Raw genomic sequence first — 45,769 nt, forward strand, 5'->3', positions numbered from 1 at the left:
AGAGGGGGGCACTCGGCGGGGACGGACTCGGACGCATTCCGAATTCCACAAGGTGGCCTTGCTAGGGTTGCTCCTTGTGGAATTCGGCGTGCTTGGTCCCATTGCCGCGTGGTCCGAGGGACGACCCCTTCCGGTCGGTGGACCACGCCAGCGGTGTGTTCTGGGCGCTCTCTTGGTGTACGCCGGTCGAGAGGTCACCTTCGACCAGCTGATCCACTTCCTGTGGAGCGACGACCCCCCGCGCACGGCGCGCTCGGTCATCCAGGTCCAGGTCTCCCACCTGCGCCGGGCGTTCCCGGGAATCATCAGCACCACCTCCGGCGGGTACCTGGCCGACGTCGACCCCGGCCGCGTCGACCTGCACCGGTTCCGGGGTCTGCGCGACGGAGCCGACCCCGCCGATCCGGAGACCGCCCTCGCGCGGCTCTCCGAGGCGCTGGAGTGCTGGCGCGGAGTCCCGTTCTCCGGGGTCGGGTCCGAACACCTCTACTACTCGCTGGTGTCCCCGCTCCTGGAGGAGCGCTGGGCCGCCGTGGCCGACTGGGCCTCCTACGGGCTCTCGCTGGGGCGCGCGAACGAGGTGGTCTCCTACCTCACGCCGATCATCCGGCAGGAGCCGCTCCGGGAACGGTTGCACCACCACTTCATCACCGCCCTCTGGCACACCGGCGAACGGGCGGCGGCGCTCTCCGCCTACGAGGAGATCCGCTCCCGCCTGGCGGACGAACTGGGCGTCGACCCCGACCCCGACCTCATCGCGCTGCACACCCAGATACTGCGGGCGGACACCTCCGAGCAGACCCCGGCCAAGGGGCTGGCCTCGCCCTTCCCCGTGGTGAAGGACCACTTCGTCGTCCGGAACGACCTCCCTCGGGACATCCCGGACTTCGCCGGGCGGCGGGAGACCCTGGAGCACCTGATCGGTGTGGGGACGTCCAAGGACGATCGGGCCCGGGTCTGCGTGATCTCGGGCAGCGGCGGTTCCGGGAAGACCACGCTCGCCGTGCGGGCCGGGCACGAACTGGTGCACCACTTCCCCGACGGGCAGCTGTTCATCGACCTGTACGGGTACACGGCCGAGAAGAAGCCCCTGGACGAGGGGGCGGCACTGGGCGCCCTCCTGCGCGCGGTCGGCGTGCCCTTCGAGGAACTGCCCGACTCGGTGGACGAACGCTCCGCGCTCTGGCGGGCGACCCTCCGGGGCAGGCGCCTGCTCGTGGTCCTGGACAACGCGGTCAGCTACGCGCAGGTCAACCCGATCCTGCCCTCCGCCGAGGGCACGCTCACCCTGATCACCACCAGGAACGACCTGGCCGGGCTCAGCGGTACCGACTACGTCTCCCTCAGCATGCTGGGGGAGGAGTCGGCCCTGGAACTCCTCGGCAAGGTCCTGGGGGAGGACCGGGTCGTCCGGGAACGGGACCAGGCCCTGAGGGTGGTGCGGATCTGCGGCGGGCTCCCCCTGGCACTGCGGGTGGTCGCCGGACGCATGCTCAGCAGACCGAAGTGGACCTTCGGCCACGTCGAGCGCCGGTTGAGCGAGCAGAGCCGCCGCTTCCGCGAGCTCCAGATGGACGGGCAGAACGTCGAGGCGGCGATCGACCTCTCCTACCAGAGCCTCAACGGCGAACAGCGGCGCGCCTTCCTCCTGCTCGGGGTGCTGGTCGGCACCACCGTGGACCTCCACGGCGCGGCGGCGCTGCTGGACATGGACCCCATGGACGCGGACGACCTCCTCCAGGGGCTCGTGGGCGTCTGCCTGCTGGAGGAGCCGGACGGCGACGTGTACCGCCTGCACGACCTCATCGGTGACTTCTCGCGCTACCGGGGTTCGTCCGACCTGGAGCCGACGGAGGCCGAGGAGGCCCGGGGGCGGCTGGCCCGGCAGTACATGCACGTCTCCCAGCGCGCGGCGGACCTGTTGGGCCCGCGCGCGCACGGCGGCTCGGACGAGGCGGGGGGCTCGCGGTACCGGGCCGAACTCCTCGACCGGGCCGAGGCGGAGGCCTGGTTCGACCGTCACCAGGACAACGTCGCCGACGTCATCGACTTCTACAGCGATGGGGAGAGTGTCGATGAGGCGTGGCGGATGGCCGACGCGGTGTGGAGGTTCTACGCGCAGCGCGGCAAGATGGGTCTCCTGCTCACCTCGCAGGAGAAGGCCCTGCGCGCCAGCGAGCGGCGCGGCAGCCAACGGGGCCGCGCGGTCACCCTCATCGGGATGGGGATCGCGCACTGCCTCTCCGGACGGTTCGACACCTCGCTCTCCTACCTCCAGGAGGCCCTCGTTCTCCTGGAGGAACTGGGCGACGAACGCGGCATCATCCGTGCCCTGGCCAACCTCAGCATGGTCCACGAGCGCACGGGACGGTTCCGGGAGTGCTCCGAGTGCGTCGAGAGGGTCATCTCCTACGCGGTGTCCCAGGGGGACAAGCAGCTCGAGGTGATGCAGCGGGCCAACCTGGCGGTGCTGTACATGAACCTGGGTCGGTACCAGGAGGCACTGGCCCTCAGCGAGGGGGTCCTGGCCCTGGGCGCGGACGAGAGCCTGGACAGCAGCCGGACCCAGGCGGCGCTCATCGCCGGTGAGGCCCGGACGGCCCTCGGGGACCTGGAGGGCGCCTACGAGGCCCTGCGGATCGCCGTCGCGCTGTCCAAGGACAAGAGCACGAAGGAGATGTACGCCCACAACTCCCTGGGCGTCGCCTACAGGGCGGGCGGGAGGTTCGACGAGGCGGTCACAGAACACCGGACGGCCTTGGAACTGGCGGACCGGAACGGCAACCGCAGCGCGGACGCGGAGGTCCTGACAGACCTGGGGGCGACCTACTCCGCCGCCGGTCGGCACGCGGAGGCCGCGCGGACCCTCGAGAAGGCACTGGCCATGGCGCACGAGCGGGGCGAGCGGTACGTCGCGGCCAGGGCCTCGCTGGCGCTCGGGGGGCTGCCCGCACCGGTGGTGGACGCCGAGCGCGCTCGGGGCCTGCTCACCGACGCCCTCCGGACCTTCGAGGAACTGGGCCTGCCCGACGCCGACCGGGCCCGGGAAGCACTCAAGGACCTCTGAACTCCCCGGCGGTCACCCCTCAGCGATTCGAGGATCTCGACGCCTTCGACGGCTTCCAGCCGCCGTTCTTCCGCATCGACCTCAGGTACAGCGCGGAGGGCAGTCTCCGGACACCCTTCGGAAGACGCGGGTACACCGTCCGGGTCACGCGCATCAGGCGGTCGAAGCGGCGCTGACGCGCCTCCGACCAGGGGATTCCGTACTGCCTCCGCAGCTCCGGGCCCAACAGGCCACCGCTCAGGAACCGTTGCGTGAGGGTCAGCGGCCACAGCAGCCGGTTGTCCGGACGGAACAGTGACTGGGACAGGCCGACGGCATGCGGGCCGACTTCCAGACGGGCACAGGCGTGTTCCCAGTAGTCTGAGAACTCCTCGGTGCTTTGGGGCCACCGCTCCCGGGGTAGGCCGAGGGCAGTGGCGTACACCGAGGTCTCACGAAGGAACTCGGCTCGTTCCTCCTCGGTCAGGTCGGCCACGGTCAGTTCGTACAGACGCACCGCGCTGTGGTACAGCGTCGCGCCGACCCACAGCAGCAGCTCGGGGTCGAGGGCGTCGTAGCCCGGACCCCGGACCCTGCGGTGCATGGCGCGCACGATGGCCTGTACGCGTTCGCTCTCCTCCGGGGTGCCCAGGGCGGTTCCGTAGACGTAGTACATCGTGCCGCGCAGCCGGTCGAGGGGGCGTGCGGCGAACTCGCTGTGCTCGGCGACCCCCCGGGCGACGCTCGGGTGGGCGATCTGGAGCAGGATCGCGTAGCCGGCCCCGGCCAGGATGCTGGCCTCGGTGTTGAGCCGCCGGAGAACCGGCGGGGCGTGGGATAGGTCCATGTCTGGATCGTAGGGCAGCGCCCAGCTTCGTCGCAGGTGACGCGCCCACCCTGGTTTATGGGGCTTCCTCCGCGTTCGTCTGGCGCGGCTCCCCGCCCGGTCTCCGGTCCTTCGGAGACACGTGCGGCACCTGTTCCGAGCCCGGTCCGACCACGGCTCGGGCCACGTTCCGAACCAACCCGACGCGCTCCAGGGCGTCGGTGCTGTCGACGAACTGGTCGACGGCTCCCACCAGTGGCCGGGCCGCGAGGTCGGGGTCCTCGACCCTCGCGAGCAGGGCCCTGGAGTAGCGCGCGGCGTCCAGAACCAGGTACGGGCGCGTGTGGAAGCGGCGGGGCTCGGGGGACAGCTCCTCCGCCAACCCGGTCCGGTTCTGCCAGGCCGCGACCAGTCGGTAGGCCTGGGCCAGGGCGTGCTGCGGGTCGGGCACGGCGAGCGCCCGGCGCAGTACCGGTCCCACCTCGGCCGCCTCGGGGAGCAGGGAGAAGGCCGACCCCAACCACTTGGAGTAGGGCGGGTAGCGGCGGGCCAACAGCAGGCACAGCCGCATGAGGTCGCGGACCAGGCGCGCGGCGACCACCCGTGCGCCGAGTTCGTCACCGGCCTCCACACAGCGTCCGACGAACGGTTCCTCCTGGGCGACCCGCTGCCATTGGCAGGCCAGCACGTGGCGCCAGACGTCGGCCGGATACCAGCGCAGGGAACGGCGCGCGGCGGTGAGCTCCCCGACGCCGTCGTGGAACACGGCGCCGCCGACCGCCCCGGCCAGGCGTTGGGTGGGCGTCGCGAGCCAGTCGGTGGTGGTCACCCCGGTGTTCGGGTCGAACCCGAGCCACTCGGTGAACCAGGCGCCCGGTTCGACCACGTCCACCAGGTGCCGCCCGCCGGGGCCGTCGGCGAGCCGGTGGACTCCGGGGTCGCCGGGCGCCGACTCGTACCGTGTGGGCCAGCCGCGCACCCTCCGGGGCAGCCCCTTCTCCAAGAGCGCCCGGACGCGTGCGTTGTCGCCCGGGAGGAAGAGCTGGAAGCGCGGTCCCCAGTCGTGGTCGGTGGAGCGGGCGGTGTCCAGCCCCAGTACCTCGGATCCCGCTCCCACACGGGCCGCCGCATGGGGGATCCCGTCCAGGAGGGGGCGGACCCCCTCCTCGTACAGGGCACGCGACAGCTCCAGCCCGGGCAGGAAGTCCGGGGCTGCCGGGTCCGCCCACCGCGTGGGAGACGCCCCGCGTTCCACGAGGGGTAGTGGGGGTTCCTGGGGGTCGCGGGAGTCCTGGGTTTTCCGAGGTGGGTCTGGTGGACGTGCCTGATGGGACATCCGTGATCACTCCGTCCTGGTGGCCGTGCGGGGGCGCCCCCTGCCCCTTGACGCGCGGTCGCCTCGACGCTGAGGGGCCTCCGCCTCGGGTCCGTTCTGTCACCCGTCACGAGCTCTGTCCACGGCTTTTCCGACGGCCATCCCCCCGTGTTCACACGGAGGAGGGGAAGGTGATTGTCACCTTTTGGTGAGGTCTGGTGGAACGTCGGCGGGGTCGACCTCTTGGTCCACTCCCGGAACGGCAGACCGGTTCCGGCAACCGATCGGCATCGGTCCTGTTCGGGGTGCCCGCCCCGCCGCCCGCCCACCAGTACCAGTGCCCGAGGAACCGGCACTGGGCCGTTCCACTGGTACGGGTGTCACTCCACACCCATGGGTAACAGGGATCTTGACGGGGGGTGACAAGCTCTTTACCGTCCTCGGTACTGGGTGGACGGAGGTTCCCGAAACCCACGGGAACTCCCGGGCGACCCCTGCCCGGGCTCGCGGAAATAACCGGCCGTGAGCGCGTTCCACCCGCCCTGGTCCGGAGACGGTCCGGGTCACCCCGCTACGGCCCCCCAGGGTCGTGACCCAGAAGAAGGGCTCCCTCATGAGTATCAGCACCAAGCTCCGCTCGACCGCGGCCGTCGGCGCCGCCACCGCGCTCGCCTTCACGTTGATGCCCGCGGGCACCGCCAGCGCCCACGGCTACATCAACAACCCGCCCAGCCGCCAGGCCCAGTGCGCCGCCGGGACGGTCTCCTGCGGACCGATCCAGTACGAGCCGCAGAGCGTCGAGGGCCCCAAGGGCCTGATGAGCTGTTCCGGAGGCAACGCCGCCTTCTCCGAGCTGGACGACGACAACTACGGCTGGGACGTCACCCCGGTCGGCAACTCCGTCACCTTCGACTGGACGATCACCGCCCGGCACTCGACCAGCACGTGGGAATACTTCATCGACGGTCAGCAGATTGAGAGCATCGACGACGGTGGCGCCCAGCCGCCGGCGAACTTCTCCCACACCGTCGACCTCTCCGGCTACAGCGGTGAGCAGACGGTGCTGGCCCGCTGGAACGTGGCCGACACCCCGATGGCCTTCTACGTCTGCGTCGACCTCAACGTCGGCGCCGCGTAGACACCCGGAGGCTCCCCCCTCCGTACGCCGTGACGCCCCACCCCCCGGGCGTCAGGGCCCACGCCCCGGACCGGCCCAGCGCCGGCCCGGGGCGTCCGCGTTCACGGGACCGGGTTCCGGTTGGCCGGAGGTGGCCGTTTTCCCCCCGGACGGTGCTCGTGCCCGGATTCGTCGGGGTGGCCATGGGAACATGCGACGGGTCAGGACACACGTACTCGTGGATGGACCCTCGCATGGGACACCCCCTCCAGCCGACCCCACCAGGCCACTCCGGCCACCAGGGGCAGCCCCCGTTCGGCCACCAGGGCCCACCGGGTCAGCCGCCGCTCCAGCCGCCCTACCCCCACCCGCCCGGTCACCCCGGGGCGCCTGGACCGAACCCGCCCCCGCCCGGCGGCCCGCCCGGACCTCCCGTCCAGCCCGGCTCCCAGGGCGTTCCTGACCAGCCCCCGGCGCCCCGGCGCCGACCCCGGACCGCGCTCACGGTGACACTCACCGCCGCCGTCACCCTGGCGGTCGCCGGTTCCCTCACCTGGGTGGTCTCCTCCGCCACCGCCTCCTCCGCACGGATCAGCCCCGCGAGCGGCCTGCCGACCGACGACCCCTGCGCGGTCCTGAGTGACCGAACCCTCGCGTCGATGAACGCTGAGGCCAGATACGGGGGAGCCAGTAGCTACTCCAGCGGCTGCGACTGGAGCGTCACGCTGTTGGGAGAGGAGAGCATCTCCCTCTACTTCCGTCGTGCCGTGCCGTTCTCCGGGGCGGACGCGGCCCTGCTCCAAGAACATGACACGCAGGGGGAGGAGCTGCCCACTGATGCCCAGGAGCTCTACGAGGCGACCGTCGAAGCGGCCTCCGAGCGCCCGCGGAGCGAGGCCGCGCAGTCGCGGGACCGACCGCTGAGGTTCGGTGACGAGAGCACGTTGGTCCTCGCCGACTTCCCCACCGGTTCCGGCGACCCCCACGAGCAGGTGGTGACGCTGGTCGTCCGGGAGGGACGCCTCGTCAGCGAGGTCACCCTCAACCTGGGCTCCACCATCGACGACATCGATCTGAACGAGGCCGAGGAGCTTCTCGCCGACGTCGCGGCCGACGTCTTCGGCTGATCCCTTCCCCCAGAGGCGCTCGGGCGTCGCACACCAACAGGAGGTCCGCCGTGTACAACGGCCCCCCACAGCAGTTCCCCCCACAGCACGGCGGGCCCGGAACCCCCGGCCAGGCCCCCCGAGCGCAGGAACCCGGAGGGCCACCCCCCGGCACGCGCCCCCCGGCTTCGGGACCAGTCCCGGGACGGCGAGGCACCGGGCGCGTCATCGCGATCACCGCGGCGGTGACACTCGCGGTCTACGGCCTGGTCGTCGGAGGCGTGTGGGCGGTGACGTCCTCGTCGGGCTCCCACCACGCGGGTCCTTCGCTCGAGGGTCTGGACCTGGACCCGTGCGCGGCGCCCGGCAGCTCGGACCTGCGTTCTCTCAACGCCGTCCTGGCCTCCGCCTCGTACTCCGAGGCGGGCACGGCGTGTTGGTGGGTCACGGAGTTCGCGAACGGGTCCCCGGGGTCGCTCCGGGTCACCTACAGCGTCCCCGCGAACGAGGAGGGCGAGAGGACCCACGACGCGTCCGACACCGCCAGCCGATTCGCGGAGGAGCGGGGCAAGCTGATCGACGGCACGGACGGCCCCCGGGGCATCGAGATCCTGGAAGGGCGTGACCTCGACCTGGGAGACGAGTCCTTCGTCTCCCACTACCTCGCGGGAACTGACGGGCAGGGCAGCAACGCGACGGTGCTCGTCCGGAAGGCGGAGTACCTGGTCGAGATCAGGGTCCTGGAGACCGGGGAGGACAGGAGCGGCCGGGTCGACTTCACCGTCGGCGAGGAGGTGATCATCTCGATCGCCGAACGCGCCCTGAGCCGCCTGGGGTGACCCTGGCACGCGGCGGCCGTCTACCGTGCCGCCACCGTCGTCACCGGACGCACGCGCTGCCCCGTCCCCGCCCGGATCTCCGGACGGCGGTCGACGCAGCGCGTGCGGTCCTCGAACGCCTTCCCCAGACGCAGCAGATCCGCGTCCCGGTAGTGGTCCACGGAGAGCTGGAAGCCCACGGGCAGCCCCGAGCCGGTGAATCCGGCCGGGAGTGCCAGGACGGGGAGCCCCGTCGCGGAGAGCGCGCAGGCCGAGCGCATCCAGTCCAGGTAGCCCGTGCTCTCGACGCCGTCGACCGCCGCCGGGTAGCGCAGCCGGGCGTCGAAGGGCAGCACCTGCGCGGCGGGGCTGACCAGGAGGTCGTAACGCGCATGGAAGGCGCGGAGCGCGGCGGCCAGGCGGGTCCGCGCGCCGGTCGCGGCGACGATCTCCCGGGCGCTCAGCGCCCACCCGGCCTCCACGTTCCCGACCACCTCGGGTTTGACCAGGTCCCGGTGTTCGCGCACCAGTGATCCCAGCGCGGCGGCGAAGTCGAGGGCGCGGGTGGTCCGGAACACCTCCTCCGCGTCGGTGAGGTCCGGGGCCGCCTCCTCCACGATCGCCCCGGCCTCCTCGAAGACACGCATGCGCCCCTCCAGGACCGCCAGCACCTCCGGCTCCACGGGGAGGCCGAGCCCGAGGTCCGGGCTCCAGGCCACCCGAACCCCGCGCAGGTCACCGAGGAGCGGGCCGGTGAAGTCGGACCCGGTGACCGGTGCCGGGGGCCGCACCCTCGGTGAGGGCCCGGCGACGGCGAACATGAACAGGGCGACGTCGGAGACCTCGCGGGCCATCGGTCCGGTACGGGTCAGCCACGCCCAGTCGTCGCCCGGCGGCGGCGTGGGGATCACCCCGTGGGACGGCCGGAACCCCACCACGCCGCAGAACGACGCCGGGATGCGCAGCGATCCGCCCATGTCCGACCCCTCGCCCAGCGGCTGGATCCCGCTGGCGACCGCCGCCGCCAGGCCGCCGGACGAGCCGCCAGCGCTCAGCCGGGGCGCGTACGGGTTGGTGGTGGTGCCGAAGACGTCGTTGAAGGTGTGCGACCCGGCGCCGAACTCCGGGACGTTGCTCTTCCCCGTGGAGACCACCCCCGCGCGCCGCAGCCGGGCGATGATCGCGTCGTCCTGGACGGGCACGTGGTCAGCGAAGATCCGGGAGCCGCTGGTGGAGCGCGTCCCGGCCACCGCGTGGGTGTCCTTGTGGGTCATGGGCAGCCCGTGCAGCGGCGGCAGGGCGGCCCCGGACACGGTGCGCCGGTCGGCGGCCTCGGCGTCGGCCAGCGCCCGCTCCGGGTCGAGGGTGACCACGGCGTTGATCTCCGGGTTCACCTGCTCGATCCGTTCCAGGTGCGCGTCCAGGGCCTCTCGCGCGGAGACCTCACGGCGTCGGATCGCCGCCACCAGGGCGGTCGCGGACATCTGCTGGATCTCGTTCATGGTGGCCCCAGTCTCCGCCGGGACCGCGCGTTCCGGAACCTCCCCTCGGTGGGTTCGCCCCGGTTTTTCGGGAAACGACCCACAGGGGTCCCTCCCGCCCCCGACCGCGAAGGAAGGCCGTATGACCAGCCCGACCGACACCGTCCTGTCCGACCTCGACACCGACCGCGCGCACCGGATCTACCGGCACCTGCACGCGCACCCCGAGCTCTCCATGCAGGAGCACGCCACCGCCGACCTCGTCGCGGCCGAGCTGGAGGAGCTGGGCATCGGACACTTCCGCTGCGGCGGCACCGGTGTGGTCGGCGTGATCCGCAACGGGGACGGGCCGGTGGTCGCCTTCCGGGCCGACACGGACGGGCTGCCCATCGCGGAGGACACCGGCCTGGAGTACGCGAGCACGGCCACCGGGACGCTGGAGGACGGCACCGTGGTCCCGGTCATGCACGGCTGCGGACACGACACCCACGTCACGTCCCTGCTCAGCGCGGCCCGCGCGCTCACGTCCCACCCCGACACCTGGTCCGGGACCCTGGTGCTGGTCTTCCAACCCGGTGAGGAGGTCGCGGCCGGTGCGCGGGCGATGGTCGACGACGGCCTGTGGGAACGCGCCCCGCTCCCCGAGGTCGTCCTGGGCCAACACGTGATGCCGCTCCGGTCCGGGACGGTCGACATCTCCCACGGCGTCGCGATGGCCATGGCCGACGCGCTGCGGGTGACGGTGTACGGGAAGCAGTCCCACGGTTCGCGACCGCAGTCCTCGATCGACCCGATCGTGCTCGGGGCGCACGTGATCGCCCGGTTGCAGACGATCGTCTCCCGCGAACTCGACCCGCGCACCCCCGCCGTGGTCACCTCCGGCACCTTCCACGCGGGCCTGAAGGAGAACATCATCCCGGACCGCGCGGAGTTCACCCTGAACATCCGCACGTTCGAGCCCGAGGTCCGCGAGCGGGTCCTCGCCGCCGTCCGCCGGATCGTCTCCGGTGAGGCGGCCGTCTCCGGAGCCCCGGAACCGCTGGTGGAGGAGATCTACTCGTTCCCGCGCTGCCACAACGACCCCGTCCAGGCGGCGCGCGTGGAGTCGGCGCTCAGGGACGGCCTGGGGGAGGGGAACGTCTCCGTGGCCGAGCCGGTGATGGGCAGCGAGGACTTCGGCCTCCTGGGCGAGGCCGTCGGAGTCCCCTCGGTCTTCTGGATGTTCGGGGGGTTCGACCTCGCACCGGGCGAGGAGGCCCCGGTCAACCACTCCCCGGACTTCGCGCCCGCCATGGGACCGGCGCTGGCGACCGGCACGCGCGCCGCCGTCGCCGCGATCCTGGCCTACCTCGGCACCGACCCACGGGGCTGACCGACCGGCACCGACCCCGGACACGACGAAGGCCGGTCCCGTGGGACCGGCCTTCGTGCTCTGTCGGGGTGGCGGGATTTGAACCCACGACCTCTTCGTCCCGAACGAAGCGCGCTGCCAAGCTGCGCTACACCCCGAAGCAACGTCCCCAAGTCTAGCGGACTCGGGGAGTGCTTGTGCACCTCGATTCCGTACGGATCGAACCCGCCGGTCAGGGACGGGCGACCAGGTCCAGGAGCGAGGCCTCCGGGCGGCAGCAGAACCGCACCGGGGCGTACGGGGACGTGCCCAGACCACCGGAGACGTGCAGCCAGGCGTCGCCCCACTCGTTGAGCCCCCAGGCGCGGCGGCGGTCGATCCCGCAGTTGGTGACCAGCGTCCCGTAGTAGGGCAGGCACAGCTGGCCGCCGTGCGTGTGACCGGCGAGCAGCAGCTGGTACCCGTCGGCCTCGAACCGGTCCAGGTTGGCGGGCTCCGGCGAGTGCAGCACACCCAGCCTGACGTCGGCCAGGGGGTCGGCGGGACCGGCGACGTCGTCGTAGCGGTCCAGCTTGATGTGCGAGTCGTGCACACCGGCCAGGGCGACGTCGAGGCCGTTGGCCTTGAGGGAGCCCTTGTGGTTGTTCAGGTCCAACCAGCCCGACGCCGACATCGACGCGCCCAGCTCCCGCCAGGGCAGGTCCGGCACCCGGCGCTTGCGGTAGTCCGTCTTGCTGGTCCGCCACAGGTAGCGCGCCGGATTCTTCAGCTGGGGCGAGAACAGGTCGTTGGATCCGTACACGAACGCGCCCGGCCGGTCCAGGAGCGGTCCCAGGGCGCCGATGAACGGCTCCACCGCGTCGGGGTGGGCCAGCGAGTCCCCGGTGTTGATCACCAGGTCCGGCTCGTAGGCCTCCAGCCCCCGGATCCAGTCGATGAGCATCCTCCGCCCGGGCGTCAGGTGCGCGTCGGACAGGTGCAGCACCCGCAGGCGGGGGCTGCCGGGGGGCAGCAGCGGCAGCTCGTACCGGCGGAGCCGGAACCAGTTGCGTTCGATGACCGAGGCGTACCCCAGCCCGGCCACACCGACCGCCCCGGTGATCGCGGCCGCGCGCCCGATCCGGCGCAGCAGTGGTCTGTTCTCGGCGCCCATCCGGCCCTCCTTCGTCGGGTACCGATCGTCTCAGATTCGGGGTGCCCCGCGCGCAAACCGTTGGTGGGCCCCGCCGGGGCGGCCATAGGATCGGGCCATGTCCGAACTCAAAGCCCGCCTCAAGTCCGACCTGACCACCGCCATGAAGGCGAAGGACAAGGTCCGCACCGCGACCCTGCGCATGGTGCTCACCACCATCGCCACCGAGGAGTCCGCGGGCTCCTCGCAGCGGGCGCTCAACGACGACGAGGTCACCAAGCTCCTCATCCGCGAGGCCAAGAAGCGTCGTGAGGCCGCCGAGGCCTTCGACAAGGGCGACCGCCCGGAGGCCGCCGCCAACGAGCGGGCCGAGAGCGAGGTCCTGTCGGACTACCTGCCCAAGCCCCTCACCGACGACGAGCTCTCCCAGCTGGTGACGGCCGCGGTCACCGAGACCGGCGCCTCCGGGATGAAGGAGATGGGCAAGGTCATGAAGATCGTCAACGCCCAGATCGCCGGGCGCGCCGACGGCGCCCGCGTGGCCGCCGAGGTCAAGCGCCAGCTGGCCTAGCGCAACGACGAGGGGGCGGTGGTGACCAGGTCACCACCGCCCCCTCGCGGGTGTCACGGGATCAGTCGCCCCGGCCGGGCTGGGTCGCCGGCGTCACCGGGAACCAGCCGTTGCGGCCCCGGTCGTCGTCCGCGTTGGCCCGGCCGCCGCCGCTGCTCAGGAACACGTTGACCGTCGCGCCCTCGGGGAGACGGGTGCCCGGGTTCGGGTTGACCGCGGCCACCGCACCCTCGCTCTCGGCGGAGCGGACCGTCGTGCCGGACACGTTCGCCGTGTAACCGGCGGACTCCAGGGCGGCCACCGCGTCCGACTCGCTCAGCCCGACGACGTTCGGGACGCCGCCGTCGTCGCTGGCCGGACTGGCCTCCTCGTCCCCGTCGTCGTCATCCCGTGGAGCGCGCGGCTCCGAGGTGGAGCCGAACTTGCCGGGCGCGGACGCCAGCCGCTCGGAGTCCAGGCCCTCGTGAGCGCCGCGCATGGTCTCCTGCCAGATCGGGCCCGGGATGGTCGCCCCGTACACGGTGCCGAAGTACCGGTCACCGATCCGCACGTTGCGCAGCGGGTACTGCTGGGGACCGCGCGGGTCACCGACGAACACGCTGCTGGCCATCTGCGGGGTGAACCCGGCGAACCAGGCCGCGGCGGAACCGTCGGTGGTTCCCGTCTTGCCCGCCGCCGGACGGCCGATGCCCAGGCTGGCGGCGGTGCCGCCGTTGAAGGTCTGCGACAGCAGGTAGCTGGTGCCGTCCGCGACCTCCTCGTCCATCACGCGCTCGCACTCGGGCTCGATGTCGATCGTGGTGCCCGCCTGGCGGTCCTCGATCTTCGTGATGGCCTGCGGCTCGCAGTACATGCCACCGGAGGCGAAGGTCGCGTAGGCGTTCGACACCCGCAGCGGGGAGACCTCCTCGCTGCCCAGCGTGAAGCTGCTGTTGGCGAGCGAGTTGTCGTTCTCCGTGAACAGGGTGCCGTCGGCGCGCTTCAGCCCGATCTTCTCGGCCATCTTCATCGTGTTGCACAGGCCCGCGCGGGCCTGGAGCTGCGCGAAGTAGGTGTTGGACGAGGCCTTCGTGCCGGAGATCATGTTGTGGTTGCCCGCGTTGCTGTCACCGGCGTTGCTCAGCGACCACGACTCCAGCCTCCCCCCGTTGCAGGAGGTCTGGCCGCTCACCGTGGTGGAGCTCGGTGAGTTGAAGGAGGTGCCGAAGGGCAGCCCCTGTTCCAGCGCGGCGGCCAGGGTGATCGCCTTGAACGTCGACCCGGCCTGGAAGCCGCTGCTGCCGCCCCGGTCCGAGTCGGTGGTGAAGTTGATGGAGGTCTCGCCGAGCTTGCTCTCGTCGGGACCGTAGTTGCGGCTCTGCATCATGCCGAGGATGTGGCCGGTGCCCGGCTCCACGATCGCCTGCGCGGCGACCTTGCGGGAGTCGTTCTCGCGCGGCACCCACTTGTCCACGGCCTTCTGCCCCGACTCCTGGGCCTGCGGGTCCAGGGTCGTGTGGATCTCCAGGCCGGCGGTGCGCAGCCAGCGCGCGCGCTCGGTCTCGTTGGGGCCGAACCGCTCGTCCTGCTCGATCTCCTGCACGACGTAGTCGCAGAAGAAGGGCTGGTCGCTGGGGACGCACCCGTTGGGCGGGGTGTCCAGATCCAGGTCCATGTCCTCGGCCTTGGCCTCCTCGGCCTCCTCCTCGGTGATGGACCCGGTGGCGACCATGCGGTCCAGGACGACGTTGCGCCGGTCGGTGGTCTGCTCGGGGAAGAAGCGCGGGTTGTACAGGTACGGGTAGCGGACGAGACCGGCGATGGTCGCCGCCTGGTGCAGCTCCAGCTCGCTCGCGGGCACCTGGAAGAAGTGCTGCGCGGCGGACTCGACGCCGTAGGCGCCGTCGCTGAAGTAGGCGATGTTGAGGTAGCCCTCAAGGATCTCGTCCTTGGACATCCGCTGTTCCAGGGCGACGGCGTAGCGCAGCTCCCGGATCTTGCGGGCGATGGTCTCCTCGCGGGCCTCCTCCAGTTCCTCCTGGGAGGTGGCGGCCTCGATCTGCACGTTCTTCACGTACTGCTGGGTGATGGAGGAGGCACCCTCGGTGTTGCCTCCCACGGTCCGGAGCGCGGCACGCAGGGTGCCGGAGACGTCCAGACCGCCGTGGTCGTAGAAGCGGGAGTCCTCCATGGCCAGGATCGCGTCGATCATGACCGGGGAGACGTCGTCGATGTCGACGAGCTCACGGTTCTGGTCGAAGATCTCGGCGATCACGCCGCCCTCGCGGTCGTAGATGGTCGATCGCTGAGGAGGCGGAGGTGTCTCGAGTTGGCTGGGCATGTCCAGGAAGCCGCTGGCGATGTTGCGGGCGGTGATCCCCATGCCGCCGACCGCCGGAAGGGCGAGTGCGGCGACGAGGAGGCCGGCGATCACACCGACGACGACCAGTTGGCTGATTCTTTGAAGCAATGTCCCCTGACCCACCCCATCAGACTAAGTGACCACGAACGCTCAGAAGCGGTGCGATCGGTAACGGACGGTGCGTTCTCACGCCGAATCGCCCCATGACTACGCACGAGCCGTACCCCGGACCATCCTTCCACGATTAACGCGGGGAGCCCCGGGAGCGGTTCGGCCGACACGCGCCCCTGCCCCGGTCGGGGAGGGTGGTCGGCCGGTCGCGCAATGGCCCGCTCGGGCCATATCCGTGAGACGGAAAGTGGGTCGAGTGGGTTCTGTTGGCGCGGCGATCCGAACCGTACTTTCGAGATACGGGGCGCCGTGACGGTACGTGCACGTCGCGCCCCACGCGGTAGCGGGAGGCCACCGTGTTCACCTCCACTCAACCAGAGCACACCAACCACCTTTGACCACGAGCGCTAGCACACGTCTGGGAAGTGGGCCACATGTGGACCAATCAGTGGACGACCGAGGCCCTGTGCCGTCAGATCGACCCCGATGCCCTGTTCGTCCAGGGCGCCGCGCAGAACCGTGCGAAGCTCTTCTGTCACGGCTGTCCCGTGCGGGTCGAGTGCCTCGCCGACGCCCTGGACCACCGGGTGGAGTTCGGCGTGTGGGGCGGAATGACCGAGCGCGAACGCCGCTCCCTGCTGCGCAAACACCCCGACATCACCGACTGGGCGCCCCTGCTGGAGGAGGCGCGCCGCGAGGGTGAGGACGATCTCTCCCGCATCGCGCGCACCCTGCGGGACACGCCCGCCTGACGCGTCGGCCCGGTGCGGCGCGGCCTCAGGCCTCCGGTGCCGTCTCCCCGGACTCCGTGGACCCTCTGGGCTCCGTGGTCCCTTCGGTGTCCGCCGATCCCCGCACGCCCCCGGCGAGCGCGACGCCGATCTCCCGCAGCCCCGCGAGGTCGTGCACGTCCTCGGGCCGCGCCGGTACCTCGACCACCCGCGCGCCCCGGTGCGCCGCCAGCATCCGGGAGCGCAGCCGCTCCTCGCGTTCGTGCGTCCGGACCCGTTCCGCGTGCAGGCGCAGCGCCGCCGCCGCGATCGGGTGGGTCCCGGCCTCCGTCAGTGAGGCGGCGGCCGCCAGCGCCTCGTCGGCGCCCAGACGGGAGCCGGGGCCGGGCGGCAGCGGGTGCGTCCGGTTGACCACCAGCCCCGCGAGCGGCATGGACTCCGTCGCCAGACGGTCCATGAAGTAGGAGGCCTCGCGCAGGGCGTCCGTGTCCGGGACCGCCACCACGACGAACGCCGTCCCCGGTGTCCGGAGCAGCCGGTACGTGCGTTCGGCGCGTTTCTGGAACCCGCCGAACACGGTGTCGAAGGCCGAGACGAACGAGCGCAGGTCGGCCAGGAACTGGGCGCCGACGATCTTTCCCACCACCGACCCCACCACGTTGACCCCGGCGCCCAGCAGCCGGAACGCTCCGTTGGCCGGGGGGCTGAGGAAGCGGATGAGCCTGCCGTCCAGGAACCGGCCGAGCCGCTTGGGGGCGTCCAGGAAGTCCAGCGCGGACCGGCTGGGCGGGGTGTCCACCACGATCAGGTCCCACTCACCGGACTGGCGCAGCTGTCCCAGCTTCTCCATCGCCATGTACTCCTGCGTGCCGGAGAAGCTCGTGGAGAGGGTCTGGTAGAAGGGGTTGGCCAGGATCTGGCGGGCCCGTTCGGGGTCGGCGTGCTCCCTGACGACCTCGTCGAAGGTCCGCTTCATGTCGAGCATCATGGCGTGCAGGCTGCCCCGGGCCGTCTCGGGGAGCGGCACCGGGCGCGGGGTGTTGTCCAGCTCGACCAGACCCATCGACTGCGCCAGGCGCCGGGCCGGGTCCACGGTGATCACCACGGTGCGCCGCCCCCGTTCGGCGGCCCGCAGCGCCAGCGCGGCGGCGGTGGTGGTCTTGCCGACCCCGCCCGAACCGCAGCACACGACGATCCTCCGGTGGGGGTCGTCCAGCAGGGCGTCCACGTCCAGCGGCGCGCCCTCGCGCGCGCCCCGCGCTCCCGGACCTCTCGCTCCCGGACTTCCCGTTCTCGGTCCTCCCGCTCCCGGTCCTCCCGCTCCCGGTCCTCCTGTTCTCGGGCCCTCGGTCACCGTCCCACCCCCTGATCGGTCAGGCACCGGGCCAGGTCGCCCAGCGCGGCGCGGTCCACCCCGCCCTCCACCCGGGGCAGCTCCACCAGCGGCGGGCCCAGATCCTCCAGCTCGCCGCGGACCCGTTCCTCCAGTAGGCGGCGCAGCGCGTGCGCGCGCACCTCGCCCGCGAGGTCGGCGGCCAGCTCCCCGTGCGCCCCCAGAAGGGCCGGGTCCAGGCCGGCGGCGCCGAGCCCCGACGCGATCGCGGCGGTGTCCGTCTCGCCCGCGACGGCGGCGGCGAGGTCGGTCGCCTCCAGCAGCGGCGGGGCGACCATGTTCACGATGACGGCCCCCGGGCGCAGCCCCAGGTCACGGAGTTCCGCGATCCCGTCCCGGGTCTCCTGCGCGGGCATCTCCTCCAGGAGGGTCACGACGTGCACGCGGGTGCGGTCGGAGCGGATCACCTCCATGACCCGGTCGGCGTGGTTGCGGACCGGTCCCACCCGGGCCAGCCCCGCCACCTCGGAGTTGACGTTCAGGAACCGCCCGATCCTCCCGGTGGGCGGCGCGTCCATGACCACGGCCTCGTAGTGGAAGGGGGCTCCGGCGGGGGCGTCGGAGGACCGGCCCCGGGCGCCCGCGCGCCGCCGGACCGCCTCGGTGGCCTTGCCGGTGAGCAGGACGTCGCGGAGTCCGGGCGCGATGGTGGTGGCGAAGTCGACGGCGCCCATCCGGGTGAGGGCCTGCCCGGCCCGGCGCATGCCGTAGAACAGCTCCAGGTACTCGAGCAGCGCGGCCTCGGCGTCCGCCGCCAGCACGTGGACGGAACCGCCGCCCGGCGCGGAGATCATCTCGCGCTCCTCGTAGGGCAGGGCGGGGCTCCCGAGCAGGGAGGCCACGCCCTGGCGGCCCTCCACCTCGACCAGGAGCACGCGCCCGCCCCGGGACGCCAGGGAGAGCGCCAGGGCGGTGGCGGCCGTCGTCTTCCCCGTGCCGCCCTTGCCGGTCACGATGTGCAGTCGGGCACCGGCGAACGCCGCTCCCCGGTCGTCTCCGCGCGGTCCCTGTTCACGATCGCTCACCCGACGGAGTCTATGTGCGCGCCCCGTCGGGAGGCGGACGCGGGTGCGCCCGGGTCCGCCTGACCTCCCGGGTGGGCGCGGGTGAGTAAGGTGAGCGGCGTTGAGGGGCGGTCCCAGGGGCCGCCGGTGACCGAGAGGGGTATGGACGATGACCAAGTGGGAGTACCAGAGCGTGGCTCTGCTGTCGCACGCCACCAAGCAGATCCTGGACAACTGGGGCGAGGACGGCTGGGAGCTGGTCTCCGTCGTGCCCGCGCCGCTGCCCGAGGGCACCGACCCGCGCAACCAGCAGTACGTCGCCTACATGAAGCGGGCCAAGTAGATGGCGACCCCCGAGGAGCGCATCGCGGAGCTGGGGCTCACCCTGCCCGAGGTGGTCCCCCCGGTCGCGGCCTACCAGCCGACCGTCCGCAGCGGTGCCCACGTCTACGTCTCCGGCCAGCTGCCGTTCGTGGACGGCGCCCTTCCGGCGACCGGGAAGGTCGGTGCCGGGGTCAGCCCCGAGACCGCCAAGGAACTGGCCGCCGTGTGCGCGCTGAACGCCATCGCGGCGGTGCGGGCCGAGGTCGGAGACCTGTCGGACGTGGTGCGGATCGTGAAGGTGGGCGGCTTCGTGGCCAGCGCGCCCGAGTTCACCGGGCACCCCGGTGTGATCAACGGGGCCAGCGAGCTGCTGGGCGAGGTCTTCGGCCCGGCCGGGGTGCACGCCCGGGCCGCCGTCGGTGTGGCCTCCCTGCCGCTGGACTCGCCGGTCGAGGTTGACATGATCGTCGAGGTCCGCTGACCGGACCCGGGGACGACCGGGCCACGGCGCGGGCCCTCGTGAACGACGGGAGTGTGTCGATGACCGAGGACGACGGTGTGGCCCGACCCCGCCCCGCCGCCACCGTGATGCTGCTGCGTCCGGCGGCGGGCTCCGACGCCGCGCGGGCCGAACGCCCCATGGAGGTCCTGCTCATGCGCAGGGTGCCCTCCATGGGGTTCGCCCCGGGCGCCTACGTCTTCCCGGGCGGCCGCGTGGACGAGCGGGACTCCGACGGCGACCTGCCCTGGACCGGTCCCTCCCCGGAGGAGTGGGCCGGGATCCTGGGAACGGACGTGCCCCGGGCCCGGGCCCTGGTGTGCGCGGCCGTACGGGAGACCTTCGAGGAGACCGGTGTGCTGCTCGCCAGCGAACCGGAGCGGGCCGACCAGGAGGCGATCACCCTTGACACCGCGACCGACGACTGGGAGCGGGACCGGCTCGGCCTGATCGACCGCACCCACTCCTTCACGGAGGTGCTGCGGCGGCGCGGTCTGGTGCTGCGCTCGGAGTGGCTGCGCGCGTGGGCGAGGTGGATCACCCCCAGGAGCCAGCCGCGCCGGTTCGACACCTGGTTCTTCACCGCCGAACTCCCTCCGGGGCAGGAGTCGCGCGACGTCGGCGGGGAGGCGGACCTCACGCGGTGGACCGACCCGGCCGTGGTCGCGGACGAGTGGAGCGCCGGGCGGATGCCCATGCTGCCGCCGACCGTGATCGCCTGTGCCGAGCTGGCCGACCGGCGGACCCTCCAGGGGGTGCGGGAGGCCCGACGGGATATCGTTCCCATCGAACCGGACGTTCGGGAGATAGACGGTCAGATCCGTGTCGTGGCGCCGGACGGCGGCGACTTCCCCCTTCCGGGGCCCGGCGCGGCACAGTGAGCGTCCGCCCCCGGCGGTGCGCGGCTCCCCGTCGCCGAGCGGCCCCCAGCGGGTCCCGCCGGACGGGTCCGGGTCGCCCGATCGAAGCGAGGTGCGATGAGGATCGACGGTTCCGGGACACTGCGCGCCGCCTGCGTGCTCTGCCCCAACCCAGGCCCGATGACGTTGGAGGGGACCAACACCTGGATCCTGCGTGAGCCGGGTGCCCGAGGGGTGCTGGTCGTCGATCCCGGCCCGCACGACGAACGGCACCTGGAGCGGGTGGCGCGGATCGTGCAGGAACAGGGCGCCCAGGTCCAGATGGCCGTGGTGACGCACCGGCACTTCGACCACGCCGAGGGCTCCCGGTACCTCTCCGAGCTGACGGGGGCCCCGGTGCACGCGGTGGACCCGGAGGTACGGGTGGGCGGCGCGGGGCTGGAGGACGGTCAGCTGTTGGACGTGGACGGCCTGGAGGTCCGGGTCATCGCCACGCCGGGGCACACCGACGACTCGATCAGCCTGCTGGTGGAGGCCGACGGCGCCATCCTGACCGGGGACACGATCCTCGGCCACGGCACCACGGTGATCGACGGGGACGACGGACTGGCCCCCTACCTGGACTCGCTGTACCGGCTCCGGGACCTGGTGGAGGAGTACCAGGTGCGGACGCTCCTCCCCGGGCACGGACCAGTTCTGACATCGCCGTCGGCGGCGCTGACCTCCTACATCGACCACCGCGAGGCGCGTCTGGCGCAGGTCCGCGACGCCGTGGCTGCCGGGGCGGAGGGGGTCGGGGCGATCATCGACCGCGTCTACCCGGACGTGGTCGAGAGCATCCGTCCGGCCGCGGCCTCCTCGGTCCGGGCGCAGCTGCGCTACCTCGCGACCAGGGGCGAGCTCCCCGAGGGCTTCGTGGAATAGGGCCGTCGCCACGGCCCCACACGGCCCGGAGAGCGCCTGAGAGGCCCCTGACAGCGCTGCGGCCGCCACCCCGGAGGGTGACGGCCGCACAGCGTCTGTGGTTCGGCTGGGGTCGTTCAGCGGGCGCGGCGGCGCATGCGCTCGACGTCCAGCAGGACCACGGCCTTGGCCTCGATCCGCAGCCAGCCGCGCAGGGCGAACTCGGCCAGGGCCTTGTTGACCGTCTCGCGGGAGGCGCCCACCAGTTGGGCCAGCTCCTCCTGGGTGAGGTCGTGGTGCACGTGCAGGCCGTCGTCGCCCTCCTTGCCGAACTTGTCGGCGAGTTCGAGCAGCGCCTTGGCCACGCGGCCGGGCACGTCGGTGAAGACCAGGTCGGCCATCACGTCGTTGGTCCGGCGCAGTCGGGCGGCCAGCGACTTCAGCAGCTGGAGCCCCACCTGCGGGCGGCTGGACAGGAAGGGCCGCAGGTCGTCGTGGCCGAGCCCGGCGAGCACGGAGTCGGTGACGGCCACGGCGCTCGCGGTGCGCGGGCGCGGGTCGAACAGCGACAGTTCACCGAACATCTCGCTGGGGCCGAGCACGCCCAGCAGGTTCTCGCGGCCGTCGACGGCCGTGCGGGTCAGCTTGACCTTCCCGCTGAGGATCACGTACAGGCGGTCGCCCTCGTCACCCTCGTTGAACAGGGTCTGACCGCGACCGAGACGCACCTCGTTCACCGAGGAGCGGAGCGCGGCCGTGTCCTCCTCGTCCAGCGCCTCGAACAGAGGGGCCTTCCGGAGCACCTCGTTGATCTCGTCCACACGTCCTCCTAAAACCTGACCGTCAACAGTGTGACGTATATCGCAACCGGGTGGGAAACCAGTTCGTTACCACGGCTTGTCCGCCGGGAGACAACGTGCCCACAACAGCCGACGTCAGCCCATGTGATCCTAGTCGTTGTCGACTTGGGTCAGGGCTTGTCCGCGCCGGGTGACCGGACATTGGTTACATAATCTCGGTCACCAGCCGAAACGTCGGCGCGGGGTGGAATCCCGGCGCCGGGGTGAGTCGACCCGGACGTGCCCCACGACCGGACGCCTACCCTGTGACGATGTCCCACACTCCAGAGTTCCGCCACACCGCGTCCGAAGAGGACGCGGCCGTGCCGGAGAACGCCACGCCCACCGGTGAGAGCCGACTCGCGCTGGTCCGCCGCGCCCGGAAGATGTACCGGGAGCTCTCGGAGCTGTACCCGGACGCCCACGCCGAACTGAACTTCACCACCCCGCTGGAGCTCCTGGTCGCGACGATCCTGTCCGCGCAGTGCACGGACAAGCGGGTCAACCTGGTCACTCCGGCGCTCTTCGCGCGCTACCCGGACGCCGAGGCCTACGCGTCGGCCAGCCGCGAGGAGCTGGAGGAGATGATTCGTTCGACGGGGTTCTTCCGGGCCAAGGCCAACAGCCTGTTGGGGCTGGGCCAGGCCCTGTGCGAACGACACGGCGGCGAGGTCCCTGGAAACCTCACCGACCTGGTCAAACTACCCGGTGTAGGGCGAAAAACCGCAAACGTACTGCTCGGAAACGCCTTCGATGTGCCGGGGATCACCGTGGACACCCACTTCGGTCGTCTGGTCAGGCGCTTCGGGTGGACCGACGAGGAGGACCCGGTCAGGGTCGAGCACGCGATCGGGGAGCTCTTCCCGCCCAAGGACTGGACGATGCTCTCCCACCGCGTGGTGTGGCACGGCCGCCGCGTCTGCCACGCCCGCAGGCCCGCCTGCGGCGCGTGCGGGGTGGCCCGCTGGTGCCCGTCCTTCGGGGAGGGCCCCACGGACGCCGCCACCGCCACCAAGCTGCTCCGCATGCGCTCGTTCGCCTGACCGCCGCGCGCCCTGGGACGCGGGCGCGGGTCGCCGCGGTTTGTACCCTGAAGCACGTGAGTGCGCGCACACCGGCTCCCGAGGCGTCCGCACCCGCACAGACGTCGGCGCGACAACCCCCGGAACAGGTTCCCTGCGTATGAACTCGACCCCGCTCTGGCTGTCCGCTCTCGCGGACGCCGCCCGGACGATGCCGGTACCCAAGCCGATGCGCCCGCCGGAGCGGGGAGGGCGGGAGTCGGCGGTCCTCATCCTCTTCGGAGAGACCGACCTGGGCCCCGACCTGCTGCTCATCCAGCGCAACGCCGGGCTGCGCCGCCACGCGGGCCAACCCGCCTTCCCCGGCGGACGGATCGAGCCCACCGACGCCTCCCCCGAGGCGGCCGCCCTGCGCGAGGCGGAGGAGGAGACCGGGGCCGTGCCGGACGGGATCGACGTGGTCGGCCGCCTCCCCGAGCTCTACCTGAGCTTCAGCGACTTCCGGGTCGCCCCCATCCTCGGCTGGTGGCGCGAACCCTCCGAGGTGCGCGCCGCCGACGTCGGGGAGGTCGCGGCCGTGGCACGGGTCCCCGTCGCGGACCTGGCCGAGCCCGCCAACAGGGTCAAGGTCCGCTACGGGGGAGGCCCCATGTGGGGTCCGGGCTTCCGTGTGGACGGCATGCTCGTCTGGGGATTCACGGGAGCGATCATCGACAGCCTCCTCGTGCTCGGCGGATGGGAACTTCCCTGGCGCGACCGGGGTCTCACTGACGAGTTCGAAGCCACCCCGCAGGGCCTGCGCCCGGTCGGGTAACGCTCACTTCTTGGAGGGCATCCGTGCTCGACGCGGTTCTGGTCATCCTGTTGCTGCTCTTCGCGGTGACGGGGTACCGGCAGGGATTCATCGTCGGCGTCTTCAGCTTCGTCGGCTTCATCGGCGGGGGGATCGTCGCGGCGCTCACCGCTCCGGGGCTCATCCAGGACTGGGTGGCCGACCCCGGTCGGCAGGCGCTGCTGGCCATCGCCGTGGTGTTCCTGTCCGCCGCCCTGGGCCAGTTCCTCGCGTCCTATCTGGGCACCATGGTGCGCAACAAGGTCACCTGGGACTCGGCACGCGTCGTGGACGCGCTCGGCGGCGCCGTGGTCAGCGGGATCTCGGTGCTCCTGGTCGCCTGGTTCATCGGCAGCACGGTGGCCAACTCCGCCCTGCCGTACGTGTCGCAGCAGGTCAAGGAGTCGCGCATCCTCCAGTCGGTGGACGCGCTGATGCCGGACGCCGCCCACCAGGGCTTCTCGACCTTCCGGCGGGTGGTGGACCAGAGCGCCTTCCCGCAGGTGTTCAGCGGTCTGGGCACCGGTGAGCTCGCGGAGGTGGAACCGCCGGACCCCGACGTCCTCACGACCCCGGAGCTCATCGAGTCCAGCCGCAGCGTGGTCAAGGTGCTGGGCACCGCCCCCTCGTGCCAGCGGAGGGTGGAGGGCACCGGCTTCGCCTACGCTCAGGACCGCATCATGACCAACGCCCACGTGGTCGCCGGGGTCACCGAGGACCTGCGCGTGGTCACCCGCGACGGGCACCAGCTGGAGGCCACCCTGGTGCTCTTCGACGCCCAGCAGGACCTGGCCGTGCTGCACGTGCCAGGGATGGACCTGGAGCCCCTGGACTTCAACGGTGAGGCGGCCCAGGGCGACGACGCGGTCGTGGCCGGGTTCCCGCGCAACAGCGGGTTCACCGCCGTCCCCGCCCGCATCCGCGCCAAGCAGACCGCGCAGGGCTCGGACTTCTACCACTCCCAGCAGGTGAGCCGGGAGATCTACCAGGTGCGCGCGGTGGTGCGCCCGGGCAACTCCGGCGGCCCGCTGCTGGCGCCCGACGGCACCGTGTACGGCGTGGTGTTCGCCGCGGCCACCAACGAGGACGAGACCGGGTACGTGCTGACCGCGGACGAGGTCGCGGCCAACGCGGAGGAGGGGCTGACCGCCACCGCGGAGGTCTCCTCCCAGACCTGCGACTGAGCCACGGGGCACCCGGGACCGGACGACTGATCACCGGTCCCGGGCCCCCGGGGCCACCGGTCCCAGACCCGGGAACGACGAGGGGGCGCCTCCCGTGCGGGAGGCGCCCCCTCGTGACGTTGACGTCTAGTTCGAGCTCGGGTTCTGGGTCTGGTCCGTCTGGATCGGCCAGCTCATCCGGACCACCGTGCCCGACTCCTCGGGTTCGATGCTGACCTCGTCAGCGAGGCCGGTGATCACCGCCAGGCCGAGGCCGGGGGAGAAACCGGAGATCCCGCCGGGAGGGGTGTCCTCTCCGTCGAGGAAGAGGCCGTCGAGCAACGGCTCCAGGTGGGTCGTCTCCTCGGTGTCCTTCGCGGGGGCACGGTCGGAGACGACCACCTCGAACCGTCGTGTCGCGCTCCCGTTGGAGTGCGGCGTCGGGTTCGGGGCGTCGGCCCGGGGGTCCGTCACCGGATCGGGTCCGCTGCCGTCGATCAGCTGGAGCAGGATCGGCTCTGTGGGGCAGTGCAGCTTGTGCGCCGCGACCGCCCGTGAACAGGCCTCACCGACCGCCAGCCTGATCTCGTCGATCGCGGAGGCGGCGATACCCGCCCGACGTGCGACGGTCGCGGCCATGAGCCGGGCCGTGCGCACGTGGGCCGGGAGCGCGCTGATCGTGAGCGTGATGGTTGCCATCGCTCGCTCTGGGTTACTTCGACGAACGCTTGTCGATGGCTTCCTGCACCGAGCTGTGGATACCGAACACCTTGGTCAGTCCGGTGATCCGGAAGATCTTCAGAATCCGCTCCTGGGTGCAGACCAGGTCCAGCGTCCCGTCGTGGGCACGGACCCGCTTCAACCCGCCCACAAGCACACCGAGGCCCGTCGAGTCCAGGAACTCCACCTTCTCCATGTTCACCACGAGGTGGAAGTTGCCCTTGTTGACCAGGTCGATCAGCAGCTCGCGGAGCCGGGGCGCGGTATAGACATCGATCTCACCCTCAACGACGACGATCTCGGTGTCGCCCTCGGTGTAGTGATCAAGCTTCAAATCCACAAGTCCTCCAGCGCCGAACCGCGAAATATCGCGAAGTATCTCTGCCGGGCGTTACCCCACCAGCACGCATTCAACCACGGGTGTCGCGAATGTCCGTCCGTCATGCACGGAAAAACGGCGACCCCGCGCCACTCCTACCCCGGATGTCACACTGAAACCGACGTCGAGCGGTGCCCCGCGTCTCGGAACGAGGGCCCACGACTCGTGAACGTGTCCAGTGAGGAGGGGACTCGATGAGGCGATCGGAGCCCGCGCTCCCCGGTGTGTGGCGTGACGACACCCGATACCCGCAGGTCACCCATATCGAGCATGTGGCCCGCAACGCGGGAGTGAGTGGGGACTGGCCGGACTGGACAGGCCCCCACCTGGTCGAACGACTGGCCGAACGGGGGATCACGGGTCCGTGGTCCCACCAGGCAGCCGCCGCCGACCTCGCACGCTCGGGCCGTGATGTGATCATAGCCACGGGTACAGCCTCGGGGAAGTCGCTTGGCTTCCTTATGCCCGCTGTGGACGCGATTGACTCAGGCGGGACGGTGCTCTACCTCTCTCCTACGAAAGCGCTTTCCCAGGACCAGCTCAGATGGATTACGGACCTGGGACTTTCGGCCATGCGCGCGGCCGTCTACGACGGCGACACCACCCCCGAGGAACGCTCCTGGGTGCGCGAGCACGGGAACTACGTCCTGACCAATCCGGACATGCTCCACCACGGCATCCTGCCCCGGCACGGGGCGTGGTCGAGGTTCCTGCGGCGGCTCCGCTACGTGGTGATCGACGAGGCGCACCGGTACCGGGGGGTCTTCGGCTCGCACGTGGCCCAGATCCTGCGGCGTCTGCGCAGGGTGTGCGCCCGCTACCGTTCGGAGCCGGTGTTCGTCCTGGCCTCGGCCACCTCGGGCTCACCCGCCGAGAGCGCGACCCGGCTGACCGGGGTCCCGGTCACCGCCGTGAGCGAGGACGGCTCGCCCCGGCCCGGGATGTCCGTGGCCCTGGTCGAGCCCGAGCTCACCGACCTCACCGGCGAGAACGGAGCCCCGGTGCGCCGCACCGCGCCCTCCCAGGCCGCCGAGATGCTGGTCGACCTGGTCCGAGACGGAGTCAGGACGCTGGTCTTCGTGCGTTCGCGTCAGGGGGCCGAGGTGGTCGCGATGAACGCCCAGCGGATGCTCACCGAGAACGGCGAGCACGATCTGGCAGGGCGGGTCGCGGCGTACCGGGGCGGGTACCTGGCGAGCGAGCGGCGTGAACTGGAGGAGGCCCTGCGCACGGGGGAGCTCCTCGGTCTGGCCAGCACGAACGCCCTGGAACTGGGTGTGGACATCAGCGGGCTGGACGCCGTGCTCATCGCCGGTTGGCCGGGCACGCTCGCGTCCCTGTGGCAGCAGGCGGGCCGGGCCGGACGGCGCGGTGAGGACGCCCTGGCGGTCTTCATCGCGCGGGACGACCCCCTGGACACCTACCTGGCCCACCACCCGGAGGCCATTTTCGGCCGTTCGGTGGAGGCCACCGTCCTCGATCCGGAAAACCCGCACATCCTCGGCCCGCACCTGTGCGCGGCCGCCCAGGAGCTCCCGATCACGCGGGAGGACCTCGCCCTGTTCGGTGAGACCACCGAGGGCCAACTCGCGGAACTCGTGGACCGGGGACTACTGAGGAAGCGCCCCAGGGGCTGGTTCTGGACGAGTCACGAACAAGCAAGTGACCTGGCCGATATTCGGGGCGCGGGCGGGCCGCCGGTCCAGATCGTCGACACCGCCAGCGGGCTGCTGCTCGGGGAGATCGACGAGGCGGCCGCGCACGGCACCGTCCACACGGGGGCGGTCTACCTCCACCGGGGCGCCACCTACCTGGTCGACGACCTCGACCTGGACGAGGGCGTGGCCCTGGTGCACGCCGCCGAACCGCCCTACAGCACCTGGGCGCGGGACACCACGGACATCTCCGTGCGGTCGGTGCTCCGCGAGGAGACCTGGCCCAGCGGGGCGTCGGTCTGCTTCGGGGAGGTCGAGGTGGTCCGGCAGGTGGTGGGCTTCCTCAAACGGGACGTGCGCACCGGCTCGGTCCTGGGGGAGCAGTCCCTGGAGATGCCCGAGCGCACCCTCCAGACCCGCGCGGTGTGGTGGACGCTGCCCCGCGAGGGCGAGGACCGGCTGCGCGGGGAGGACGTCCCCCTCCTCGGCGCCGCGCACGCCGCCGAGCACGCGGCGATCGGCCTGCTGCCCCTGCTCGCCACCTGCGACCGTTGGGACATCGGCGGGGTGTCCACCGCCGTGCACGCCGACACGGGGAAGCTGACGGTCTTCGTCTACGACGGCTACGAGGGCGGCGCCGGGTTCGCGGAACGCGGCCACGCGGCGGCCCGCGAGTGGCTCACCGCCACCCGCGCGGCGATCGCGGACTGCGAGTGCGAACAGGGCTGCCCCTCGTGCATCCAGTCGCCCAAGTGCGGGACCGGCAACGAGCCCCTGAGCAAGTCCGGGGCCCTCCGCCTCCTCGACGAGGTCCTGGGCGCCGGGAGCTGAGTTGTCCACAGGCCGGGGACGACGCCTTCCCCTCCGCCGGACGTCACCGCACTCTGGAAGGACCGGGCGGAACCCACTCCTCCCGGACCACCCGGGAGGCCCGATGTTCTCTTTCCCGACGTCCACCCTCGACCGCGGCATGAGCACCGCCGAGTACGCGGTCGGCACGATCGCCGCCGTCGCCATCGCGGGGGTGCTCTACCTCATCGCCACCAGCGAACCCGTCTCGGCCGCGCTCACCACGGTGTTCGTCGATGCCCTCCAGCCCCGCCACTGACCGCGGCTCCGTGACGATGGAGGCCGCCATGCTGCTTCCCACCCTCATGCTCGTGCTGGCCGTCGCCCTCGGCGGGATCGCCGCCGCCGAGGCCCGACTCTCCTGTGCCGACGCGGCCCGGATCGGGGCCCGGGCCCTGGCCCGTGGGGAACCGCCCGAACGGGCCCGGTCCCTGGCCCTGTCGGCCGCGCCGGAGGAGGCCGGCGTGGAGTTCTCCGAAGGAGACGGCACGGCCCGGGTCACCGTCAGAGCCGAACTCCGGATCGGTCCGCTCCGAGCCCCGCCGATCAGCGTCGGCGCCGACGCCGCGGTCCCCCTGGAAGCGCACGGGCGGTGAGCCGGGGTTCCGCGGCGGCCCCGGAGGTTCCCGGCCCGATGGGACGGTCGCCCGCCCCGGGGCCTGCTCCGCGCGGACGGGGACCGGGGGCGCCGGGTTCGGCGGACGCGGGCTCCGCGACGGTCTGGTGGATCTCGCTCAGTCTCGTCCTCTGGTTCCTGGTCCACGCCGTGCTGCTCACCTCGACGGCACGCCTGGACCGGGACCGGGCGGCGACCGCCGCCGACCTCGCCGCCCTCGCGGCGGCGGCCCGCGTGCACGAGGGAGCGGACGCCGCCTGCGCGGTGGCCCGACGGACCGCCGAGGCCAACGGGGCGGATCTCGACGCCTGTGACCTGGACGGCCTCACCGTCGAGGTGACGGTGTCCCGCACCGCCTCGTCCCTGCCCCACGAGGTCATCGCCCGTTCCCGAGCCGGACCCGTCCACCATCCCGAGTGAGCCGACCGCCCGCCGGGCCGGTCCTTAGGGCTCGCCGCCCGTTTCCGAGCTGACCCGTTCACCGTCCCGAGTGAGCCGACCGCCGGGCCGGTCCGTAGGGCTCGCCGCCCGTCCCGAGCCGGACCCGTCCCCGAGTGACGCGACCCCCGCCGGTGGGGCAGGTGTGGTCCTGCCCCCGTGAAGTCGGCTCACCACGCCCCGGCGGGGGACGGGTGTGCGCGGTCGTCACGGTCGAGGTGGGAGAGCTCGGGCCCCGCCGGGTGATCGGGTCCGGCCTGGACGTGACTTCGGTGACCGGGCCGGCGCCCGGTTCGATGCCCGGCCTCGCCCGAGGGCTCAGGGCGAGGCCGGTTCCTCCGTCCCGGGCCTTCGGCGGGGGACGGGGCCGCTCCAGGTCCCGTCGGTCCTGTCGGTCCCGGGGGAGCTCGTGGTGCGCGCGGCCCCAACCTCCCAGGTGGGCGGGTCCCGACGGGTACCCTTCCACCGCCAGTGAAGGGCGGGACTCCAGTGATGGATAGCCCTCCAGTGACGGGGCGGGCTTCCGGTGATGGGCAGGCCTCCGGTGACGGGCAGGCCTCCTGTGACCCGGGTCATGTACTGGTCCGCAAGAAAAGTCTCCTCCCGACCGAACACACACCCCCTCCACAGACATAGACGGGTGAGAGAACGGGAGGAACGCCGATGCGAGAAGGCCGGGCCGGAGACGAACACTCCGACCGACGCGACTTCAACGACATGTTCGAAGAGCACTACGACGCGGTCTACCGCTACGCGCGACGGCGTGTGGGGCCCGACCAGGCCGATGACGTCGCCTCGGAGGCATTCGTCGTGGCCTGGCGGCGTCGGGGGCGCGTGCCCCCGGGGCAGGAATTGCCCTGGCTCTACGCCTGCGCCCGCCGGATCGGGCTCGCCCACATGCGCACGGCGCGACGGCAGGGGCTGATCGCCGAATCGCTCGGGCGTGAGTCCGGCGCGCCCCACCACGACGACGCCGACCAGTTCCTCGACCGTGCCGGTGCCCTCGCGGCACTGGCCCGGCTGACGGAGGTCGAACGCGAACTCGTGATGCTCGTGACCTGGGAGGGGCTCGACTGCCGCCAGGCGGCGAAGGTCGTCGGCTGCACCCACGTCACCGCTCGCGGCCGTCTGCACCGGGCTCGAAGGAAACTCACCGCGTACATGAAGGAAGACGCCCCCGCACCCGCTCGGGTCCGCGTCCTGAAGGAGGCCCCGTGGACGACCTGACCGCCCTGCGCAACGCGTTCGAGGGCACCGACCCCGCCAAGGACGCGCGCCCCACCCCCGAGTCCCGACAGCGGGCGCGTCTCGACGCCATCGCGAAACTGGAGGAAGAGAAGACCATGGCCCGTCCCCTGTGGAAGCGCGTCCCCGTCCTGGCCGCCGGTGCGGCCACCGCCGCCCTCGCCGTCGGCGCCGGAGTGATCATCCTGCCCGGCGACGACCCCACGGGCATCCCCCTCGCCTACGCCGCGCAGCCCGAACCCATCGAGGTGACCGGAGGCGCGCCGGTCGACGGCACCGAACCGCTGACCGCACTGGCCGATGTCACCGAGGCGCGCGGCGCGGCTCCGGGTGAGGGCGACGTCGCCTTCGTGTCCACCACCGGCACGCAGCTCCACCTGCTCACCGCCAACGCCGGTGACGAGGACCCCGACGAGACGTACGGCTACCGGTTCGTCCCCTATGACTGGACCGGCTGGGAGGACCCGAAGGGCAACACCCGCCTGGACACCGAGCCGAAGCCCCCGCTGGAGACCGGGGGCGAGGAGGCCGACCACGAGTGGTTCCTGGAGCAGGGGAGCGAGTCACACGAGGACACCCTGCACGAGAGCCTGGTCTGGCCCGCAGAACTGCCCACCGACACGGACGGCATGCTGGAGGTGCTCGCGGACTTCGGTGAGGGACCGCTCGACGAGACCCTGCCCGCAGTGGCCAACGCGGCGGACAGACTCTACGAGTCACGCCCGCTGTCCGGCGCGGAGGAGGCGGCGGTCCAGCGGGTGCTCGCGGAGGTCGCGGACGTGACCTATCTGGGCACCGCCACCGACACCCTGAACCGTGAGGGCGAGCTGTTCTCCTTCACTGTCGAGGACGAAGGACGCGTGTCCGAGGTCCGGTACATGTACGACGCCGAGGACGGCGCGCTGCTCTACCGCGACACCACCGTGCTGGAGCAGGACCCCGACTACGGCGACGCCGCCGACTTCGGGCTGGAGTACCCGCTCCTCACCGAGCAGGTCGGCTTCGTGTGGTCAGGCTGGGTCAGCGAGATCGGTCAGCGCCCCTGACCCGACGCGGGGGCGGTGGACCGGGGTCCACCGCCCCCGTCTCCTCAGTGGGAGAGGGCGGCCGACAGGAGTTCGGCCGCCATGGGCACGATGCCGATCAGGACGAAGGCGGGCAGGAAGCACAGGCCCAGCGGGGCGACCACCAGGACCCCCAGCCGTTCCACGCGGGCGGTGGCCGCCGACCTCGCCCGGCGCCGGAGGTCCCGCACGTGCCGGTCGAGCAGGTCCGCCACGGGGGCGCCGGTCTCGGCGGCCCGGGCCAGGTCCGCGCCGACGGCCACCAGGGGCGCGGGCAGCGCCGAGCGCTCCCACGCGAGGGCGGGCTCGGCACCCAGTCTCAGCTGGTCCCGGACCGCGAACAGCTCCGTGCCGAGGTCGCCGCGTGCCGCTCCGGCCACCGCGCCCAGACACGCCGGGAGCGTGGCCCCGGCCCGGACTCCCGACGCGAGCAGTCCGATGAGCACGGGGAGGTCGTCGGTGACCGGCAGCCGCGCGGACCGGCGTCGTCCCCGACGGGAGCGCCACCACAGGTGGGCGCCGACCCCCAGCGCGACCAGCACGCCCGTCCATCCGAGGAGCGCGACCAGCAGCGTCGCGCCTCCGACGAGGGCGACGATCCGCAGCCACGGCCCCGCTCCGTGCCCGAGCCCGGTGCCTCGTCCGTGGTCTCCCTCGGGGCGCACGCGGGCGCCGAGGACCTCCCGGAGCACCCGTGGACGGTCCGAACCGCACAGGACCCACACCGAGCCCGCCGCGAACAGCACCGCCATCACCTCGAAGAACATGCCTCCTCCTTCCGCGTTCTTCCTCGCCGGACCGGCTTCACGCCACCGCTCCCCGGACCATGCGCAGGGTCCACCAGGCGCCCAGGAGGTCCAGCAGCACCCCGGCCCCCAGACAGAGCAGGCCCACGGGTGTGGTGAACAGGAACACCAGTGGTGAACCGCCCAGCCCCGCCGACATCGCCATCCCCACCAGCGGCAACCCGGCCAGGACCAGTGCGGTGGTGCGCGGACCTGCGGTTCTGGCCCACACCTCGCCGCGCTGCTCCTCGCGTTCGGTCAGGCTCTCCGCCAACTCGTCCACCACCCCGGCCAGCCCGGCACCGGTCTCCGCCGCCACCTCCCAGCAGGCGGCGAGGTAGGCGAGCGCCCACAGGCCCTCCTCCCGTTCGGCGGCCCTGCGGAGTGAGGCCACGTCCGACACCGCGCCGACCACCGGGCCGGTCTCCAGGACCGCGACCCGCAGCGCCGTCTCCGGGGGCTGCCCGGAGCGGAGCTCGACCGCCATCACCCGGCAGAGCTGGACCACCGCCCACCGTCGTTCCGCCGCCAGGGCGCGGCGGATGAGCGGCGATGTCGGGCGGAGCCGGGGGAACCGGAGAACCGGGCGCGGGCGCGCGGGCACCAGGGCCGCGATCCGGTACCAGCCCGTGGGCGCGGACCAGGCCAGAGCGGCGGCCAGCGCGCACACCACCAGGAGGGTCACCGTCGCCACCCCCGCCCCAGGCGGGCCGCCACCTCCTCGGCGCCGGGATGGTCGTGTCTGCGCCCGTCCGCAGTGAAGGAGACCGCCGGCTCGGCCCGCACCAGGCCGGAGTCACCCTGGCGGAGGACCCGGATCTCGGACAGGCGGCGCCCTCCGTGGTCCCGGACCAGGTGGACCACCAGGACCCCGGTGGCGGCGAGCTGGCTGTGCACCGCGCCACGGCTGAGCCCGGCGGCGCACCCCATGGCCTCCACCCGGGCGGGCACCTCCTCCGCCCCGTTCGCGTGCAGGGTTCCGGCGCCACCTCGGTGCCCCGTGTTGAGGGCACCCAGCAACGACACGATCTCCGGGCCGCGCGCCTCACCGACCACGAGCCGGTCCGGTCGCATCCGCAGGCCCTGACGGACCAGCGTCTCCAGGGACACCTCCCCACTGCCCTCGATATTGGCGGGGCGGGTCTGGAGGCGCACCACGTGCGGGTGCTCGGGGCGGAGCTCGGGGGAGTCCTCCGCGAGCACGATCCGTTCCTCGGGGGCCACCAGGGACAGCAGTGAGGAGAGCAGCGTGGTCTTCCCCGTTCCGGTCCCGCCGCTGACCAGGAAGGGTTCGCGCCGGGAGACGAGGGCGCGGAGCAGGTCCGCGCCCGAGGTGGTCAGGGTGCCGCTGGCGGTCAGCGCCCCGAGTCCGAACACCCTCCGTGGCGGGATCCGCAGGGACAGGCAGGCCCCCTCGGGGGCGATCGGCGGCAGTACCGCGTGCAGCCGGGCGCCGCCGGGAAGGCGGGCGTCCACGTAGGGAGCGGCCGCGTCGAGGCGGCGTCCCGCCTGGAAGGCGAGCCGCTGGGCGAGCCTGCGGACCTCGTCCTCGGAGGCGAAGCGGACGTCGCGGACCCGGCGCAGCCCCTCCCCGGAGTCGACCCAGACCTGGTCCGGGCCGTTGACCAGGACGTCGGTGACGTCGGAGGTGAGCAGCTCCTCCAAGGGGCCGGCCCCGGACAGGTCGGCGGCCAGCCGCCTGGTCATCGCCAGCAGTTCCCGGTCGCCCAGGGCGCCGCCCGCAGAGCGGATCGCGGTGGCGACGTTGGCCGGGGTGACCGGCGCGCCGGATGCCACGAACCGGTCGCGGACCCGTTCCAGCACGGAGTCCTCGGCAGGGGGCTCCGTCGTCCGGGCGGGCGCCCAGTGGGTCAGGCGGTCCCAGACGGCGTTCACCGAGCCACCCGGTCGTGGACGAGGGAACCCACGACCTGGTCCGCGTAGCGGGCCAGCGGCGAGCGGGGGTGCCGGGCGGGGACCTCGCCCACGCGCAGGGTGCGGGACAGCCCCGGTTCCGGGGGCAGGTCGGCGCCGAGCTCCACTCCCAGAGCCGCGGTGACCACCCCCGTGGACAGGCCGCCCCCTGCCCCGCGCACCACCGCGCGCACCCGTGCGGTCTCCTGCCGCAGGCGGTGGGTCATCCGCGCGGCGGAGACCACTGAGTACACGTCGGCGGGGACCACGACGAGAACGAGGGTGGAGTGGTTGAGGAAGACGGTGGTCCCCGGGTCGAAACAGCGGGGGAGGTCCGTCACCACCAGGTCGGTGCCCCGACGGGCGGAGTCCAGCGCGGCCCGTGCCGCACCCACGGGGAGCGGGTGCCCCTGTTCGCCGCCGTCGCGCCGGGCCCAGGTGAGCACGTCCACCCGGCCGACCCGGGGCAGACCGTCCCGCAGGGTCCGCCAGGGCACGCGGCCGCGCTGGCGGAGCAGGTCGGCCCAGCCGGTGCGGGTCCGTGGGTCGCTGTGGTCGCACCCCAGATAGACGTCGGGTCCGCAGCCGAGCGGATCGGCGTCGAGCAGGGCCGTGGCCAGTCCGGCCCTCTCCCCGGCCAGGGACAGGGCGGCGGAGAGGAGGCTGGCCCCCGCGCCGCCGCGACCGCCGACCACCGAGACCACGGGTGCCGGGGAGCGGTCGGAGACGGAGGAGAACAGGTCGACGAGGGCCGACTCGTCCCTCGGTAGCAGGTGGACGCCCTCCTGACGGGTGCCTTCGGTGTCGTGGGCGACCACCGCGACCCGTGGGTGGGGCGGGGGTCCGGCCGCGCGCAGGGCGGGGTCCAGGTCGTGGCCGACCACGACGAGCGGGGAGCCGCTCCACGCGCGCAGGGCCTGTTCGGGGTCGGGGGCGACGGTGACCTCGGTGGCGGCGGCCGCCGCCAGCCGGAGGAGGTCGTCGAGGAGGTCGGGGTCTGCGGTGGCGATCAGGGTGCGCTGCGGGGCGTCCATCGGACCTTCCGGGAAGGGCGGGAACCTGTCCCTTCGACCTTCGCCGAAGCGGGGGCGCGGCGGAAGCCACACGTGCGCGCCTGTGGATAACCCGGGGCGATGTCCGTGGATGACCCCGCGCGGTGACCGATGGCGGGGGAGGGGCGTCGGGGACCGGTGGCCCCACCCGGCGGGCGGGACGCACGTACGGGGGCTGTCGTGCGTCCCGGCCCGTCAGGTGAGACGGAGCGGACGTCGTCGAGCGGACCCCACAGGGGGAACTGGGGGCCACTCGGTTCCGGCCTCGGGGGGACAGGCCGGGGCCCGCTCTCCGGGGAAGGGTCCATCGGAGCGTGGTCCGTACGCGCGGAACCCCGTGCGGGTTCCGGTGTTCGTACTTCTCGCGAGGAACGACGATGATTCGCGGGCGCAATGTCCGTATTGGCGGCTTGTGTCCTTTAGGACGAGTAGCCCGGAGTTTTGGCCCGTCGCTGTCGACCCTTCGCGCGACTCCAGAACAGACGCTATCACGAGACCCTGAGTATGGGTTCGGGAATCCAACAGAAAAACTTCGCCCCGCCACCTTTTGGAAGAAGGGTTCCCGGGCCACAAACAAAGGAGACGGTCCCTGAGGGGGCTCCCACGTGTGGGTCGAGAAGCCGCGTGACCCCCGATCCCCCGGGGCTGGGGCGAGCTTGGGAAAGACGAGTTTCTCCAGGTCGGACTATATGCGGTGGCATCTGCTAACACGATCCCGCCTACCGTGAACGGCACCCCGGACGGTCTTCTGGAGTGCCGTTCACATGCACGTGCATGTGCGCGAGCAATCAGGAAACATTCGCGCACGGTCAAGCGTGATCGAAATGAGACGCGTTCGCGGCATTGCCTGTCGGCAAAACACCGAGTGGAGTGAACTGGCGATTATCCGAGAGCCCGAACACGGTTCGTCGAACGCTGTTCGGTTCCGCTCGGATCAACCGCGCTTGAGCGCCTCACACGTGGCGAGGGAGTCCTGGGCGCCGGCCCGCACCGCGCGGCAGCAGTACACGACCCACTCCGCGACACCGTCGGCGGTGCCGGACATGTACGCGCGCAACGCGGGGGCGTACTCGTCCCTCAGGGTCTGGTGACCCAGCTCCGACGTGACCAGCGACTTCGGGTCCAGGCCGCGCTCCACCAGGGTCAGCCTCTCGGCGGCGCGCGCCACCAGCCCGTCCCCCCAGCCGAACGGACGGATCGCCATCAGCTCGCCGTGCACCAGCGCCGACGTCACCAGGGCGGGAACCTTCGTCCGCGCGCCGAGCAGCGCGTACAGGCCCTCCAGCCGGGCGGCGGCCTCCGCCGCGCTCGGGGCCGGACCCAGGTCCAGCGGGTCCTCGACCCGCTCACCCTCCAGCCGGGGGCGGCCCAGGGCGTCCTCGGAGACCGCGTCGGCCGCCGCCAGGGTGTGCAGCCGCGCCAGCGCCTGCCGGGGGGCCTGGGGCCAGGTGTCCACCATCGTGCCCAGCTCGCCGCCGACACGGAGCGCGCCCTTGATCCGGGTGTCGTACACGTGCCCCTCGCGGATCTCCTCCATCGAGACCTCGGCGCCCTCCAAGGCGGCCGACGCGCACGCGCCCCGCAGGGAGGACTCCATGGACACGTCACTGCTCCGACGGCGTAGGACGCGGTGCCCCAGCAGCCTGTCGACCAGGGTCCGCGTCTCGTTCACCGCGTCGCTCACCCCCGGAAGACCGGCGATCCGGGACAGTGGGTCGGACGGGGATGCAGAAGTCGATTCGCTCACGAAAACCAACACTACGCGTCGGTAACACCGAGCGCTCCACGGCCCGGGCGGGCTCCACGGGAACCGCTCGTCGCGGACCGGCGACCGTTCACCGACCGTTCGTCGCGCGCCCGCGCCACGCGGTCGCTGTACGCCGACCCGGCTGTTCCCCCGGTATGGACCACATGATTAGGCTGGACGCACAGCCGACGTAAGGAGAATCACAGTGGCCGACAGCACTCCCCCGAGCCAGGAGACACTGTCCAACCTTCTCCACGAGACCAGGAGCTTCCCGCCGCCCGCGGATCTCGCGGAGAACGCCAACGTCAAGGCCGACGCCTACGACACGGCCAACGGTGACCGCCTGGGTTTCTGGGAGGAGCAGGCCCGGAGGCTCCAGTGGGAGCGGACCTGGGACACCGTCCTGGACTGGCAGCCGCCCTACGCCCAGTGGTTCGTCGGGGGCCAGATCAACGCCTCCGTCAACTGTGTGGACCGGCACGTCGACGCCGGTATCGGTGACCGCGTCGCCCTCCAGTGGGAGGGGGAGCCCGGCGACAGCCGCGCGATCACCTACGCCGAACTCAAGGACCAGGTCTGCCAGGCGGCCAACGCCCTCACCTCGCTGGGCGTGACCAAGGGCGACCGCGTCGCCATCTACATGCCGATGATCCCCGAGACCGTCGTCGCCATGCTCGCCTGCGCCCGCATCGGCGCCGTGCACATGGTCGTCTTCGGCGGCTTCTCCGTGGACGCCCTCGGCCAGCGCCTGGACGACAGCCAGGCCAAGCTGGTCATCACGGCGGACGGCGGCTACCGGCGCGGCAAGCCCAGCGCCCTCAAGCCCGCCGTCGACGGCGCCGTCGCGGACCGCCCGGCCGTCGAGAACGTCCTCGTCGTGCGCCGCACCGGTCAGGACGTCGAGTGGAACGAGCGCGACGTGTGGTGGCACGACGTCGTGGAGACCGCCAGCACCGAGCACATCCCCGAGGCCCACGACGCCGAGCACCCGCTGTACATCATGTACACGAGCGGCACCACGGCCAAGCCCAAGGGCATCCTGCACACCACCGGCGGCTACCTCACGCAGGCCTCCTACACCCACTGGGCGGTCTTCGACCTCAAGCCGGAGACCGACGTCTACTGGTGCGCCGCCGACATCGGCTGGGTGACCGGCCACTCCTACATCGTCTACGGCCCGCTCTCCAACGCGGCCACCGTCGTCATGTACGAGGGCACCCCGGACACCCCGCACAAGGGCCGCTTCTGGGAGCTCATCGAGAAGTACAAGGTCACCATCGCCTACATGGCGCCCACGGCGATCCGCACCTTCATGAAGTGGGGCGACGAGATCCCCGCCGAGTACGACCTCTCCAGCCTGCGGGTGATCGGCTCGGTCGGTGAGCCCATCAACCCCGAGGCCTACATGTGGTACCGGAAGAACATCGGCGGCGGGAAGACCCCGGTGGTGGACACCTGGTGGCAGACCGAGACCGGCGCGATCATGGTCAGCCCGCTGCCCGGAGTCACCTCGGGCAAGCCCGGCGCCGCGATGCGCGCCATCCCGGGCGTCGTCGCGGACGTGGTGGACGAGGAGGGCAAGTCCGTCCCGGACGGCGAGGGCGGCTTCATCGTGATCCGCGAGCCGTGGCCGTCCATGCTGCGCGGCATCTGGGGCGACGACCAGCGCTACAAGGACACCTACTGGTCGCGCTTCGAGGGCCTCTACTTCCCGGGTGACGGGGCCAAGAAGGACGAGGACGGCGACCTGTGGCTGCTCGGCCGCGTGGACGACGTCATGCTGGTCTCCGGCCACAACATCTCCACCACCGAGGTGGAGTCCGCGCTGGTCTCCCACCCGAAGGTCGCGGAGGCGGCCGTCGTGGGGGCCGTCGACAAGGTGACCGGTCAGGCCATCGTCGGCTTCGTCATCCTGCGCGGCGGTGCCGAGGAGGTCCCCGCGGACCTGGTCCAGGAGCTGCGCAACCACGTCGGCACGTCGCTCGGCCCCATCGCCAAGCCCGCGCGGCTGCTCGCCGTTCCCGAGCTGCCCAAGACCCGGTCCGGCAAGATCATGCGGCGCCTGCTGCGCGACATCGCGGAGGAGCGGGAGGTCGGTGACACCTCGACCCTGACCGACTCGTCGATCATGGACGTGATCGCCAAGCAGCTGCCCTCCGCCAGGAAGGGCGACTGACCGGTCCGACCGCGCGACCCCGCGCGGCGTTCCCGGCCACCGATCGGCCCGGACACCACGGCGCCCCGCCCCTTCCGAAGGGACGGGGCGCCGTTCCCGCTCACCCACGTGACGAAACCGAAGCCTCCGGTTTTGCGTGCCGTGAGAGACACGGGAGGGAGGGCATGTGCGAGGATGCGGAGGATCATCCACGTGTACGGACCGAGAGAAGGGAACCCCCACGATGGTGGACAAGCCGGGTACCGGCCGACCTGGCACTGCCAGCGACTCCGACCGTTCCATCGGTGAGCTGGTCTCCGACGCCACCGACAACCTCTCCCGCATCGTTCGGCTGGAGATCAGGCTCGCCAAGCTCGAGGCCAAGGCCGATGCCACCAGGATCGGCAAGAGCGTCGGTGAGTTCGGGGCCGCGGCCTTCGTCCTCCACCTCGTCCTGATCCTGTTCTCGGTCACCGTGGGGCTCTTCCTCGCCGAGGTGGTCGGGTGGGCCTTCTGGCTCTCCTTCCTGACCGTCACCGGCTTCTACCTGCTGATCGCCGCCGTCCTCATCCTGGTCGCCGTGATCAACCTCCGCCGCCGCCAGGGGTTGGCCCGCACGGCGGTCACCGCCTCCCGGCTCATGGGCATCCTGCGCGGCGACATCCGCCCGCCCAGGGACGGTGCGGTCGAGACCGTCGCGGACAGCGAGACATCCGAACCCGCCAGCCGATAGTTCCCGGTGCTGGACGACTCGGCCGCCTACGTCGACGGCCCCTGGACCCACCGGACGGTCAGCGCCGCCGGTGCCCGGTTCCACGCGGCCGAACTCGGTGAGGGCCCGCTCGTCCTCCTCCTGCACGGATTCCCCCAGTTCTGGTGGGCGTGGCGCGCCCAGCTGACCGGTCTGGCCGAGGCCGGATACCGCGCCGTCGCGGTCGACCTGCGCGGCTACGGCGCCAGCGACAAGACCCCGCGCGGTTACGACCTCGTGGGACTGGCCCAGGACATGGCGAGCCTGGTCCGCGCGCTCGGCGCGGCTGACGCCGTCGTCGTCGGCCACGGAGTCGGCGGACTGGTCGGCTGGACCATGACCGCCCACCACCCCGGGGTGGTACGCGCCCTGGCCGCCGTGTCAGCGCCCCACCCCCGCCGGGCCGCCCGTGTCCTGTTCTCCGGGGGGCCGGGCACCCCGCACCTGCTCCGTGCCCAGGTGCCGGTCCTGCCCGAGCACCGACTCCTCACCGACGGCTGTGTCCGGGTGGGCGAGCTCCTGGACTCGTGGTCAGCTCCCGGATGGCCGGACCCGGAGACGGCGGAGCGCTACCGCCTCGCGTTCGCCATCCCGAAGGTCTCGCACTGCTCGCTGGAGTACCACCGCTGGATCTTCCGGTCGCGGTTCCGCGCGGACGGGTTCAGGTACGGGATGAGCATGCGGCACCCGGTGGGTGTCCCCGTCCTCCAGGTCCACGGGGCACTGGACCGGGTGTGTCCGCCCGGGGTGGCCCGCGCCTCCCGCGGGTTCGTGCGCGGCCCCTACCGGTGGGTGGAGGTGCCGGGCGCCGGACACTTCCCGCACGAGGAGCGCCCGCGCGAGGTGGAGCGCGCTCTCGTAGGGTGGTTGCGGGAAGTCGACGGTGGACTCGGTGTCACGGGTGACCGGGGCGCCGACGGCGAACGGCGGTGAGGAACGTATGACCAGGGAACCCCGGCCCGGGGCGGACGGCGTCCGCGATCGCAACGAGTCCGGCCAGGCTCAGAACCAGCGCCCGCGTGACCGCTACGGCCGCCCGATGCCGCACGGCGGTGTCGGTGAGGTCGACCGGGTGCCCGACGACGCGGTGTTCACCGTGGAGGAGGGCATCGCGGAGGCGCAGCGCCTGCTCGACGGCGGTTTCGCCTTCACCGCGCACGAGGTGCTCGAAGCCGTCTGGAAGTCGGTTCCGGACCCGGAGCGGGAGCTGTGGCGGGGCCTCGCGCAGACGGCGGTCGGCGTCACCCATGCCCAGCGCGGCAACCGGGTGGGCGCGGCCCGGCTGCTCAGACGTGGCGCGGACCGGGTCGAGACCTTCGGGCCGGACGCACCCCACGGGGTGGACGTGGCCGGAGTGGCGGCGTTCGCGCGGGGACTGGCCGACGACCTCGACTCCGGTGTGGCGACCTCGGGGGACGGGATCGACGCCTCCGGGATGCGGCTGCGTCGAGCGTAGTTCCGTACGGTCCGACAACCGTTCCCTTCGCCTCTCGGTTCCGGGGGAGGGCCCCACCCCGTGCCCTGGATCGGGGCGGACCAGCGCGTAGCGGTGTGGAACCTCGTCGTGTACCGGGGCGGGCGCGGTTCGGATGTTGCGCCTGGGTCCCGTGTGTTGGATGAGGCCAAAGGGGCAACTTCCATGTTCCAGGCTTTATGCGTACTTTAACGTTAACATCGAGTTAACGCATTATGCGAGCCTATGCGAGCTCAACAATGCCACTGAAGGCATTTATCCGATTCCCAGGATCACCGTGAGATCACATCTTTCATCTCTCTTGGACAAATGCCGAATCGACCCTCTGCTTTATTCGGTTCCGTGCGTAGAATCCCGGGATCACCGTCCGCGCGTGCGTGACTGCGGGCGGCGTTCACCACACAGGAAGGTGGCACCGCTTCGACCCCGGCAAGCGTGCCGTCGATCCAGTTCAGGAGCCTTCGGACGGCGGTACGTCCACGGCGGTGCGCGGCACCGGAGCCCACGTGGCCGATCGCCCGCGCACCTCCGACCAGGGGCCGAAAAGGACGTGCCCGTCTCAAGGAGGACGGATTGTCTGGGCTCAACCTCGCCACGGGAAGTGGCATGGCACTGGCACTGGAGGGCCGGGACCTCACCCTCGTCATCCTCGTCATGGTGGTCGCGCTCCTCGCGCTCGCCGTCGCGGGGATGCTGGTTCGTGAGGTACTCGCCGCCGGCCAGGGCACCGAGCGAATGCGCAACATCGCGGTCGCGGTACAGGAAGGAGCCGCGGCCTATCTGAAACGACAGTTCCGCACCCTCGCGGTCTTCGTCGTCGCCATTCCCCTTCTCCTTCTGCTGCTCCCGGCCGACACATGGGCCATCGCCATCGGCCGGTCGGTCTTCTTCGCGCTCGGCGCGCTGCTCTCGGCCGCCACCGGGTTCATCGGCATGTGGCTCGCGGTACGCGGCAACGTCCGCGTGGCCGCCGCCGCCCGGGGAGGCACGGAGAGCGACAACCACACCGCCATGCGGATCGCCTTCCGCACCGGCGGCGTCGCGGGCATGATCACCGTGGGCCTCGGCCTGTTCGGCGCCGCCCTCGTCGTGCTCCTCTACCGGGGCGACGCCCCCATCGTCCTGGAGGGCTTCGGCTTCGGCGCCGCCCTCCTCGCGATGTTCATGCGTGTCGGCGGCGGCATCTTCACCAAGGCCGCCGACGTCGGCGCCGACCTCGTCGGCAAGGTCGAACAGGGCATCCCCGAGGACGACCCGCGCAACGCCGCCACCATCGCGGACAACGTCGGTGACAACGTGGGCGACTGCGCGGGCATGGCCGCGGACCTCTTCGAGTCCTACGCCGTGGTGCTCGTCGCCTCGCTCATCCTCGGCCGCGTCGCCTTCGGTACCGAGGGCCTGGTCTTCCCGCTGCTGGTCCCGATGATCGGTGTCCTCACCGCGATCATCGGCATCTTCATCGTGGCGCCCAGGACCCGGGACCGCAGCGCGATGACCGCGATCAACCGGGGCTTCTTCATCTCCGCCGCGATCTCCGCCGTCCTGGTCACCGTCACGGCCTTCTGGTACCTGCCCAGCAGCTTCGAGCAGATGTCCGGGGTCAGCGACACCGTCCTCCAGGAGATCGCGGACGCAGGGACCAACCCCGACCCCAGGTTCATCGCGATCGCGGCGGTCCTCATCGGCCTGGTGCTCGCCGCGGCCATCCAGCTGCTCACCGGCTACTTCACCGAGACCGACAAGCGTCCGGTCCGGGACATCGGGGAGAGCTCGCAGACCGGTGCCGCCACCGTCATCCTGTCCGGCATCTCCGTCGGCCTGGAGTCGGCGGTCTACTCGGCCCTGCTCATCGCGGGTGCCGTGTACGCGGCCTTCCTCCTCGGGGGCGGGTCCATCACCCTGAGCCTGTTCGCCGTCGCCCTCGCCGGAACGGGCCTGCTGACCACGGTCGGCATCATCGTCGCGATGGACACGTTCGGCCCGGTCTCCGACAACGCCCAGGGCATCGCGGAGATGTCCGGGGACGTCGAGGGCAAGGGCGCGGACATCCTCACCGGGCTCGACGCGGTCGGCAACACCACCAAGGCGATCACCAAGGGCATCGCGATCGCCACGGCGGTCCTGGCCGCCACCGCCCTCTTCGGCGCCTTCCGCACCTCGGTCCAGGAGCGGCTCGGAGGCACCGACGTCTTCTCCCTCTCCCTGGACCAGCCCGACGTGCTCGTCGGCGTCATCATCGGCGCCAGCGTCGTGTTCTTCTTCTCCGGCCTGGCGATCATGGCCGTCGGCCGGGCCGCGCAGCGCGTGGTCCTGGAGGTGCGCAACCAGTTCCGCACCCGTCCGGGGATCATGGACGGCACGGAGAAGCCGGAGTACGCGCGGGTGGTCGACATCTGCACCAAGGACTCGCTGCGGGAGCTGGTCACCCCCGGTCTTCTCGCGGTCCTGGCGCCCATCGCGGTCGGCTTCGCCTTCGGGTACGCCCCGCTCGGCGCCTTCCTGGGCGGCGCGATCGCCGCGGGCGTGCTCATGGCCGTGTTCCTCTCCAACTCCGGCGGCGCCTGGGACAACGCCAAGAAGCTGGTGGAGGACGGTAACCACGGCGGCAAGGGTTCCGCCGCCCACGAGGCGACCGTCATCGGTGACACGGTCGGTGACCCCTTCAAGGACACCGCCGGACCGGCCATCAACCCGCTGCTCAAGGTGATGAACCTCGTCGCCCTGATCGTCGCGCCCAGCGTGGTGATCTACGCGGACAACGTCGCCCTGCGGGTCGGGGTGACCGTGGTCGCGGTCGGTGTGCTGGTCGGCGCCGTCCTGTGGTCGAAGAACCGTGGGTCGGGTACCGAGACGGACCTGGCGGAGACCAGCGGTGCGTCCGCGCCCAAGGACGCCCCGGAGGCAGGTGACGGTGGTGCGGTCACCGGAGGCGGGGACCAGGACACCGACGTCGCGGGCGGGGACGCCGCCGCTCCGGCGAAGGAGGACGGCGAGCGCAGGGAGGAGGCCCGCGCCGGGGAGGCCAACCAGGGCTGACCCGAACCACGGGTGACGAGGGCGGCGACGCCCGAAGCCCCGGTCCGCGGTGACCGACCAGGCCTGAGGCCCGGTCCGGGCCACCGGGCCGGAACGAACAGGTGGCGCGGCCGTCCGGAACCGACCGGGCGGCCGCGCCGCGTGTGGTGAGGGCGCGGTACCGGACATCAGGGGCACACCTAACCTGGGTGGACGCGTCCGTGCGGGACCCGGCGGAGCGGTCAGACAGCGGGGACAGCCAGAGCGAGGGAGTGGGCCTTGTCCGGGATGAAGGGTTTGATGGTCATCGTGGGGGTGATGCTGGGCTTCATGGCCCTGCTCGCCATCGTCGCGACGGCGCTCGCGTCATGAGCCGCACACTGTTGCTCATGCGCCACGCGCAGGCGGAGGACGGTCACGGGGTGATCGACCACGATCGCTCCCTCACCGGCAGGGGCAGGGAACAGGCCGCACGGGTGGGGCGGGTCCTGACCGAGCTCGGTCACGTCCCCGACCACGTGATCTGCTCGACCGCCGAGCGGACCCGCCAGACGCTGGACGGGGTCCTGGGTGCCATGGACCCGAACACGGGGGCGGATGTGGCCGTCGACTACTCCCGGTCCGCGTACCTGGCCGGGGTGGACGAGTTGATGGAACTGGTCAACCAGGTCGACGCCGACGCCGACACCGTCCTGGTGGTGGGTCACAACCCGACCATCGCCCAGGTGGCCGCGTCGTTCGTCGGCCCCGAGGCCCTGACGGCGTTCTCCCCGGCGACCGTGGCGGCCGTGTCACTGGAGGTGGAGTGGCTGTACGCCGCCCCGGGAACGGGAGACGGACGGGTCCTCACCTGATGTGACCCACGTCATGCGCGGAACCGTTTGCGCCGCTCCGACCCGAGGGGTAATGTTCTCCGAGTCGCCTCCGACCGGCCCAAGGTCGCAAGGAGGGACCAGGATCCTCTCGGTCGAAACGAACACGGGCTCTCCGTGGGCGTGATCAGATCTTCGAGTCAGACAATCTCCGAAACACAGCGGTTCGAGCACTGCTCGGGCCATGTAAACTCGGAGAGTCGCTTCAAGGAAACGAGCAAAAGCCGCAAGGTAGCAACTCGGAACCAAACGG

41 protein-coding genes and 1 tRNA gene are annotated in these 45,769 nt (G+C 71.8%); 26 read left to right on the top strand and 16 right to left on the bottom strand.

Annotated features, from left to right (window positions below):
- The first annotated feature begins 175 nt into the window (after positions 1-175).
- Entirely contained in the window at positions 176-3,067 is a 2,892-nt protein-coding gene (locus ACRWK8_RS15415; protein ID WP_431871078.1) for an AfsR/SARP family transcriptional regulator, read from the top strand.
- A gap of 19 nt (positions 3,068-3,086) precedes the next feature.
- Here the strand turns inward: ACRWK8_RS15415 and ACRWK8_RS15420 are convergent, their stop codons facing one another.
- Positions 3,087-3,893 (bottom strand): oxygenase MpaB family protein, encoded by an 807-nt coding sequence (locus ACRWK8_RS15420; RefSeq protein ID WP_431871080.1) that lies wholly within the window; start codon positions 3,891-3,893, stop codon positions 3,087-3,089.
- Positions 3,894-3,948: 55 nt separating this feature from the next.
- Positions 3,949-5,127, bottom strand: coding sequence for a DUF4037 domain-containing protein (locus tag ACRWK8_RS15425; protein WP_431871082.1), 1,179 nt, complete (start codon positions 5,125-5,127; stop codon positions 3,949-3,951).
- A 673-nt stretch (positions 5,128-5,800) separates the two neighbouring features.
- Between ACRWK8_RS15425 and ACRWK8_RS15430 the strand changes: the two genes are divergently transcribed.
- The 3 genes from ACRWK8_RS15430 to ACRWK8_RS15440 all read left to right on the top strand — a co-directional run bounded on the left by ACRWK8_RS15430 (position 5,801) and on the right by ACRWK8_RS15440 (position 8,249).
- Complete coding sequence (locus tag ACRWK8_RS15430; RefSeq protein ID WP_378743379.1) at positions 5,801-6,325, top strand: lytic polysaccharide monooxygenase auxiliary activity family 9 protein; 525 nt, start codon at positions 5,801-5,803, stop codon at positions 6,323-6,325.
- 485 nt (positions 6,326-6,810) lie between these two features.
- Entirely contained in the window at positions 6,811-7,431 is a 621-nt protein-coding gene (locus ACRWK8_RS15435; protein WP_431871084.1) for a hypothetical protein, read from the top strand.
- 224 nt (positions 7,432-7,655) lie between these two features.
- On the top strand, positions 7,656-8,249 hold the full coding sequence (locus ACRWK8_RS15440; protein ID WP_431871086.1) for a hypothetical protein: 594 nt from the start codon (positions 7,656-7,658) through the stop codon (positions 8,247-8,249).
- Positions 8,250-8,269: 20 nt separating this feature from the next.
- Here the strand turns inward: ACRWK8_RS15440 and ACRWK8_RS15445 are convergent, their stop codons facing one another.
- Positions 8,270-9,730, bottom strand: a complete 1,461-nt coding sequence (locus ACRWK8_RS15445) for an amidase (RefSeq protein ID WP_431871088.1) — start codon at positions 9,728-9,730, stop codon at positions 8,270-8,272.
- Positions 9,731-9,851: 121 nt separating this feature from the next.
- Between ACRWK8_RS15445 and ACRWK8_RS15450 the strand changes: the two genes are divergently transcribed.
- Positions 9,852-11,081: an amidohydrolase gene (locus ACRWK8_RS15450; protein WP_431871090.1), complete on the top strand. Its 1,230-nt coding sequence runs from the start codon at positions 9,852-9,854 to the stop codon at positions 11,079-11,081.
- Positions 11,082-11,144: 63 nt separating this feature from the next.
- Here ACRWK8_RS15450 and ACRWK8_RS15455 read toward each other — a convergent pair.
- Both ACRWK8_RS15455 and ACRWK8_RS15460 read right to left on the bottom strand, forming a co-directional pair.
- A tRNA-Pro gene (locus tag ACRWK8_RS15455) sits at positions 11,145-11,218 on the bottom strand.
- Positions 11,219-11,292: 74 nt separating this feature from the next.
- Positions 11,293-12,213 (bottom strand): metallophosphoesterase, encoded by a 921-nt coding sequence (locus ACRWK8_RS15460; protein WP_431871092.1) that lies wholly within the window; start codon positions 12,211-12,213, stop codon positions 11,293-11,295.
- Between the two features lie 97 nt (positions 12,214-12,310).
- Between ACRWK8_RS15460 and ACRWK8_RS15465 the strand changes: the two genes are divergently transcribed.
- On the top strand, positions 12,311-12,763 hold the full coding sequence (locus ACRWK8_RS15465; protein WP_378743389.1) for a GatB/YqeY domain-containing protein: 453 nt from the start codon (positions 12,311-12,313) through the stop codon (positions 12,761-12,763).
- A gap of 61 nt (positions 12,764-12,824) precedes the next feature.
- On the opposite strand, the gene ACRWK8_RS15470 is transcribed toward ACRWK8_RS15465, so the two are convergent.
- Positions 12,825-15,212, bottom strand: a complete 2,388-nt coding sequence (locus ACRWK8_RS15470) for a penicillin-binding protein (RefSeq protein ID WP_378743391.1) — start codon at positions 15,210-15,212, stop codon at positions 12,825-12,827.
- Positions 15,213-15,649: 437 nt separating this feature from the next.
- On the opposite strand from ACRWK8_RS15470, the gene ACRWK8_RS15475 reads away from it, so the two are divergent.
- Positions 15,650-15,967, top strand: coding sequence for a WhiB family transcriptional regulator (locus ACRWK8_RS15475; protein ID WP_378743393.1), 318 nt, complete (start codon positions 15,650-15,652; stop codon positions 15,965-15,967).
- Positions 15,968-15,992: 25 nt separating this feature from the next.
- Here ACRWK8_RS15475 and bagB read toward each other — a convergent pair whose 3' ends face one another.
- On the bottom strand, positions 15,993-17,180 hold the full coding sequence (gene bagB / locus ACRWK8_RS15480) for an ArsA family ATPase (protein WP_431871130.1): 1,188 nt from the start codon (positions 17,178-17,180) through the stop codon (positions 15,993-15,995).
- Between the two features lie 116 nt (positions 17,181-17,296).
- A complete protein-coding gene (bagA, locus tag ACRWK8_RS15485) occupies positions 17,297-18,364 on the bottom strand; it encodes an ATPase BagA (RefSeq protein ID WP_431871095.1) in 1,068 nt (355 codons plus the stop codon).
- Between the two features lie 148 nt (positions 18,365-18,512).
- Here bagA and ACRWK8_RS15490 point away from each other — a divergent pair, with 148 nt between their 5' ends.
- From ACRWK8_RS15490 to ACRWK8_RS15505, 4 genes are all read left to right on the top strand, one after another.
- Positions 18,513-18,686 (top strand): DUF4177 domain-containing protein, encoded by a 174-nt coding sequence (locus ACRWK8_RS15490; protein ID WP_017546677.1) that lies wholly within the window; start codon positions 18,513-18,515, stop codon positions 18,684-18,686.
- Positions 18,687-19,148, top strand: a complete 462-nt coding sequence (locus tag ACRWK8_RS15495; protein WP_378743399.1) for a RidA family protein — start codon at positions 18,687-18,689, stop codon at positions 19,146-19,148. It abuts the gene before it with no gap.
- 59 nt (positions 19,149-19,207) lie between these two features.
- On the top strand, positions 19,208-20,047 hold the full coding sequence (locus ACRWK8_RS15500; RefSeq protein WP_431871098.1) for an NUDIX hydrolase: 840 nt from the start codon (positions 19,208-19,210) through the stop codon (positions 20,045-20,047).
- A gap of 96 nt (positions 20,048-20,143) precedes the next feature.
- Positions 20,144-20,950, top strand: coding sequence for an MBL fold metallo-hydrolase (locus ACRWK8_RS15505; RefSeq protein ID WP_378743403.1), 807 nt, complete (start codon positions 20,144-20,146; stop codon positions 20,948-20,950).
- A 116-nt stretch (positions 20,951-21,066) separates the two neighbouring features.
- On the opposite strand, the gene ACRWK8_RS15510 is transcribed toward ACRWK8_RS15505, so the two are convergent.
- On the bottom strand, positions 21,067-21,750 hold the full coding sequence (locus ACRWK8_RS15510) for a Crp/Fnr family transcriptional regulator (RefSeq protein ID WP_014908639.1): 684 nt from the start codon (positions 21,748-21,750) through the stop codon (positions 21,067-21,069).
- Positions 21,751-22,040: 290 nt separating this feature from the next.
- Here ACRWK8_RS15510 and nth point away from each other — a divergent pair, with 290 nt between their 5' ends.
- The 3 genes from nth (at position 22,041) to ACRWK8_RS15525 (ending at position 24,806) form a co-directional block, all read left to right on the top strand.
- A complete protein-coding gene (gene nth, locus ACRWK8_RS15515) occupies positions 22,041-22,811 on the top strand; it encodes an endonuclease III (protein ID WP_378743405.1) in 771 nt (256 codons plus the stop codon).
- A 139-nt stretch (positions 22,812-22,950) separates the two neighbouring features.
- On the top strand, positions 22,951-23,604 hold the full coding sequence (locus tag ACRWK8_RS15520; protein WP_378743407.1) for an NUDIX hydrolase: 654 nt from the start codon (positions 22,951-22,953) through the stop codon (positions 23,602-23,604).
- A 23-nt stretch (positions 23,605-23,627) separates the two neighbouring features.
- Complete coding sequence (locus ACRWK8_RS15525) at positions 23,628-24,806, top strand: MarP family serine protease (protein ID WP_431871101.1); 1,179 nt, start codon at positions 23,628-23,630, stop codon at positions 24,804-24,806.
- Positions 24,807-24,932: 126 nt separating this feature from the next.
- Here the strand turns inward: ACRWK8_RS15525 and ACRWK8_RS15530 are convergent, their stop codons facing one another.
- Entirely contained in the window at positions 24,933-25,484 is a 552-nt protein-coding gene (locus tag ACRWK8_RS15530; RefSeq protein ID WP_378743411.1) for an ATP-binding protein, read from the bottom strand.
- 13 nt (positions 25,485-25,497) lie between these two features.
- Entirely contained in the window at positions 25,498-25,845 is a 348-nt protein-coding gene (locus ACRWK8_RS15535) for an STAS domain-containing protein (RefSeq protein ID WP_026119772.1), read from the bottom strand.
- Positions 25,846-26,078: 233 nt separating this feature from the next.
- On the opposite strand from ACRWK8_RS15535, the gene ACRWK8_RS15540 reads away from it, so the two are divergent.
- The 6 genes from ACRWK8_RS15540 to ACRWK8_RS15565 all read left to right on the top strand — a co-directional run bounded on the left by ACRWK8_RS15540 (position 26,079) and on the right by ACRWK8_RS15565 (position 31,733).
- Complete coding sequence (locus ACRWK8_RS15540; RefSeq protein ID WP_431871104.1) at positions 26,079-28,370, top strand: DEAD/DEAH box helicase; 2,292 nt, start codon at positions 26,079-26,081, stop codon at positions 28,368-28,370.
- 103 nt (positions 28,371-28,473) lie between these two features.
- Positions 28,474-28,647, top strand: a complete 174-nt coding sequence (locus ACRWK8_RS15545; protein ID WP_378743416.1) for a DUF4244 domain-containing protein — start codon at positions 28,474-28,476, stop codon at positions 28,645-28,647.
- Entirely contained in the window at positions 28,625-28,984 is a 360-nt protein-coding gene (locus tag ACRWK8_RS15550; RefSeq protein WP_431871107.1) for a TadE family type IV pilus minor pilin, read from the top strand. Before ACRWK8_RS15545 ends, ACRWK8_RS15550 begins: the two co-directional genes overlap by 23 nt.
- 38 nt (positions 28,985-29,022) lie before the next feature.
- Positions 29,023-29,424 carry an Rv3654c family TadE-like protein gene (locus ACRWK8_RS15555; RefSeq protein ID WP_431871109.1) on the top strand — a complete coding sequence of 134 codons (402 nt, stop codon included), beginning with the start codon at positions 29,023-29,025 and terminating at the stop codon, positions 29,422-29,424.
- 681 nt (positions 29,425-30,105) lie between these two features.
- On the top strand, positions 30,106-30,669 hold the full coding sequence (locus ACRWK8_RS15560) for an RNA polymerase sigma factor (RefSeq protein WP_378743422.1): 564 nt from the start codon (positions 30,106-30,108) through the stop codon (positions 30,667-30,669).
- Positions 30,657-31,733 (top strand): CU044_5270 family protein, encoded by a 1,077-nt coding sequence (locus ACRWK8_RS15565; RefSeq protein ID WP_431871111.1) that lies wholly within the window; start codon positions 30,657-30,659, stop codon positions 31,731-31,733. The genes ACRWK8_RS15560 and ACRWK8_RS15565 overlap by 13 nt, the downstream gene beginning before the upstream one ends.
- A gap of 44 nt (positions 31,734-31,777) precedes the next feature.
- On the opposite strand, the gene ACRWK8_RS15570 is transcribed toward ACRWK8_RS15565, so the two are convergent.
- The 5 genes from ACRWK8_RS15570 to ACRWK8_RS15590 all read right to left on the bottom strand — a co-directional run bounded on the left by ACRWK8_RS15570 (position 31,778) and on the right by ACRWK8_RS15590 (position 37,249).
- Positions 31,778-32,518 carry a type II secretion system F family protein gene (locus ACRWK8_RS15570; protein WP_431871113.1) on the bottom strand — a complete coding sequence of 247 codons (741 nt, stop codon included), beginning with the start codon at positions 32,516-32,518 and terminating at the stop codon, positions 31,778-31,780.
- A gap of 37 nt (positions 32,519-32,555) precedes the next feature.
- A complete protein-coding gene (locus tag ACRWK8_RS15575) occupies positions 32,556-33,230 on the bottom strand; it encodes a type II secretion system F family protein (protein WP_378743426.1) in 675 nt (224 codons plus the stop codon).
- Positions 33,218-34,411, bottom strand: a complete 1,194-nt coding sequence (locus ACRWK8_RS15580; RefSeq protein ID WP_431871132.1) for a TadA family conjugal transfer-associated ATPase — start codon at positions 34,409-34,411, stop codon at positions 33,218-33,220. The genes ACRWK8_RS15575 and ACRWK8_RS15580 overlap by 13 nt, the downstream gene beginning before the upstream one ends.
- Positions 34,412-34,428: 17 nt before the next feature.
- Positions 34,429-35,484, bottom strand: a complete 1,056-nt coding sequence (gene ssd / locus ACRWK8_RS15585; protein ID WP_378743427.1) for a septum site-determining protein Ssd — start codon at positions 35,482-35,484, stop codon at positions 34,429-34,431.
- Positions 35,485-36,436: 952 nt separating this feature from the next.
- Positions 36,437-37,249 (bottom strand): Fic family protein, encoded by an 813-nt coding sequence (locus tag ACRWK8_RS15590; RefSeq protein ID WP_378743428.1) that lies wholly within the window; start codon positions 37,247-37,249, stop codon positions 36,437-36,439.
- Positions 37,250-37,454: 205 nt separating this feature from the next.
- Between ACRWK8_RS15590 and acs the strand changes: the two genes are divergently transcribed.
- From acs to ACRWK8_RS15620, 6 genes are all read left to right on the top strand, one after another.
- Entirely contained in the window at positions 37,455-39,425 is a 1,971-nt protein-coding gene (gene acs, locus ACRWK8_RS15595; RefSeq protein ID WP_431871116.1) for an acetate--CoA ligase, read from the top strand.
- A 223-nt stretch (positions 39,426-39,648) separates the two neighbouring features.
- The gene (locus tag ACRWK8_RS15600) at positions 39,649-40,137 is read left to right on the top strand and encodes a phage holin family protein (protein WP_378743430.1); all 489 of its coding nucleotides are present in this window, start codon (positions 39,649-39,651) and stop codon (positions 40,135-40,137) included.
- A gap of 6 nt (positions 40,138-40,143) precedes the next feature.
- Complete coding sequence (locus ACRWK8_RS15605) at positions 40,144-41,088, top strand: alpha/beta fold hydrolase (RefSeq protein WP_378743431.1); 945 nt, start codon at positions 40,144-40,146, stop codon at positions 41,086-41,088.
- 7 nt (positions 41,089-41,095) lie between these two features.
- Positions 41,096-41,611: a DUF309 domain-containing protein gene (locus tag ACRWK8_RS15610; protein ID WP_378743432.1), complete on the top strand. Its 516-nt coding sequence runs from the start codon at positions 41,096-41,098 to the stop codon at positions 41,609-41,611.
- 624 nt (positions 41,612-42,235) lie between these two features.
- Positions 42,236-44,665, top strand: coding sequence for a sodium-translocating pyrophosphatase (locus tag ACRWK8_RS15615; protein ID WP_378743433.1), 2,430 nt, complete (start codon positions 42,236-42,238; stop codon positions 44,663-44,665).
- Between the two features lie 347 nt (positions 44,666-45,012).
- Entirely contained in the window at positions 45,013-45,498 is a 486-nt protein-coding gene (locus ACRWK8_RS15620; RefSeq protein WP_378743434.1) for a SixA phosphatase family protein, read from the top strand.
- Positions 45,499-45,769: the final 271 nt, after the last annotated feature.

The sequence above is a fragment of the Nocardiopsis eucommiae genome, assembly GCF_965344335.1.
In the GTDB taxonomy this organism is placed as follows: Bacteria; Actinomycetota; Actinomycetes; order Streptosporangiales; family Streptosporangiaceae; genus Nocardiopsis; species Nocardiopsis eucommiae.

Coding starts and splice junctions, on each gene's coding strand:
- ACRWK8_RS15420 (WP_431871080.1), bottom strand. CDS start 3,893: ATGGACCTATCCCACGCCCCGCCGGTTCTCCGGCGGCTCAACACCGAG.
- ACRWK8_RS15430 (WP_378743379.1), top strand. CDS start 5,801: ATGAGTATCAGCACCAAGCTCCGCTCGACCGCGGCCGTCGGCGCCGCC.
- ACRWK8_RS15445 (WP_431871088.1), bottom strand. CDS start 9,730: ATGAACGAGATCCAGCAGATGTCCGCGACCGCCCTGGTGGCGGCGATC.
- ACRWK8_RS15450 (WP_431871090.1), top strand. CDS start 9,852: ATGACCAGCCCGACCGACACCGTCCTGTCCGACCTCGACACCGACCGC.
- ACRWK8_RS15460 (WP_431871092.1), bottom strand. CDS start 12,213: ATGGGCGCCGAGAACAGACCACTGCTGCGCCGGATCGGGCGCGCGGCC.
- ACRWK8_RS15465 (WP_378743389.1), top strand. CDS start 12,311: ATGTCCGAACTCAAAGCCCGCCTCAAGTCCGACCTGACCACCGCCATG.
- ACRWK8_RS15475 (WP_378743393.1), top strand. CDS start 15,650: ATGTGGACCAATCAGTGGACGACCGAGGCCCTGTGCCGTCAGATCGAC.
- ACRWK8_RS15490 (WP_017546677.1), top strand. CDS start 18,513: ATGACCAAGTGGGAGTACCAGAGCGTGGCTCTGCTGTCGCACGCCACC.
- ACRWK8_RS15495 (WP_378743399.1), top strand. CDS start 18,687: ATGGCGACCCCCGAGGAGCGCATCGCGGAGCTGGGGCTCACCCTGCCC.
- ACRWK8_RS15500 (WP_431871098.1), top strand. CDS start 19,208: ATGACCGAGGACGACGGTGTGGCCCGACCCCGCCCCGCCGCCACCGTG.
- ACRWK8_RS15505 (WP_378743403.1), top strand. CDS start 20,144: ATGAGGATCGACGGTTCCGGGACACTGCGCGCCGCCTGCGTGCTCTGC.
- nth (WP_378743405.1), top strand. CDS start 22,041: ATGTCCCACACTCCAGAGTTCCGCCACACCGCGTCCGAAGAGGACGCG.
- ACRWK8_RS15520 (WP_378743407.1), top strand. CDS start 22,951: ATGAACTCGACCCCGCTCTGGCTGTCCGCTCTCGCGGACGCCGCCCGG.
- ACRWK8_RS15530 (WP_378743411.1), bottom strand. CDS start 25,484: ATGGCAACCATCACGCTCACGATCAGCGCGCTCCCGGCCCACGTGCGC.
- ACRWK8_RS15540 (WP_431871104.1), top strand. CDS start 26,079: ATGAGGCGATCGGAGCCCGCGCTCCCCGGTGTGTGGCGTGACGACACC.
- ACRWK8_RS15545 (WP_378743416.1), top strand. CDS start 28,474: ATGTTCTCTTTCCCGACGTCCACCCTCGACCGCGGCATGAGCACCGCC.
- ACRWK8_RS15550 (WP_431871107.1), top strand. CDS start 28,625: ATGCCCTCCAGCCCCGCCACTGACCGCGGCTCCGTGACGATGGAGGCC.
- ACRWK8_RS15555 (WP_431871109.1), top strand. CDS start 29,023: ATGGGACGGTCGCCCGCCCCGGGGCCTGCTCCGCGCGGACGGGGACCG.
- ACRWK8_RS15560 (WP_378743422.1), top strand. CDS start 30,106: ATGCGAGAAGGCCGGGCCGGAGACGAACACTCCGACCGACGCGACTTC.
- ACRWK8_RS15570 (WP_431871113.1), bottom strand. CDS start 32,518: ATGTTCTTCGAGGTGATGGCGGTGCTGTTCGCGGCGGGCTCGGTGTGG.
- ssd (WP_378743427.1), bottom strand. CDS start 35,484: ATGGACGCCCCGCAGCGCACCCTGATCGCCACCGCAGACCCCGACCTC.
- ACRWK8_RS15600 (WP_378743430.1), top strand. CDS start 39,649: ATGGTGGACAAGCCGGGTACCGGCCGACCTGGCACTGCCAGCGACTCC.
- ACRWK8_RS15610 (WP_378743432.1), top strand. CDS start 41,096: ATGACCAGGGAACCCCGGCCCGGGGCGGACGGCGTCCGCGATCGCAAC.
- ACRWK8_RS15615 (WP_378743433.1), top strand. CDS start 42,236: ATGGCACTGGCACTGGAGGGCCGGGACCTCACCCTCGTCATCCTCGTC.
- ACRWK8_RS15620 (WP_378743434.1), top strand. CDS start 45,013: ATGAGCCGCACACTGTTGCTCATGCGCCACGCGCAGGCGGAGGACGGT.